General features: G+C 55.2%; 45 protein-coding genes and 1 pseudogene (1 of these 46 running past the window's edge). 23 read left to right on the top strand and 23 right to left on the bottom strand.

Features of this window, described 5'->3' with window-relative positions; translation table 11 throughout:
- A protein-coding gene (locus tag VPK24_RS04425) for an ATP-binding protein (protein ID WP_393010906.1) crosses the window boundary here: on the bottom strand, window positions 1–1,332 show its 5' portion. 1,197 nt of this gene lie to the left of the window's left edge; the window shows 1,332 of its 2,529 coding nt (coding positions 1–1,332); the start codon lies at window positions 1,330–1,332; the stop codon falls past the left edge of the window.
- A gap of 1,326 nt (window positions 1,333–2,658) precedes the next feature.
- On the opposite strand from VPK24_RS04425, the gene VPK24_RS04420 reads away from it, so the two are divergent.
- Together VPK24_RS04420 and VPK24_RS04415 are read left to right on the top strand one after the other, a co-directional pair.
- Complete coding sequence (locus tag VPK24_RS04420; protein WP_393010905.1) at window positions 2,659–3,696, top strand: histone deacetylase family protein; 1,038 nt, start codon at window positions 2,659–2,661, stop codon at window positions 3,694–3,696.
- 331 nt (window positions 3,697–4,027) lie between these two features.
- Complete coding sequence (locus VPK24_RS04415) at window positions 4,028–4,345, top strand: DUF6679 family protein (RefSeq protein ID WP_099532785.1); 318 nt, start codon at window positions 4,028–4,030, stop codon at window positions 4,343–4,345.
- Between the two features lie 363 nt (window positions 4,346–4,708).
- Here VPK24_RS04415 and VPK24_RS04410 read toward each other — a convergent pair.
- The 3 genes and pseudogenes from VPK24_RS04410 to VPK24_RS04400 all read right to left on the bottom strand — a co-directional run bounded on the left by VPK24_RS04410 (window position 4,709) and on the right by VPK24_RS04400 (window position 8,366).
- A pseudogene (locus VPK24_RS04410) lies at window positions 4,709–5,897 on the bottom strand (RNA-guided endonuclease InsQ/TnpB family protein).
- Window positions 5,898–6,005: 108 nt separating this feature from the next.
- Complete coding sequence (locus tag VPK24_RS04405; protein ID WP_393010904.1) at window positions 6,006–7,472, bottom strand: slr1306 family protein; 1,467 nt, start codon at window positions 7,470–7,472, stop codon at window positions 6,006–6,008.
- Between the two features lie 114 nt (window positions 7,473–7,586).
- Entirely contained in the window at window positions 7,587–8,366 is a 780-nt protein-coding gene (locus tag VPK24_RS04400) for a ComF family protein (RefSeq protein ID WP_393010903.1), read from the bottom strand.
- A gap of 385 nt (window positions 8,367–8,751) precedes the next feature.
- Here VPK24_RS04400 and VPK24_RS04395 point away from each other — a divergent pair, with 385 nt between their 5' ends.
- A complete protein-coding gene (locus VPK24_RS04395) occupies window positions 8,752–11,067 on the top strand; it encodes a caspase family protein (protein WP_393010902.1) in 2,316 nt (771 codons plus the stop codon).
- A gap of 140 nt (window positions 11,068–11,207) precedes the next feature.
- Here VPK24_RS04395 and VPK24_RS04390 read toward each other — a convergent pair whose 3' ends face one another.
- Window positions 11,208–11,987 (bottom strand): photosystem II S4 domain protein, encoded by a 780-nt coding sequence (locus VPK24_RS04390; RefSeq protein WP_393010901.1) that lies wholly within the window; start codon window positions 11,985–11,987, stop codon window positions 11,208–11,210.
- A gap of 177 nt (window positions 11,988–12,164) precedes the next feature.
- On the opposite strand from VPK24_RS04390, the gene VPK24_RS04385 reads away from it, so the two are divergent.
- The 3 genes from VPK24_RS04385 (at window position 12,165) to VPK24_RS04375 (ending at window position 14,771) form a co-directional block, all read left to right on the top strand.
- A complete protein-coding gene (locus VPK24_RS04385) occupies window positions 12,165–12,683 on the top strand; it encodes an Npun_F5560 family protein (protein ID WP_393010900.1) in 519 nt (172 codons plus the stop codon).
- Window positions 12,680–13,360, top strand: a complete 681-nt coding sequence (locus tag VPK24_RS04380; protein ID WP_393010899.1) for a hypothetical protein — start codon at window positions 12,680–12,682, stop codon at window positions 13,358–13,360. Before VPK24_RS04385 ends, VPK24_RS04380 begins: the two co-directional genes overlap by 4 nt.
- Window positions 13,361–13,592: 232 nt before the next feature.
- Window positions 13,593–14,771, top strand: coding sequence for a bifunctional sterol desaturase/short chain dehydrogenase (locus tag VPK24_RS04375; protein ID WP_393010898.1), 1,179 nt, complete (start codon window positions 13,593–13,595; stop codon window positions 14,769–14,771).
- A gap of 110 nt (window positions 14,772–14,881) precedes the next feature.
- Here VPK24_RS04375 and VPK24_RS04370 read toward each other — a convergent pair whose 3' ends face one another.
- From VPK24_RS04370 to VPK24_RS04360, 3 genes are read right to left on the bottom strand one after another with little or no spacing between them, the layout of a single operon-like run.
- Window positions 14,882–16,729: a glycosyltransferase family 39 protein gene (locus tag VPK24_RS04370; RefSeq protein ID WP_393010897.1), complete on the bottom strand. Its 1,848-nt coding sequence runs from the start codon at window positions 16,727–16,729 to the stop codon at window positions 14,882–14,884.
- Window positions 16,726–17,487 carry a hypothetical protein gene (locus tag VPK24_RS04365; RefSeq protein ID WP_393010896.1) on the bottom strand — a complete coding sequence of 254 codons (762 nt, stop codon included), beginning with the start codon at window positions 17,485–17,487 and terminating at the stop codon, window positions 16,726–16,728. Before VPK24_RS04365 ends, VPK24_RS04370 begins: the two co-directional genes overlap by 4 nt.
- A 55-nt stretch (window positions 17,488–17,542) precedes the next feature.
- A complete protein-coding gene (locus VPK24_RS04360) occupies window positions 17,543–18,517 on the bottom strand; it encodes a hypothetical protein (RefSeq protein ID WP_393010895.1) in 975 nt (324 codons plus the stop codon).
- Between the two features lie 76 nt (window positions 18,518–18,593).
- Between VPK24_RS04360 and VPK24_RS04355 the strand changes: the two genes are divergently transcribed.
- Window positions 18,594–18,752: a hypothetical protein gene (locus VPK24_RS04355; protein ID WP_393010894.1), complete on the top strand. Its 159-nt coding sequence runs from the start codon at window positions 18,594–18,596 to the stop codon at window positions 18,750–18,752.
- A 123-nt stretch (window positions 18,753–18,875) separates the two neighbouring features.
- Here VPK24_RS04355 and VPK24_RS04350 read toward each other — a convergent pair whose 3' ends face one another.
- Window positions 18,876–19,952, bottom strand: a complete 1,077-nt coding sequence (locus VPK24_RS04350; RefSeq protein WP_393010893.1) for a DMT family transporter — start codon at window positions 19,950–19,952, stop codon at window positions 18,876–18,878.
- 93 nt (window positions 19,953–20,045) lie between these two features.
- Between VPK24_RS04350 and sppA the strand changes: the two genes are divergently transcribed.
- Window positions 20,046–20,888: a signal peptide peptidase SppA gene (sppA, locus tag VPK24_RS04345; protein ID WP_393010892.1), complete on the top strand. Its 843-nt coding sequence runs from the start codon at window positions 20,046–20,048 to the stop codon at window positions 20,886–20,888.
- Window positions 20,889–21,029: 141 nt separating this feature from the next.
- On the opposite strand, the gene dxr is transcribed toward sppA, so the two are convergent.
- Window positions 21,030–22,202: a 1-deoxy-D-xylulose-5-phosphate reductoisomerase gene (gene dxr / locus VPK24_RS04340; protein ID WP_190353958.1), complete on the bottom strand. Its 1,173-nt coding sequence runs from the start codon at window positions 22,200–22,202 to the stop codon at window positions 21,030–21,032.
- Window positions 22,203–22,616: 414 nt separating this feature from the next.
- Here dxr and VPK24_RS04335 point away from each other — a divergent pair, with 414 nt between their 5' ends.
- The 7 genes from VPK24_RS04335 (at window position 22,617) to VPK24_RS04305 (ending at window position 30,620) form a co-directional block, all read left to right on the top strand.
- Entirely contained in the window at window positions 22,617–23,216 is a 600-nt protein-coding gene (locus tag VPK24_RS04335; protein WP_393010891.1) for a DUF3611 family protein, read from the top strand.
- Window positions 23,217–23,272: 56 nt separating this feature from the next.
- Window positions 23,273–23,401 carry a hypothetical protein gene (locus tag VPK24_RS04330; RefSeq protein WP_393010890.1) on the top strand — a complete coding sequence of 43 codons (129 nt, stop codon included), beginning with the start codon at window positions 23,273–23,275 and terminating at the stop codon, window positions 23,399–23,401.
- A gap of 133 nt (window positions 23,402–23,534) precedes the next feature.
- Window positions 23,535–24,947 (top strand): aspartate ammonia-lyase, encoded by a 1,413-nt coding sequence (locus VPK24_RS04325; protein WP_393010889.1) that lies wholly within the window; start codon window positions 23,535–23,537, stop codon window positions 24,945–24,947.
- A gap of 235 nt (window positions 24,948–25,182) precedes the next feature.
- Window positions 25,183–26,259, top strand: a complete 1,077-nt coding sequence (locus tag VPK24_RS04320) for a glycosyltransferase (RefSeq protein ID WP_393010888.1) — start codon at window positions 25,183–25,185, stop codon at window positions 26,257–26,259.
- Window positions 26,260–26,337: 78 nt separating this feature from the next.
- Window positions 26,338–27,306, top strand: coding sequence for a DUF362 domain-containing protein (locus VPK24_RS04315; protein ID WP_393010887.1), 969 nt, complete (start codon window positions 26,338–26,340; stop codon window positions 27,304–27,306).
- A 243-nt stretch (window positions 27,307–27,549) separates the two neighbouring features.
- The gene (locus VPK24_RS04310; protein ID WP_393010886.1) at window positions 27,550–29,205 is read left to right on the top strand and encodes a B12-binding domain-containing radical SAM protein; all 1,656 of its coding nucleotides are present in this window, start codon (window positions 27,550–27,552) and stop codon (window positions 29,203–29,205) included.
- Window positions 29,206–29,396: 191 nt separating this feature from the next.
- Window positions 29,397–30,620: a Coenzyme F420 hydrogenase/dehydrogenase, beta subunit C-terminal domain gene (locus tag VPK24_RS04305; RefSeq protein WP_099535028.1), complete on the top strand. Its 1,224-nt coding sequence runs from the start codon at window positions 29,397–29,399 to the stop codon at window positions 30,618–30,620.
- A gap of 63 nt (window positions 30,621–30,683) precedes the next feature.
- Here VPK24_RS04305 and VPK24_RS04300 read toward each other — a convergent pair whose 3' ends face one another.
- From VPK24_RS04300 to deoC, 6 genes are all read right to left on the bottom strand, one after another.
- Complete coding sequence (locus tag VPK24_RS04300) at window positions 30,684–31,187, bottom strand: hypothetical protein (protein ID WP_190353739.1); 504 nt, start codon at window positions 31,185–31,187, stop codon at window positions 30,684–30,686.
- 28 nt (window positions 31,188–31,215) lie between these two features.
- Window positions 31,216–32,124 (bottom strand): carbohydrate ABC transporter permease, encoded by a 909-nt coding sequence (locus tag VPK24_RS04295; RefSeq protein ID WP_393010885.1) that lies wholly within the window; start codon window positions 32,122–32,124, stop codon window positions 31,216–31,218.
- A 120-nt stretch (window positions 32,125–32,244) separates the two neighbouring features.
- Window positions 32,245–33,390, bottom strand: coding sequence for a glycosyltransferase family 4 protein (locus VPK24_RS04290; RefSeq protein WP_393010884.1), 1,146 nt, complete (start codon window positions 33,388–33,390; stop codon window positions 32,245–32,247).
- A gap of 214 nt (window positions 33,391–33,604) precedes the next feature.
- On the bottom strand, window positions 33,605–35,113 hold the full coding sequence (locus VPK24_RS04285; protein WP_393010883.1) for an MFS transporter: 1,509 nt from the start codon (window positions 35,111–35,113) through the stop codon (window positions 33,605–33,607).
- A gap of 74 nt (window positions 35,114–35,187) precedes the next feature.
- Window positions 35,188–36,090, bottom strand: a complete 903-nt coding sequence (recO, locus tag VPK24_RS04280; RefSeq protein ID WP_393010882.1) for a DNA repair protein RecO — start codon at window positions 36,088–36,090, stop codon at window positions 35,188–35,190.
- Window positions 36,087–36,824, bottom strand: coding sequence for a deoxyribose-phosphate aldolase (deoC, locus tag VPK24_RS04275; protein WP_393010881.1), 738 nt, complete (start codon window positions 36,822–36,824; stop codon window positions 36,087–36,089). The genes recO and deoC overlap by 4 nt, the downstream gene beginning before the upstream one ends.
- Before the next feature lie 896 nt (window positions 36,825–37,720).
- Here deoC and VPK24_RS04270 point away from each other — a divergent pair.
- On the top strand, window positions 37,721–39,484 hold the full coding sequence (locus VPK24_RS04270) for a GAF domain-containing sensor histidine kinase (RefSeq protein ID WP_393010880.1): 1,764 nt from the start codon (window positions 37,721–37,723) through the stop codon (window positions 39,482–39,484).
- Window positions 39,485–39,560: 76 nt separating this feature from the next.
- Here VPK24_RS04270 and VPK24_RS04265 read toward each other — a convergent pair whose 3' ends face one another.
- Window positions 39,561–40,196 carry an ABC transporter ATP-binding protein gene (locus VPK24_RS04265; RefSeq protein WP_190527756.1) on the bottom strand — a complete coding sequence of 212 codons (636 nt, stop codon included), beginning with the start codon at window positions 40,194–40,196 and terminating at the stop codon, window positions 39,561–39,563.
- A 126-nt stretch (window positions 40,197–40,322) separates the two neighbouring features.
- Between VPK24_RS04265 and VPK24_RS04260 the strand changes: the two genes are divergently transcribed.
- Complete coding sequence (locus VPK24_RS04260) at window positions 40,323–41,315, top strand: Sll0314/Alr1548 family TPR repeat-containing protein (protein ID WP_393010879.1); 993 nt, start codon at window positions 40,323–40,325, stop codon at window positions 41,313–41,315.
- A gap of 353 nt (window positions 41,316–41,668) precedes the next feature.
- Here the strand turns inward: VPK24_RS04260 and VPK24_RS04255 are convergent, their stop codons facing one another.
- Both VPK24_RS04255 and pap read right to left on the bottom strand, forming a co-directional pair.
- Window positions 41,669–42,058, bottom strand: a complete 390-nt coding sequence (locus VPK24_RS04255) for a hypothetical protein (RefSeq protein WP_393010878.1) — start codon at window positions 42,056–42,058, stop codon at window positions 41,669–41,671.
- Window positions 42,059–42,441: 383 nt separating this feature from the next.
- Window positions 42,442–43,929, bottom strand: a complete 1,488-nt coding sequence (gene pap / locus VPK24_RS04250) for a polyphosphate:AMP phosphotransferase (RefSeq protein ID WP_393010877.1) — start codon at window positions 43,927–43,929, stop codon at window positions 42,442–42,444.
- 722 nt (window positions 43,930–44,651) lie between these two features.
- Here pap and VPK24_RS04245 point away from each other — a divergent pair.
- Both VPK24_RS04245 and VPK24_RS04240 read left to right on the top strand, forming a co-directional pair.
- A complete protein-coding gene (locus tag VPK24_RS04245; RefSeq protein ID WP_190353731.1) occupies window positions 44,652–45,587 on the top strand; it encodes a hypothetical protein in 936 nt (311 codons plus the stop codon).
- 533 nt (window positions 45,588–46,120) lie between these two features.
- Window positions 46,121–47,992 carry a hypothetical protein gene (locus VPK24_RS04240; protein ID WP_393010876.1) on the top strand — a complete coding sequence of 624 codons (1,872 nt, stop codon included), beginning with the start codon at window positions 46,121–46,123 and terminating at the stop codon, window positions 47,990–47,992.
- A 94-nt stretch (window positions 47,993–48,086) separates the two neighbouring features.
- On the opposite strand, the gene VPK24_RS04235 is transcribed toward VPK24_RS04240, so the two are convergent.
- From VPK24_RS04235 to VPK24_RS04225, 3 genes are all read right to left on the bottom strand, one after another.
- Window positions 48,087–50,006 (bottom strand): ABC transporter ATP-binding protein, encoded by a 1,920-nt coding sequence (locus VPK24_RS04235; protein WP_393010875.1) that lies wholly within the window; start codon window positions 50,004–50,006, stop codon window positions 48,087–48,089.
- 269 nt (window positions 50,007–50,275) lie between these two features.
- Window positions 50,276–51,376 carry a hypothetical protein gene (locus tag VPK24_RS04230; protein ID WP_393010874.1) on the bottom strand — a complete coding sequence of 367 codons (1,101 nt, stop codon included), beginning with the start codon at window positions 51,374–51,376 and terminating at the stop codon, window positions 50,276–50,278.
- Window positions 51,377–51,795: 419 nt separating this feature from the next.
- Window positions 51,796–52,563: a Crp/Fnr family transcriptional regulator gene (locus VPK24_RS04225; protein ID WP_393010873.1), complete on the bottom strand. Its 768-nt coding sequence runs from the start codon at window positions 52,561–52,563 to the stop codon at window positions 51,796–51,798.
- Between the two features lie 1,490 nt (window positions 52,564–54,053).
- On the opposite strand from VPK24_RS04225, the gene VPK24_RS04220 reads away from it, so the two are divergent.
- On the top strand, window positions 54,054–54,215 hold the full coding sequence (locus VPK24_RS04220) for a hypothetical protein (RefSeq protein ID WP_393010872.1): 162 nt from the start codon (window positions 54,054–54,056) through the stop codon (window positions 54,213–54,215).
- Between the two features lie 322 nt (window positions 54,216–54,537).
- On the opposite strand, the gene VPK24_RS04215 is transcribed toward VPK24_RS04220, so the two are convergent.
- Window positions 54,538–55,326, bottom strand: coding sequence for a TerC family protein (locus VPK24_RS04215; RefSeq protein ID WP_393010871.1), 789 nt, complete (start codon window positions 55,324–55,326; stop codon window positions 54,538–54,540).
- 146 nt (window positions 55,327–55,472) lie between these two features.
- Here VPK24_RS04215 and psaM point away from each other — a divergent pair, with 146 nt between their 5' ends.
- From psaM to VPK24_RS04200, 3 genes are all read left to right on the top strand, one after another.
- Window positions 55,473–55,565, top strand: a complete 93-nt coding sequence (gene psaM, locus VPK24_RS04210) for a photosystem I reaction center subunit XII (protein ID WP_099535010.1) — start codon at window positions 55,473–55,475, stop codon at window positions 55,563–55,565.
- A gap of 346 nt (window positions 55,566–55,911) precedes the next feature.
- Window positions 55,912–56,547, top strand: coding sequence for a hypothetical protein (locus VPK24_RS04205; RefSeq protein WP_393010870.1), 636 nt, complete (start codon window positions 55,912–55,914; stop codon window positions 56,545–56,547).
- 53 nt (window positions 56,548–56,600) lie between these two features.
- Window positions 56,601–57,389 (top strand): hypothetical protein, encoded by a 789-nt coding sequence (locus tag VPK24_RS04200; RefSeq protein WP_393010869.1) that lies wholly within the window; start codon window positions 56,601–56,603, stop codon window positions 57,387–57,389.
- Window positions 57,390–57,671 lie beyond the last annotated feature (282 nt).

The following is a 57,671-nucleotide window of genomic DNA, read 5'->3' as shown; positions in this document are numbered from 1 at the left end:
GTGACTCCACCAGGCCGGCTGGCAGAGGGCGATCGGGCAATTTCCCACCCCCTGGGCCGCCACGCCGACCGCCATGGGCAACAGCAAGCCAATCAGCCAATCTTGCCAGCCCCAAGCCAAGCCACCCACCACAAACACGATCACCTCCATGACCAAAAACAGCAGCGACCATCGGGGCCAGCGCACTTCCGGGCGTTTCCGTTGCAGCCACAGCCCCAAATGGATGCCCATCATGGCGCTGAGGTAACCTGTTCCGGTAACCATTACCACCCTCGACACATTACCCCAAGCCAAACAGAGCAAACTCACCCCCAAGGTGAACAACAGGCCCGGCTCCAAAACTCCGCGCGGCGAAACCACCGAAAACAGGGCCGGAAGATGGCGGTCTTGGGCTAACTGGTAAAGCACCCGGGGACAGTTGGAAACGGCCGTGGCGGAGCTGAGCAGGCAACCGGAAGCAATCAGAAACGTCACCAGGCCGGGCGTGAGGCTGCCCCAAAACGGCCCCGCTGTCGCCATTAGATGCAAATAGGCGCTGTCACCTAGCCGGGGAGAAATGGCCAACCGCGCCAACAACCACGACCCCAGGACATAAACAATGGGTAGCGCGATCGCGGCGGCCACCAAACAATCCAGCGTGCGGCGTGGTTGGCGACTGTCAGCTACAAAAGAGGAAGCCGTTTCACAGCCATATACCGCATAAATGGCCACAAAAAACCACTTGGCCCAATCTGTGAAACCAAGACTAAAGTTGGCCGACGAAAAAAGACCTGGACTTTGAGGCGAAAGGCTCAACCAACTGAAGCCTTGAAGGCAAAAAATTAACAGGCAACTAATAGCAGGTATGACAAAAAAGGCATGTAAAATTCCGACGGTTCGGGAGTTGCTAAAGGTGACAATATAGGGCAGCAGGGTGAATAAAATACGAAAGGCGGTGACCGGACAATCCACTCCCAGCGGTTCCAAGCTGACCTGAATTAAGTCGGTCAAAATGATGGCATTCATGGGCGGAACCGACACCCAACCTAGCCAATAGCCGATCGCGCTGTAGCGGGCTAAAAATGGGAACTTATGGAGTAACTGAGTGGCATAGTTTGGCGTTCCGCCCGATCGATCCTGATCATGAACTCCGAGCTGTCTGACCTGTAGATTCAGCAAGGTGCCAATCACTGCTCCCGGAATCCAAACCCACAGGGAGCCAAGCCCCAAGGCCGCATTCATGGCCGGTGCGGTTCCCAGCCAAAGCAACAAACCGCTGAAACCAAAACCCCAGGTTTCAATGGAACCCAAAGTGCGGGGCAATTTGAATGCAAACCGAGAGGATTGAGACATGGATCACAAAAATTCCGTAGACACTGAAAGTTTTTGCCGTTGCAAAAACTGACAAAAGTGAATAAAAGGACAATTTCTGACTGTCTATATTGAAAATGGACTTTGGATTTATGTGAAATATATAATACTCTACTATTGGAGATTTAAAATTAAAAGTGATCAAAAATTGTAGCTATAATAACCAAAGTAGTTCATCCAACAATTCATAAAATAATTTAACTACTACTTAGTTTAACGCCAATAGATGATTTACTGACAATCGAAGTTCAAATAAAGGTCAAAAATCCAGCCTTAGGGTGATTGAGATCCCCAATTTTCAGTGACTTGCTTTGAATATCCGTATTTTTTTAAACTTGTTTGGTTGCAAAACGCACCAAAATCAAAAAACTTAGTTTTAGATGAAGCATTGGTTGAAAAACTGATTAATTGTTCAGTAGTGATGATAGACAAGCGAAAAAACTAGATATTAATATGAAAAAATGAGAATGAATACCAAAATCAAATATTCCTTTATTGAGTATTTTTGAGTAATAGTGCCTGTGAGGTGATGATTTTCGGTAGCTGGTCGCTTACGCCGCAAGACTTTCACCGGCTCATCATTACTGAATTACGGCACTACCTTTTGAGTTAATCGTAATCTGGAAAGTCTAAATTATTTTAGATATAAATATGATTAAAAATTGTTCTTTAGAAATAATTGATTAATTGAATGTGAGCCAAATGTTAATCATAATTGATCTTGATTAATCCATGAGTTTATTAATATCTTGAGAGTTGTTGTTAAAACAAAGATCAATCAAAGAAATGGTTAAGTGAAAAATCCAAGATAACCTATTTGGTGAGCTAATCGACTCAAGACCTCGTAATCAATCAGAAATTGACCACTAATTCGTGATTTGGGTTGAATATTCCTGAAAAATTCTAGATTTGACGAATTTTCGACGAATTTTCGACGAATTTTTGGAACTGTCCACAAGCCAATTGTCTTTGAAATTCAGTAGTCTCGATCGGGCAACGCCAAAATAATTGTTTGATGACGGTCATTAGGAAATGAATATTGGGCATCAACCTGCTGAAGTTAGTTGTGCGGTTGAGATGTTGCAATGTTTGCTATGAGAAATCGATTTGCGAAGTTAGTTGATGGTGGAATAGGTTATGGGGAATTTGATCAGTTTGACCTTGTTTTGGGTATTTTTAAGTCAAATTAACGCAGAGATCTGGATAATGCTTGAGCCACGACCAATTGCGTTGGCTAGGCTGTGAGAAAAATAGGCATAGAAAACCAAAAGGTTGCCGTGAAATTACTGGGTTATGGGGAGATGGTGAATGCTGAGTGAGCAAACCCCAAGTACTGAGGTTCGGGCCGAGGGGCGCACAGAAGCAGGCGCGGAGGCACAACCGGTGACAGCAGGGCCGATCGACGATGGGGCGGTCACGATCGTGTACAGCGATGAGTTTTTGCTGCATGACACGGGCTGGGGCCACCCGGAGCGACCCGATCGCCTGAGGGCAATTGTGGCGGCCTTGCAAACGGCTCCCTTTGCCGATCGGCTCCGTTGGCATAGCCCCCAGTTAGTGCCCGCCAGCGATGCTCCGATCGACCCGCTCACCCAAGCCCTGCGGCGGGCCCATGAACCGGACTATATCCATCACGTGCGATTGCTGGCCAATCGGGGCGGTGGGCAACTGGAGGTTGACACGCCCATTTCTGCCCGTAGCTACGAGGTGGCTCGCTTGGCTGTGCAGGCCTGGCTGGATGGCATGGACGAGGCGATCGCAACGGGACAACCCGTGTTTGTGGCGGCGCGACCACCGGGCCACCATGCCCTGCGTCATCGGGGGATGGGGTTTTGCTTGTTTGCGAATGCGGCGATCGCGGCCTTGACGGCCCTGGAGGCGGGCCAGGCACAGCGAGTGGCGATCGTGGATTGGGATGTGCATCACGGCAACGGCACTGAGGCGATCGTGCGGGATCATCCCCAAATTGCCTACTGTTCCATTCACCAATCACCGGCCTATCCGGGCACGGGTCGCCCCGGAGTTGCCGATCGAGATTATCAACTGTTGAATTTGCCCGTGCCCCCGGGAGCCGACGGCAGCACCTATCAGGCCTTGGTTGAGGCGCAATTGTTGCCGTTCTTGCGGAACTTTGATCCCGATTTGTTGATCATTAGCGCGGGGTACGATGCCAATCGAGACGATCCGTTGGCGCAAATTCATCTCCAACCGGAGGATTATGGATGGCTGACGCGATCGCTCCTGGGCATTAGCCGTCGAATGGTGCTGGGGTTGGAGGGTGGCTACGATCTCAACAGTCTGGCGCGATCGGTCTATGAAACGATCCTGGCCTGTCTCTCGTCCTAACGAACAGCCAAGCGCTAGGATATGGCGTAGGGATGCTTGGCCACCCGGAGCGCTGAAAGCTAACCCCGTAGCCTAGAATGGGGGGAGCAGTCGAGCAATCTTGACCCGCTTGCTCGATCGTCAGCCGACAACTCAAGCAAATTGCCATCATGGCCAGCATGGAAGTTGGATTGGGGATCGACTGGGCCAAATTCCCCCGATCCTGTGGTTGTCATTAGCGCTGAATGGTTGCTTGGCAGCGCCAGTGAAGCCACTGCCCCCCAATCAAACTTTGAAACTGCAACTCCACTCAATTGCAGGGGCCAGTTCACCACCTTAGAAGAGGCAAGCTATGCTACACCGCAAGATTTATCAGCTCTGCTGTGACGGACAGGAAGTGTGCATATTCCTGCGCGATCAGCAGCGCTGGATCGAGCGCGCACAAATCCTTGACATTGAAGGCGACCTCGTGACCCTGCGCTACGAAACCGAAGAGGACGACGAAACCTGTGCTTGGGAAGAAATGGTGCGCCTCGAAAGTATCGGCTCGGTGACGCGCAAGCTTGCTTCGGTGTCTCGGCGCAGTGTCTTAGATCTGCCCGTAGCGGAAGAATGCCCGGAAGCGGAGCAAATTCGCAATCACTCGGATAAGAAGGACGCGGACAAGTAGCAGGGCGGGGAGGAAATTTTCTGGGAGATTTCCCGGTTTTTCTGTCCACAGCTAGCCCTATCAATGGGATTCGATTCCGGTAATTGAATCCAACCCAATCAAGCTGAGTACCAAGCTGAATAACGAAATGGGAACGACTGCCAACCAGTCGTTCCCATTTTTTGGGCCTCATTTTTTGGGCCTCTCAATTGGTCAGCAAATTGGGGCCTAGTGGGCCGGGCGGGTTTCAGCCGGTGTCTTTGAATGCTGATTTCTGAGTGCTGGTTTCTGAGTGCTGGTTTCTGAGTGCTGGTTTCTGGTCTGCTCAGCTTCCAGGTCGTGCGTTGACATCCTCCCCGTCCTAAAGGAGCGGGGATTCCGGCCCTAGGCAAACAACCGCAGTTGCTCGACTAGACCACGGGTTGACGCTTCACGGGCTGCTGCTGGCGAACCAGTCTGACGCTTGCCTCCACGTCCGTTTTGAGTCTCGGACTGCCCGCCCGCGACTTGGATATTGATGGCGGCATTCACATCGCGATCATGTACCGCACCACAGTGCATACACACCCACTCGCGTACATCAAGGGGTTTCTTGCCACCCAATTGGCCACAAGATGAACAGCGCTGACTGGTCGGCTCCCATCGGCTAATCACCTGGAAATCCCGCCCGTAGAATTTGGCGGAAGCTGTACCAGCCAGCATCAGAAATCGCCCGCGCCAACTTGCGGTTTTTGACCATGCCCGACACATTCAAATCTTCCAGAATGATCGCTTGGTTCTCGCGAACGATTCGGGTCGATAGCTTGTGCAGGAAGTCAGTTCGTTGATCCTTGATGCGGGCGTGAATCCGGGCCACCTTGCGTCGGGCTAGATATCGGCGCTTGCTGCCCTTAACCTTGCGGCTGAGGGATTTTTGAGCGCGGCGCAATCGCTTCAGGGATTTGGTTAGAGGCTTGGGACTTAGTACCTTTTCGCCTGTGGACAGAGTGGCGAAGGTTGTTAATCCTAAGTCGATACCAACTCCATCATTGATAGCCTTCAGAGCGATCAGATCCACTTCACAGACAAACGACGCGAAGTAGCGATCGGCTGCATCCTTGATGATCGTCACTGATGATGGATCCGATGGCAGTTCTCTTGACCACTTGACCCGCACACAACCGATCTTGGCTAGGTAAACTGAGTTGGGTTTAACCGAAAACCCATTGGTCGTGAATCGAATGGATTGAGTTGAGTGTTTCTTTTTGAACTTCGGAAACCCAATCTTGCGACCTTTCCGCTCACCCTTCAAGCTTTTGAAGAAATTGCGAAAAGCCAGATGGGCATCTTGCAAGGATTGAACTAACGGCACAGATGCAACTTCCGATAGCCATTCACGTTCAACGGTTAGCTTGGCTTGGGTGATGACTCGTTTCTGAATTTCAGTATCGCTAACTTTCTCCCCTTGCTAATAGAGTTCTTGACGCAACCGAATTGCATCGCTGTAGACCACACGAGCGCAGCCAAATGTTTTTGCCAGCATTAATCTTTGCAGGCGATTGGGATAAATTCGGTAGCGAAATCGTGCTTTCATAACTAACATTATCAGCGGGGTTAATCGAAAAAGCCGCCCTAGAAGGGCGGGGCTTGTACCCTTTCTTTTGGTCAAAAAGACTCTAAGCAAAGACCATCGGCGTAGGTGTTAGTTGGGAGCAGCGCTGGTTGCAGCATTGGGAAACAGTCGATCGCGCCCTTGGTCGATCAGGGTTTGGATGATGGTGCTTTGGCGGGTTTGCTCGAAGACGCGCCGCAGAATGGTGCTCAGACGATCGGGACTGAGCCAGTTTTCGCCCTCCGGTTGGCCGGCCCATTCCGCTTCCACATGGGCTTGGAACAGTTCCACCAAGCTCAGACCCGCCACTCGGGTCAGGTAGGCGGCACTGAGACCCTGAATTGCGCCGCCGGCCAGGTAGGTGAGGGCGCTGGTTTTGAGGGCGGTGGCGATCGCCTGGCTGCCCAGTTCCACCAACCCGAGCTTGAGCATGACTTCCCCGAGGGTTTGGGCGATCGCCTGGGCTCGATCGAGGGAAAACCGTTGCTGATAAATCTGGCCCAAGTCCATCACCAATTGGCCATTAATTGCCGCCGTGGCCAACAAGTCCAGGCCAGGCAGCGGATTGGCAAAGGCCGTGGCAGCGGCGATCCATTGGCTTTGCTCGATCGCTCCGATGGCGCGATCGCGTCGATCGGTTTTGAGGGTGGTTTGCCACTGCTGCGTCATTTGCCGAGTTCGCCGCAGGGTGGTGCGCCACCGCCAGCGATCGCCCTCTGCCATGAGCGTGTTTTGCAAGCCGGTGACCAAGGCTCCCAAGTCCGGCTCCGGCTGCTCCAAGAATTCTTGCACCGTACCATCGGCCGCATGTTTCCGGACTTTGATCGCAGCCGGTGCGGCGGCGGTGGGGATGATGGCCGTGGGGGGCAATTGCCCATGGAGCCGATGTTGAATGGTGGTTAACACGGTGTCGCGATCGGCGGGCAGGTAGCGATCGGCCTTGTTGAAGACCACGATTGGGGCCTGCTCGTGAGCCAACAGCCATTCCAAAGTTTCGTATTCCGTTTCGGTAATGTCGCCCGCTGTCACAAACAGGGCCCGATCGGCCTGGAGGGCCAAGTCCAGCGTGATCGGATCTTGGGTTTCGCCCCCCACAAACAGGCTGGGCAGTTCTTGGTAGTCGATCGCCAGGGCCGCCGTGCCCAAGCTGTTGACCAACGCTGATTTACCAACGGCGGGGCCTCCCAAAATCGCCAGGGCCAGGCGCGATCGATCTAAATCTTGGGTCAGGCGATCGAGTTGGGTTTGCCAATCTTGAGCCGCAAAAGTGGGTAGTTCTGCCGCCACCAAATTCAGTAGGCCTTGGGCCCGCGCGATCGCCCGTTCCGCAGCAGCTCGATCGAGGGTGCTCGGCTCCGTCACCGGGGCCACCGGGAGCGATCGTCGTCGCGTTAACCACAGGCCCGCGCCCACGGCCACGGCTCCGGCCGGCAGCCAACTGCCCAGCCCATGGAGCACTTGGTTCAGCACCTCCAGCGCCAACCACACCCCGGCAACCCCCGCACCCAGCAGCCAAAGGGGTTTATCAGTCAGGGATTTGGAGAGGGGCAGCGCCATGAATCTGGCTCCTTTGAAGAAATAGGCAAGGGGGGAAGGACGGCGGCCATGGCAATCGCGCAGCGGCCGTGCAACCGAATTTTAGCGGACGAGTTTTCCGGTCGTTGCGATCAATTAAGAATCTCTACGTTTCGGGCGCGTCGGGGTCGATCGGGTTGGTGGGTGGGTTCCGGGAGCGGGACGCTGGGCCGATCGGGCCACCACCACCACCGCCGCCACCGTCCAGCCGCCCGCCCGCAGGCTGTTGCTGGCCGCTTGAACTGTGGCCCCGGAGGTGTAGATATCATCCAGCAAAATCACCGATCGGGGGCGTTGTTGCCCCAGACCCGGCCCCAAGGCAAAGGCCCCCTGCACATTGGCTGCTCGATCGCCCTGGCCTAAGCCAAATTGCGCTTGGGTATCCCGAATCCGTTGCAGGCCATTGGGGATCAGACGATGGCCGGTTACATCACAAAAATGCTTGGCCAACAATTCCGCCTGATTAAAGCCGCGTTTTTGCAGTCGAGATTCATGGAGCGGAATCGGGATCACCCAAGGGGCCGCTTGATCGAGCTGTTGCCAAGGGGTTGCAATTGCCCGATCGGTTCCCGGTGCCAGCCACAGACGACCCAAACCCTGGCCCAAGGTTGCGGCCAGTTTGGGATGTCCTTCGTATTTCAGGGCCGCGATCGCCCGTTTCAGGGAGCCGTCATAAAGCCCCCAAGCCAGGAACAGGGGAGCCGACGAAACGAGGGCAGAGGGCAAGCGGCCCCACCGTTGCTCAAGGGGCAGTTGACTGGCGAGCAGGCGACGATCGCAGGCGAGGCAGAGGCCTTGGTGCTTGGCCGGGCGATCGCATAGCTCACAGGATCGCTGCCAAACCAAATCCGACAGGGCCTCAATTGATCGGCTCACCCAAGATTTCGCCACAGACCACCCCAAACGTTACCCTTGAAATCGGTTTTGAAATCAGTTAATGAATCCATCATCTCGCATAAACATGAAAAGCGTTAATTTCATAACGATCCCAGCCCTTGAATCGATAGCCATCCCGTAGCTATTTCGATCGTTTTCCAGAGCGCCGGACGGCCGTGATATGGTTTGGGCAACTTTTTCGATGGGTTCGATCGCTTGGCTTGGGTTCTGCCCTCGATCAAGATGCTCTCAAGATGTGCTCAACATCCGGGGCGACGGAATTCGGGGCGGCAAAATTGAAAACAATTCAAGACGATCGAGCAGGGCCACAACAACCAGCCCAACCCAAGCACAGTAGACAAACGCATTGCACGAAGGGGTTTTGATGGTGACGAGTTCCAGTGCAACCCAGGGCAAAACCCACTGGGCGATCGCGATCGGGATTGGTCAATATCCTCTATTGCCGCCACTGCCCGAAGCGGAGTCCCACGTGGTCACCGTGGCCCAGGCTTGGCAAAGCCAAACGAGTGGCTTGGCGGGAACCCAATATCGAACCGTGATCTTGAGCGATCGCTCCTTGTCCCTGCTCGATCGCCCCACCTATCCCAATCGCGAAAATCTGGAATATTGGCTGGATTTTGCCGCCACGGAATTGGTAAACCCCGGTGATACCCTTTGGTGTTTTTTCAGTGGCTATGGGGTGAGTCATCGCGATCGGGATTATTTGCTACCCATCGAAGCCAGCCTGGATCGGGCGGCAACGGCGGGGATTCCCCTGCGGCGAGTTTGTGAATATTTGAAATTGGCGAGCGATCGGGTTGGCCCTGGTGGTCAGGTGCTGTTGGTTTTGGACTTGAGCCGGCCGCCCACCGAAAACCTGGCCCCGGTGGGCGGTGAAATTCCCCTTTTGGCCCAAGAAATGGGGTTGTCGATTTTGTTGGCAGAACCGGGGGCGGGTCGCCAAAGCAGCGGCCTGTTGGCTCCGGCCCTGGCGGCGGCCCTGGGCCAATCCCAGGGGATGAATCTCTATGCCCTTTCACGGTTTTTGCGGGAAACGACCCGCGCCTTAGCCCAGGAGCAGGGCCGAGTTGCGCCCCAGGTGCAAGTGTTTGCCCATCCCCACGAGCGGCTCTATGAAACGGTGGTGGGGCGCATGATGCCAGAGCCGCCGCTCCCGATCGAGTCCTTTGTGGTGTTTCCGGCCAGTGCGCCGGCCTTGGCTGCGGAACCTTCGATCGCCCCTCTGGGCAATGGGTCGCCCAGTGATTCACCGCCTGATCCCCAGCTCGATTACCCAGTCAATCAACCCAACTCACAGCCCAATTTGCAATCCAATTCACAACCCGACCAACCGCCAGAACTGGGCGTGTTTGGGTCAGATCAGGTGCAAAGTCCGGCTTTGGATGATGAGGCGCTCGATCGATTCGCGTCCGCCGCCAATTTGCCCGATGCTTGGGCCACGGAACCCAGTGCCTTTGAGGCGCTGTTTGCCAATGATTGGGTTCCAGCGGAAGAGGCGCAACCGGGACTGGCCACACCGAACCCCTTCACATCGGCTGTGCCCAACGGCGATCGCCCGGCGGAGTCAGGCAACTTGCGGCCCCCAAGTGCGATCGCGCCCGTGCTCCCGATCGAGGCGACGCATTCCAACAGTTCCCCCCCGCCCAACGCCCTGCCGCCGGAACCGATTCCCGAGTCCCAGCGAGATTTGGCCCTGATTGGCCCGCTCACGGCTGGTCTTAGCGCCAGTGACTTGGCCTTTGCGCGCCAGTTGGTGACTTGGTTGGGAATTTTGGGAATTGTGCTGTTGGCGGCCGTGGTGGCCCGCAACTATGCGGCCCTGTTTGGAGCCAGCATCACGGCCCCAACGCCCAGCCCGGCCGCCCCTTTTGGAGCGAATATACCCCCCGCTACCCCGCTGCCCGCGCCGGCCAATGGGGCATCGCCCCCCACCGGCTCCCGGACGTTGCCGCCGCCGGAACCTAGCCCTTTGGCGAGTCCCCAGCCTGCTCCCGTTGCTCAGTCGGGGTTGCCTAACCCAAAACCCAGCCCCCAAGTCAGTCCTAACCCCAGCCCCACGCCGCCGGCCGCCAGCCCTACCGGGGTGAACCAATTGAACTTGGCACGGATCCCGATCGGGACGAATCAGGCTTCGGAATTTGGCAAAGCAATTTTGCGGGCCCGAGAAATCAAACCGGGAGATCCGGGCTATGGCCAGGCCCAGCAGGCGATCGACCGCTGGAGCCGGGTAATTTTGGACTTGGCCAAGGGGCGGGCCCTCAATGGCGACTTTGGCGGGGCGATCGCGGCGGCCAAAATTGTTGCGCCCGATCAGGGTGAGGTGTACCAAGAGGCACGCAGCTCGATCGCCCAATGGCAAACCCTCCAGCAGCAACAGGCCAATAACCGCGCCATTTTGCAAAAAGCCGCCGGCCAAATTCAGCTTAATCAAGCCTCCAGCTATAACCGGGCGATCGACCTGGCCCGCAGCGTGCCCGTGAACCAACCGGGATATCCCGCCGCCCGCGACCAAATCAATCTTTGGAGCCAAGAAATTTTCAAAATTGCCCAAGGTCGCGCTAATGCCAACCAACTGGCCGCTGCCATCCAAACGGCCAGCCTAGTGCCACCCAACACGGCGGCCTATGCCAGCGCCCAACAGGCGATCGCCCAATGGAAAAAACGCGCTCCCGCCCGCTAACGGATGTTGAGAAGATGCCCTAAAGATATGAAACCGGGACGGCAGCGATCGCGATTCTTGGTGAGAGTTAGCCTACTCAAACCCCCTAAACACATCGCATGAGTTGTACTCGATAGTGAGAGTTAACTGGCTTAAACCCCCTAAACAAATCGCGTGAGCTGTACCCGATAGCGATCTTTCTTGGTGGTGGCAATTTCCCCGATCGAGAGGCGGCCCTTGCCCGCCAACACCACCAGATCCCCCGATTTCAGCAAATGGCTGGGGCTGGTGATGTCTTTCCAGTTCACCCGCACATCGCCCCCGGAAATTGCCTCCGCCATTTTGCTACGGGAGATGCCAAACCCGGCGGAGGCGATCGCATCTAGGCGCAAAGAAGCCTCCACCGTCGTCATTTCCTTTTTCTTGGGTTCGCGAACCTTCAGTTCACCGAGGGGAATGGCGCGGGTCTTCACCGGCACTGATCGCACTTGAGTGAGATTTAGCTCCAAAAATTCCACCACCTCCGGCGCAACCAGGGCTTGGGCCCCGCGTTCCCCCTGCACCAACAAATCGCCCACCTTGTCACGCACCAACCCCGTTCCCAACAGGGCCCCCAAAAAATCGCGATGGGTGGCCGGGTCAAACAAAAAATTCCCGGCAATTTCCAAGGCTGCCACCTCGATCGCGTCTGCGATCAGCGGCAGTTCCGATCGGGCAAAAGCCACCCGCTGCCGTTCCGCTTGGGGATAGCCCCCCCAAGGCATGAACACCACTTCCGACAAGCCACTGAAGACGGTTTGGATGTCGGCAATTTCCGGCGGTGACAAAAAATCGCTCACGGCCGGTTCCCAGGTTTTTAGGCTCTGGTCTGCCAGGTCGATCGCCCGGGCGATCGTTTCTCGGTGGGTTGCACGTTTCAGCAGGGTTTCGCGAGGTAGCACGGTCTTTTTGAAGTCAGCGTTGGAGTCAGCGGATGCGGCAAAAACAGCAAAAACAGCGAATCAAAACCAGCGAAGCCAAGACCGCCTGTTGATTAGCCCTAGCTGTTCAAGCCAATCTTGGGTTAAAAAATACGGTAGCGTTGTCCATACGATTATTAACCCCATCCCATTGCCGTGATGCAAGCCGACGGATTGAACGGTCAAGCAGCCCCAGCGGAAATTGCCCGCTTGCGTGATGAACTGCAAATGCGCGATCGCTTGGTACAGCAGCTTTCGCAGGAACTGTTCCGCTTGGTGAAGGGCAATGCGGGCCTGGTGCCCACCTCCGACCAGCCAGAGCGCCATCAGGCGGAATTGCAGGCCCTGCGCGATCGGGTGCGGGAAGTGGAAGAACAGGTGGGTTTTTATCAAGATCAATTGGCCGATCGAGACGCGGAAATCTACCAATTACGCCAGTCAGTGCAAGAACTGGGCGATCGCAGCCGGATGCTGGAGCAAACGATTCAGGAGTTGCCCAACGTCTATCGCTCCAAGTTTGAAGAACGCCTGAGCGCCATCAAAGAGCGCGTGGGCCAACTGCAACAGGAAAACCGCAACCTACAAGCAGAATTACAAAGCGTCAGCTATCGACTCGCGGTCAGCAGTCGTCGCCCCGGAAGTCTTGACCTCCCCGAATTTGCCGGCGAAACTCCATGACCTGTTTAAGAGTTTGGATCGATCGGGCGGATTCGCTAGCCGCTGGGGATTGGTTGTCGGTGGCGCTCGATCGCTTGAAGGCCGTGGCGGTTGACCTGCGGCTTGACCTGCAGATCGTTGTGGTGGGTGATGAAACCCCTTTGCCCGGCGGCCCAGGGGCGATCGACTGTCCCCTAACGTTACGAATCTTGGAGGATGATCGCTTTCCGGTGGACTGGGTTCACCGTTCCACCTGGGTGACCTGCGCGGCGGTTGAGAGCTTGCGATCGCGGGTGACGGCGGAATTAGATTGGCCCAACGGCGAGGGTCAGTTGTGGTTACCCCTGATCGTGACCGCCAAGGGGCCTCTGTATGGTGAAGCGATTGCCCTCGGCGCGGAGCCTGGCTCAACGGGTCAGTTCCTTCAGCCCCATCACCTGTCCGATCGCGATCGACAGGCGGCCTATCGGTTGGGTTTTGAGCTAATGAATTGGCTCCGGCTCGCGCCCGGTCTGTATCTGATGCAATTTGGGTTCGATCGCCCGGACAAAGATCCAAATCCCGTCTATTTCGATCGGCTGTTGCCTTTCCCGGCGGCCCCCGCGATCGCCAGCATTGGAGTCCAAACGCCCGACCTGTTTGAGTGCCATCTCCGTTGCTTGCTGCATCAGCCGCTCCGGGAAGTCGCTATTCTATAGCCATTGTCTTTAGCTGATTGATGCTTGGGCTGATTGACGATTGGTGCAATTCAGTTCAATTCAATTCAGCTCAATTCAACTCAATTCAACAAACTGCATCCTAGCCCCGCGAACTGGGCGATCGAGTCTTTCCCAATTCTGGGCAATCGATCGCCAGGTTGAACCTGATCCCATGGCAATTCAACTTTGAACCGTTTTGAGCATCTGTAGCTGGGCTAAGTAGAACCAAATCATGAACGCAGAGGGATTCGTACAACTGAGTTGGGCGATCGGCTCGATCGTCCTGGCCGAAATCGTGCGCGATTTTTATCATGTGGCCGGCCACTATTGGGAACCGCTCCAACGGGCCCACAACATGCACCACAAGGTCTATCGCCGTGACCTAACCATCAGCAGCCTTGATACCTATTACAAAGCTCAATTGGCCAACGATGCGCCCGAAGCGGCCACCATGGCTTCGGTGGTGGGGCTGACGGCGGCGGTGTCAGGTCAGTGGGGAATGTGGCTTGGTTGCATTTATTCCCTGGGCTTTTTGGCCACGGCGATCGCCCGATCTCGTGGCTACCTGATGGAAACCGACCTAACCCACAAGGCGGGCGACCTGGATAGCAACCCCTCCGTCTGGACGGTGAATCGCACCTACCATTGGCGACACCATTTTGATTCGGGCAATGCCTATTACTGTGGGTCTTTGACGTTGGTGGATAAGCTGCTGGGCACAGCCCTGTCCCTGAAGGGCAAAACAATCGCGATTACCGGGGCATCGGGCAGCATGGGCCGGGCCCTGATTGCCGTGTTGCAACGCCGAGGGGCGAGGTTGGTGGCCCTGACAACGCGCGAAGGAACCACCTTTGAGGGCAATGTGCGGGTGGTCACTTGGCGATCGGGCGAAGAGGCGGCCCTGCGCGAAACCCTGGCCAATGTGGATATTTTGATCATTAACCATGGGGTGAATCAGGGCGATCGCTCGGCGGCGGCCGTGGCCCAAGCGCTGGAGGTGAACACTCTGTCGGCTTGGCGGTTGATGGAGCTATTTTTTGAGACGGTCACCAAATCGGAACACCGGGCCCTGAAGGAAGTTTGGGTCAACACCTCCGAGGCGGAAGTGAACCCGGCGTTTAGCCCCCTGTATGAGCTATCGAAACGGGCGATCGGGGATTTGATCACCCTGCGGCGCTTGGATGCGCCCTGTGTGGTGCGGAAGCTGATTCTTGGCCCGTTCAAGAGCGATCTCAACCCGATCGGGATTATGTCGGCGGGGTGGGTTGCACGGGCGATCGTGGCCCTGGCGGAACGGGATGTGCGCAACATCATCGTGACGATCAATCCCTTGACCTATCTGCTCTTTCCGATCAAAGAGTTGGCAAAATCGCTCTACTTCCGTGCCTTCGCCAAGCCCGATCGCGCCTAGGTTGCCGCTTGAAAACCCCCATCCAGCCTGATGGCCAACTGATGGTCAAATGCTGGCCGGGTCGATCGCCCCCGTTCACCCGATCGGCATCATTGGGGCTAAAGGGTAAATCAAGAAGCCGCTTCGGTGCATTGGTAGTGGCGTAAACGATAGCCCGTGGGTCGGCGGCGTTCCTTCGCTCGCTCGCACCCATAGGCTTCCAAGTCCAAGGCGGGCGACAGGTCAACTGTCCATAGGTCAAAGGGGCGGGCCTGCTGCTGAATCACTTGGGCTAAGGGTGATTGGGCATCGGCCCGATCGCTCGCCTCTTGCAGCATTAAAAATTGCGGGGCGAATTGGGGCGAATTCGAGGACTGGGCCGGGCGCTGATGGGTTGGTGGCGCTTGTCGTCGTTGCCACTCGTAGGCGATCGCCACCGTGCCGCGAATTTCGGCATAGGTTTCAATGTGACTGACGAGCAAGGGGGTATGGGTCGATCGCCCTTCGATCTGCTCCCACAGGCGATCGACCTGCCGCGACTTCAAAAAGCCCCAATTGTTGGCCACCGCCAAGCTCCCCAACAGACTGACGACCAGGATCGCGACCATCGCTGATCGCCCCGACCCCTGCCACCGCCCGATCGAAAGGGGAGCGCGATCGGTCGATCGCTGACCCAGGGCCAACCCCACCCCCAAAACCACCAGCGGGAAATGCACAAACTGGTATCGGGGAGCGACGCTGAGGTCACCCCGATCACTGTAAATCGACAGCAGCATGAGCACCAACGGCCCCACGATCCCAATGCTGATTGCCCACCACAGCGGCGCAGGACGGGCCAAACCCGATCGCCAAATGGGCCCGATCATCCGCAGCAGCAATCCCAGAACGGCCAACAGGGCGATCGCGCTGCCCAGGATCACCGGCAGGGGCTGCTGTTCCACCGGCAGCAACACCACCATGGTTGCCAACCAAGCCAGCAACCGCAGGGGCGGCAAGAACCATTCCGCCGGACTCAGATCCTCTCGAATCCAAGCGGTGAGTTCACTTTCGGAGGCTCCCGCCATGGCCGGCAACCAAGCGGCCGCCAGGGCGATTTGGGCCAGCGCAATCACCCCCATTACGCGCCAGGGCCGCCCCCGAAGGATTGACCACCCCTGCGATTGCCCTTGGCTCCAAGCTAACCAGCCGATCGCCAGCCCCTGGGCCGCAATCCCCAACAGACAAAAATAGTGAGTGGCCAGGCTGAGGCCATTCCCCAGCACCCAGGTAATTCCCAAGCCCCAACCGGGCGATCGCCCCTGATGCAACCGATGAACGGCTCCGAAGGTGGCGGCCCAAGTGCCGATCGCCCATAGAATCGCCAGGGTGTAGTGTCGGGCCTCTTGGGCCATGGCCACCCCATAGGGCGACAGGGCTAACAGGGCCGCCACCCCGTGGGCCATCCAAAGGGCCGCCACAGGCCGATCGGTGGGCTGTGGGGTCGCTGCGCCGTCTTGGGGGGGAGCCAGGTGACCCGCCAGCCATTGGGCAAGCCAGAATCCGGCGGGAATTGCCACACAACCCAACAGGGCACTGAGCGATCGAGCCGTGGCCAAGTCCACCAAACCACCTGCCGGGGTGAGCGCCCTCAGCCAGCCATGCATCAACCCAAAAAAGAGGGGCGGATGGGTGCTTTGGGCCGCTAAACGGGCGATCGTTTCACCCAGCCCCACGGTGGGTTGCACTCGCAAGGGTTCCAAGAGTTCCGCCAAGCTGACCAGCCGATCGAGCGGCAAATGATCAAACCCGTTGCCCAGCCCGAACCCGATCGAGGCCACTTCAATGCTGGATGGCGGTTTGCCCCCCAAATTCCAAAACCGCACCAGGGCCCCCAGCAATGTCCATCCCAGGACGGCCCAACCCGATCGCCAAAAAGCAACCTGCCCGATCGCCCCGAGCATGGTTGAGGAGCCTTGCGGGCCGCGCCATTTGCCAATCATGGCTGCTGAGGATCCTGGGGATCCCGTCGATCGCTCAAGTTTCGATCGCTCAAGTTTCGATCGCCCAAATCGAGCACCAAGGAAAATTTCCCCGACCAGGATCCCAAATGCACCAACAGCGCCCACAAAAACAGGGTGGTTCCCAGCATTTCCGCCACCTCTTCCACCACCGTCAGTAGGGCATAGGTCAGGTTTTGTTGCCCCTGATCGGCGGAATAGGCTCCGCCCACCATCTCCATCAGCAACGCCCCAGAAACATACAAACAGCCCGCCAACAGCGATCGACCGCGTAACTTGGGGGGGAGCTGTCGCCAAAAGGGCCAAAATCGCCAAGCCCCCCAACCCACGGCGATCGCCGCCGGAATCACCCAAATTTGCTTCAAAAAGCCCGGCAACCCTGCCCATTTCGCCAAATTGGGCAAGATCAAAATTTCATGGATACTGAACCACTCATCCAGGGCCAAAAAGGTGAAAATGCCACCCAACAGCCGCCAGGAGGGGGCCCAGCGATCGCCCAAGGCGGCCGCTCGCTGGCCGATCGCCCGGAGCAACAGAGCACAGCTCCCCAATAAACCCGTGGAAAACAACGAGGGCAGGTTGTATTCCCGATCGAGGTTAAACAGCCTTGTCCAGCCTTCGCGATAGCCAAAGGCATATTTCGCCACCTGCACCGCCGTTCCCGCCAGGGTCAACAGCACCACCGCGACCAGCAACCAACCCAGCACCCGCCGCGCCGACAGGGCAACTTTCAACTCCATTACCGCACATCGCCCGATCGCGACCAGAGAGGGGCCCCAATTATAGGCAAGTGCGCTATGGTTGCGGCTCCAGGGTCATTTCTAAGTTACCGGTCATCAGGGCCGTGCCCACGCCGGGTAACCCTTCCATTTCCGATCGCACCTTCAGGGACAAATTCGATTGGGTGGGAACCACACGGTTGAAGTTCATCTGAATTTGACCCGAACCATTGGCCTGATACGACCGTAGGGAAGGGGCTTGCTCCGGGGCCAGGCCGGGAATGGTGAGCTTTTGGGGTGGAGCCGTCTGTTCAGCGGTCACGCTCAACACCACCCGATCGGGCGTGATTTCCACCACCTGATAAACCGCTCGCTGCTGAATTCGCAGCCCCCCGGATTCAATTTCCGTGACACTTTGCCAGCGCCCTCCAACCCCGATCGGCTCGGCGGGAAATTCGATGTTGCTGTTGCGAATCGATTCGGTCATTTGGCCGAGGCTGGCCTGCAAAGGGGCCGAAAGCTCGCCGTCCGCCAGCACATTCACCTTCGACAGTTTCCCCCGATCGTCCCCCTCCACCTGAATTTGAATTCGCTCCAGTTCTCGGGCGGTGCTGTCCATGGCCTGCTGCACGAAGGACATTTCCGGCGGCGCAATCATTTCGATCTTGGGATAGCGCAGGGTGTAGCTCACTTGGCCATCGGTGGCCACCTGATTGATGGTGATTTCCGTCAGCAGGCGCATTTCCGGCACGGGCATCGGCATCGGCTGTTGGCCCGCCAGGGTCAGTTGCATTTGGCTTTTCATTACCAATAACGATCGCTGCTGATCGCCCTGTTGAAGGCGCAATCGCAAGGATTGCCGATCGCCCTGACCCGTTTCTAGCAGGGTGATTTGCGGTGGGGCAATTTGTGTTTGCAGCGTCATTTCCGAGCGAGCGGAGCCGGTGCTCTCTGGGGCGGCGGGGGTGTTTGCCCAGGCGGCGGGAGCGGTGATCGGCGCGATCGCCATCAACAATCCCAGCGCACGTCCTTGCCAGCGCGATCGAGCCATGGTGTGTTTCCTGGTGTGAAATTTTAATTGGAATGATTTGAAGTCAGGGCGCGAGATTTTGATCTCAACGGCGGGGATGGGCACGACTCTGAAACCCGTTTCCACCATAGCAACCGACTTCAAGGAACGGTTGGCGGTTCCGGTGGCTCGCTATGCCTTGCCCATTCGTGGCGTTGATTTTCCTGAATGCTTGGATTCTTGCTTGAATTCTTACAGCCTTTACCTTGCTTACTAAGTACAATCGCTCGTAGGGTGAGCACTGCCCACCTCATAATTGCTCCCTCGCATCTGCAATATGGCGTACCAATCGTTCTAGGTAAAGGCTGTAGGTTCTGAGATTCTTGTTGATTCGAGTCGATCAAGGGGACTCTTTGGACGACACCTCGATCGGGATGGGAGCCAACTTGGGATGGATTGATCGCAACTTCTGGGCAATCACCGCCCGCTGATTCACCAGGTAGATGCTAACCAGCGTCAGCAAAACACTCGCCGTTTGCACCGTGCTGAGCACTTCCCCCAAAAACCAATTGCCAAACAGGAGGGCAAACACCGGCGTGAGAAAGGTCAAAGCGCTGAGGCTGGTTAGGTTGCCCTTGGAGGCAAAAAAGAAAAAGACCCCATAGGAAACCGCGCTGCCAAAGAGGGTGGAATAGCCGATCGACCCCCAATCGGCCAGGGTCAAGCTTTGCCATTGGTTCACCTCAAATGCTGCCGACAGCCCAAACAGGGGCATTCCGCCAAAGACCATGTGCCAACCCGTGGCCACCACCGGATCCACATACTGACTCATCGGCCGCACCATCACCGTCCCGATCGCCATGGACAGGGCCGCCAACAGCATCCACCAAAAGCCACTGCCCCAGAGGTTATTCAACAAGGCCGCTAGCCCCTGCCCGATCGCCCCGGAATTCCAGCCAATCGCCCCGTTTTGCCAGAGCGCTTGCCAGGCCGTGCCGTTCAACAACTGCAAAACCCATTCATCGGGCAGCCCTACACCGGCAATGCCCACCACCCCCAGCAGCAGCCCCAACCAACCGAAGGGCCCGATTTGCTCCCGATAGAGCCAGCGGGCCATCAGGGCCACCGCCAGGGGCTGTGAGTCAATGGTCACGGAGCCTAACCCAGCTCCCGTGCGAGCCAGCCCTTGGGCCAAAAAGCCTTGGAACAGGGCCCCATCCACCAGGGCAAAGGCCGCCACCCAGGCCCACCCGATCCAGCTTATGGGTTTGAGGCGATCGGTCAGGGCCGCCACCCCCAAAATCAACAATCCCGCTGGCACCAGCCGCAACCCTGCCAAGAAAAAGGGGCTGGTGTGGTCAAGGGTGCCTTTCATGGCCACCATGGCTGTGCCCCAAAAGAAAAAGGGTGAAATTAGCAGCAGCCACCCCCACCAGGATTGCAGCGATGATTGGGGATTGACGGGTTGGGCGGTCATGGCTGGGATCAATTACTTGATCAATAACTTTAAGAAATATTAACTAAACCCTAGAATTGTATCCACTCCTTTGGTGTCGAGACGGCAATTCCCATGTGGCCTTTCAAGCCCAATACTCGTAAACAACTCGCGCGCATTGAAATCTCCGGGGCGATCGCCGGGGGCACTCGTCAACGGGTGCTGAAGGCCCTGAAGGTGGTGAAAGAGCGCAAATATCCCGGTTTGTTGCTGCGGATCGATAGCCCTGGCGGTACGGTGGGAGATTCTCAGGAAATCTACAGCGCTCTGAAGGAATTGGGCGAAACCACCAAGATCGTGGCCAGTTTTGGCAATATTTCCGCGTCCGGTGGGGTCTACATTGGCATGGGGGCGCACCAGATTGTGGCGAACCCCGGCACTATTACCGGCAGCATCGGCGTAATTATCCGAGGCAACAACATCGAATCCTTGCTGGATAAGGTGGGGGTTTCCTTCAAGGTGATTAAGTCTGGGCCCTATAAGGACATCCTGGCGTTCGATCGCCCCATGAGCGACGAAGAACGCCAAATCCTGCAATCCCTGATTGACAACAGCTATCACCAGTTTGTGCAGACCGTGGCCCAATCGCGAAATTTGCCGCCGGAAACGGTGTGCAGCTTTGCCGATGGGCGAATTTTTACCGGAGAGCAGGCTAAGGAATTGGGCTTAATCGATCGCCTGGGCACGGAGGAGGATGCCCGCCGCTGGTTGGCAGACTTGACCAAGCTGGATCCGGAGAAGGTGGTGGTGCAAACGATCGAGGAGCGCAAACCCCCCTTAGCCCGGTTGCTGAATTCCGATGGCCGGGCAACGGGGGCGATCGGCCCCTGGGCTGGGCCTCAGGTTGATCGGGCCCTCAGCACCCTGGACTTTGAGCTGGCCACCAACGGTGTTCCCCTCTGGCTCTATCGCCCCTAGACGCACGGCATCGTGGGCGCACAATCGTGCATCCTCCATGCCAAATCGCAATCCGGGTAGGGGCGCATAGCGGTGTGCCCTCCGGTTACGCCCCAATTACGCCCCAAGTAATTACCGAAAGTCATTACCGAAAAAAGCGGGTTAGGCGATCGCCGCCGTTTGCAAATCCAACACCGTTTGGCGGGCCCAGCGATCGGCCTCCAGGATGTCTTCCAAGGTCGGCTGGGTTCGATTGTCCGCCCGGTGGCGATCGCAAGCCTTTTCAATCAGCTTCGGAATATCCAGGAAATGCACCTTTTCCTCCAGGAACAGGGCCACCGCCTGCTCATTGGCCGCATTCAACACCGCTGGCATGGATCCCCCGGCTCGACCCGCCGCATAGGCCAAATCCATGCAGGGATATTTCGCGCGATCGGGCGCACGGAATGTTAAATCGCCCGCCTTCACCAAATCCAACGTTTCCCAATTCGTATAAATCCGCTCCGGGTAAGACAAGGCATAGAGCAACGGCAGCCGCATATCTGGCCAACCCAACTGAGCCAACACCGATGTATCTTGCAGCTCAATCAGCGAGTGAATAATGCTTTGGGGATGAATCACGATATCAATGCCGTCATAGTCCATCCCAAACAGGAAATGGGCTTCAATCACCTCCAAGCCCTTGTTCATCAGGGTGGCTGAATCCACCGTGATCTTGCGGCCCATCGACCAGTTGGGATGCTTCAGCGCATCGGCCACCGTCACTTGAGCCAGCCGCTCCACCGGCCAATCCCGGAAGGCCCCACCCGAAGCCGTCAGCAAAATGCGACGGAGGCCCCCCTGAGGTACCCCTTGCAGGCATTGAAAAATGGCGGAATGTTCAGAATCGGCCGGCAACAGCTTCACCCCATGCTTTTGCACTAGAGGCAACACCACCGGGCCACCCGCAATCAGGGTTTCCTTATTCGCCAAGGCGATATCTTTCCCCGCTTCGATCGCCGCGATCGTGGGCAACAACCCGGCACAGCCCACAATCCCCGTGACCACCACCTCCGAATCCCCGTAGCCTGCCACCTCCACGATGCCCGCTTCTCCGGTCACCAGTTGGGGTTGGGGATCTAAATCTGCGATCGCCTCTTGCAGTTCCGCCAGCTTGCTCCCATCCCGCAACGCCACAATTTCGGGCCGAAACTGTCGCACCTGTTCCGCCAACAGGGTCACATTGCTGCCCGCCGCCAGACCCACCACCCGGAATCGATCGGGATATTGGGACACAATATCCAGGGTTTGGGTTCCAATCGAGCCGGTGGAACCCAGAAGAGTAATTGCTTTCACGGTTTCTAAACCCATTTCTTTGAAACTCATTTCTTTGAAACTCATTGATTTTGGAATGGCCCGTTGCGGTGGATGGCTGTTATTTTGAATGGCTGCGGGTGGGTTACTGTGGGGGCTGCTGTGGCGTTGAGCAGATTCCTCCCAATATTAGGATGGTGTGCGCCAGGGGCGATCGTTCGTGTTCTCACGCCCGATATATGTCCCCGATATATGTCAAAAAAGGGGGGAATCGATCGCAAAATTCATCCCTCTGCGATTCATCCTCAACGGCGCGAGAGGCTCGGCAATATGCCACGCTTTAGGGGCAAGCCCAACCCGTGACCTCGATGCTGGGCCTTGCTGTTTTTGTGCCATTGCCCGCCTTGCCGATCGTTTTGTCAAACTCCGCATCTTCACAACCCTGCCCTTGTTGCCATGTTGAGCCGTCCCGATTCCAACCCCACGCCCCCACCCCCACCATCAAGGGGGCCGCGGCCATCCCTCCAGCGCATTGCCGCCACCCTGCAACTGGGCGGTTGGATTGGGTTTTGGGTGCAATTAGCCCTCGGGTTAGCCGCCATTTTGTTGTTGCTGATTGCCGTGCCGGGACTGGCGGGCCAAGGGGCTGCCCAAGGGGTCAGCATCGGCATTTTTTGGGCCACCTGTGGCGTAATTGTGGCGGCATTCAACACGGTTTTATCTTTTCGATATACCCGAATTGCCAAGGGATTAATTCATAAAACTAGCGAACCGCAACCCCGCAAAATCGAAACAATTCAATTGTTGAGAATGGGCATTTATGCGGGCATGATCGGGGTGGTTTTAACCCTAATTGGCTCCGGTGTGGCGGTCTATGTTTTGGTCTCGAAAGCAGTATCCCAGCCGGCCGGGGTGGCTATTACCGATCCCACTAAAATTGTCCGACCTTTGGATGTGTTTGTGGTGGTGGCCAACTTGGCGGGAATTTCTGCCAACTTTATGGGCATGGTGATTTCCCTATGGCTCTATGACCGAATTGATCGCCCTTCCAGTTAAGAAACTGATGCATCGAGTAGACGGGCACAAACACTGATCTCATTGAGAAGATTTTTATGGAAAGTGGCATGAATTTGGATTGGCTGTTGGGTACTCTGGCCGGTGGAATTGTTTTGGGTGGGCTTTGGATGTTGGCCAGTGGAATGAAAGCGATGAATGATGAGCAAAATAAAAAATCTAAATAATCAAGAAGAATGATTAGGAGGAATGGTTGAGAAAAGTAATTTCGAGAAATTGCTGAAAAAGTATCCATTTCAATCATTCATTCTAGTCATCAATCTCAGTAAAATTAACACTGGCAATCGACAACCTAAAACCATGAGTACCGCTGACAACTTTCGAATTGAGAAGGATTCGATGGGGGAATGGCAAATTCCCGATACGGTCTATTACGGAATTCAAACTTGCCGGGCGATCGAGAATTTCCCCATTAGCGGCCTTAAACCGTTGCCCACTTATGTTGATGCCTGTTTGCTGATCAAAAAAGCCACCGCGATCGCCAATGCAGAATTGGGCTGTATTTCGGAAGAATTAGGCCAATCGATCGTGCAAGCGGCCGATGAAATTTTGCAAGGTCAATTGCGCGATCAATTTGTGGTGGATGTTTACCAAGCGGGGGCCGGTACTTCCCATCACATGAATGTGAATGAAGTCTTGGCCAATCGAGCCTTGGAACTGTTGGGCGATCGCAAGGGCAACTATGGCCGTGTCAGTCCTAATGATCACGTGAATTATGGGCAGTCAACCAATGATGTGATTCCGACGGCCATTCGGATTGGGGGGCTGTTGGCGCTCGATCGCACCCTGTTTCCAGCCCTCAAAAAGGCGATCGCTGCCATGGAAGCTAAGGCGATCGCTTTCCAAGAAATTGTTAAATCTGGCCGCACCCACTTGCAGGACGCAGTGCCCGTGCGATTGGGCGAAAGCTTCCGGGCTTGGGCTTATATTTTGCGCGATCATGAGCGACGAATTACCACGGCGGCGGAAGATTTGCGCGTCTTGGGATTGGGCGGCAGCGCTGCGGGAACCGGGATGAACACCCATCCGCAATATCGCTTCCGAGTCGCTGAATTACTCTCAGAATTGATTGGGCAACCACTGCGATCGGCTCCCCATTTGATGGCGGTCATGCAAAGTATGGCTCCTTTTGTGAATGTGTCCGGTTCGATTCGGAATTTGGCTCAGGATTTGGCCAAGATTTCCCATGATTTGCGCCTGATGGATTCGGGGCCCAAAACCGGATTTAAGGAAATTCAATTGCCGCCTGTGCAGCCAGGATCGTCAATCATGCCGGGTAAATATAATCCGGTGATGGCGGAGATGACTTCAATGGTTTGTTTCCAAGTGATGGGCTATGACCAGGCGATCGCCCTGGCAGCCCAAGCGGGGCAACTGGAATTGAATGTGATGATGCCGTTGATTGCCTACAATCTGATTCAAAGTATTGAGATTTTGGGCAACACGATCGCCGCTTTGAGCGATCGCTGTTTGGTGGGCATTGAAGCCAATCCCGATCGCTGTTTGCACTATGCCGAAGGAAGCTTGGCCCTGGTGACAGCGCTGAATACGCACATTGGCTATTTGAATGCCGCCGCGATCGCCAAAGAATCCCTAGAAACGGGTAAATCTCTGCGCCAATTGGTTTTGGAAAAAGGGCTAATGGATGAGGCCCAGTTGGCGGAAGTGTTGGATTTGGAAACCATGAGCCAAATGCCGAATCCAACGGCCTAGGGTTTGAACGGCTCGATCGCCCGAACTGCGCTTTGGGTGGCACAATTGGCAGCCCAGTTTTGAGCAAAGTTGCTAGCGGTGCGATCGAGCCGTTTAGATGATTATCCTGGATGATTAACAAGGCTAATTTACATCGGTTTTGATTGACAAATTCTGGTGATTCCGGTGATCAACTTCGGTGATCAATGTAGGTCTTGAGTCATGCTTCTAGTTTCTAAAATTAGGTAGATTAACTGTGGATCCAAAGGCGATCGAGATTTACTTTCCCTGCCGACAATTTACAAAACCGACCGGCGGCGTACAGATGATCTATCGCCAGGTGGATCTGTTGAATCAGTCGGGATTTTCCGCAGCGGTTTTGCATAGAGAATCGGAATTTCGTTGTCAGTGGTTTCCCAACGAAACACGTATTCTCGGTGGAATTTTGACCATTAACCCCGATCGCAGCATTGTGGTTGTGCCCGAGGTCTATGAACAGGCGGAATATGCCAAGCTGCCCAAAGATATTCCCTTTGTGATTTTTAATCAAAATGTCTATTACACATTTGATAAATTTTCAGTGAATTTTGAAGAGGAATATTTGCCCTATGCTGATCCAAACTTATTAGGAGTAATTGTTGTTTCTGAAGACAGCAAAAACTATATTCACACGGCTTTCCCGCAAGTTAAGGTTCACCGAGTTCGGTGTAGCGTTGATCCGGAGTTGTTTTATTTTCCTGAACGAAAGAGCAATCAAATTTGCTTCCTGGCGCGCAAAAATTTCATGGATGTTCAGCAGGTTTGCCAAATCTTGCGCCATCGCGATCGGCTCCAGGGATTTCACTTGGTGCGAGTGTTGGATTTGCCACAGGCGAAATTAGCAGAAATGATGCGAAATTCAGCAATTTTTATGAGTTTTGGCGATCCAGAGGGATTTGGCTTACCGGCGGCGGAAGCGATGGCGGCGGGCTGTCTCACGGTGGGTTACCACGGACGCGGCGGGCGGGAATTTTTCAAGCCGGAGTTTTCTTACCCGATCGAGCGGGGCGATATTTTAGGATTTGTTCAGGCGGTTGAACAGGCGATCGATGATTGGGTTAACCGTCCCGAGGCCACGATCGCCAAGGTCAAGCAAGCATCGGCCTATATTCGCAACACCTATTCTTTGGCTAATCAAACGGATGACGTGGTGGCAGCTTGGTCAGCCATCCTGGGACGTTTTCCGGGGCAATCTTTACCCAAGACCCATGATTTCAGTCAACCAACCCATGATTCAAATCAATCAACCTATGATTTAAGTCAGGCGATTGCTCCGCCTTCGATTATTTTCTAACCCCATTTCGGCCCTTAATTTCGATCACTTCGAGACTCCATTTCGACCATTCCCCCCAAAACACCAGGAGAAACGCCGATGGTTCCCGTTAGCTTGCTCAGTGCCACTAGCTATGATTTGGATCTGTTGCGCGAAAAAGTTGTGGCCCTGTTGGAACCTTTGGGCGGAATGGCGGCCTTTGTGCAGCCGGGCGATCGGGTGCTGTTGAAACCCAATCTCCTGACCGGATCGCGACCTGCCAAAGAATGCACGACTCGCCCCGAGCTGGTGCAAGTGGTGGCGGAGTTGGTGTTGGCGGCCGGTGGGCAACCCTTTTTGGGCGACAGTCCCGCCTTTGGCAGCGCGGCCGGCGTGGCCAAGGCCAACGGCCTGGCTCCGATCGCCCAACGCTTGAACATCCCGATCGTGGAATTTCGGGGCCAGCGCTATGACAGCCTCAGCGGCGAATTTGGTCACCTGCGCTTGAGCAAGGAAGCGATGGATGCAGATGTGGTGATTAATTTGCCCAAGGTGAAATCCCACTGCCAATTGACGATTACGCTGGGGGTGAAGAATCTGTTTGGCTGCGTGCCGGGCAAGCTGAAGGCCTGGTGGCATTTGGACGCGGGGAAAGACGTGGCTCGGTTTGGGCGCATGTTGGTGGAAACGGCGCGGACGATCGACCCCGACTTGACGATCGTGGATGGAATTATTGGTCATGAGGGCGACGGCCCCAGCAACGGTGAACCGCGCCTGTTGGGGGTGTTGGGTGCGTCGGCCAATGTGTTTGCGCTCGATCGCTCCTTGGCGGACATTTTGCAGGTGGATCCGGCAACCGTGCCCACCTTGGCGGCGGCGGGAGCCTTGGGTGTTTGTCCGGCCCCGGAACAGGTGACCTATCCTTTGCAGCGGCCGGCAGACTTGGTGATCGAAGATTGGCGCTTATCCAGCTTCCTGATGCCGATCGATTTTGGGTTGCCTCGGGTGATTCGTTCCACCTTCAAGCACCTTTACATCAAGCTGTTTAAGGAACGCTTTGCCCCGGCGGAAACGTCGGTGCGATCCTAAGCTATTCCTAGTAGCGTGGCTGCCTTAATTTGCTGGGTTAAATGACATGGCTGTTACCGCCACCAAATCGTTAGGCAGCAAGATGCTCAAGCCCCTTGTTACCATGACTGGCTCCGCAACTTTGACCCAATGTATTAAGCCTGTCATGCTACTAGCCGTTCCTTAACGCCGCTAGTGTTTGGTTATTTTCCGGTTGTTTTCCGGTTGTTTTCTGATTTTTTCTGGTTTTTCTCCAGTTGTTGCATGGCTCCTTTTGCTGACGAAACCCTGCTGTTTGAACCCGCTGAATCGTTGCCCCAGGCCCTGCCCACGGTGTTTGCCTTTCCAAACACCTATTCCGTCGGCATCACCAGCCTGGGCTATCAGGTGGTCTGGGCGATGTTGGCGGCGCGGCCGGAGTTGTCAGTGGCGCGGCTGTTTACGGATGCGCGGGAGCCATTGCCCCGATCGCCCGCCCTGGTGGGGTTTTCCATGTCCTGGGAACTGGATTACGTCAATGTGATGGCGTTGCTGGAGGATTTGGACTTGCCGCTCCATGCGGTCGATCGCACCGACGAGCACCCGATCGTGTTTGGGGGCGGGCCGGTGCTGACGGCGAATCCCGAACCCTTTGCGGCCTATTTTGACGTGGTGCTGTTGGGTGATGGAGAAATTTTGATCGATGCCCTGGTGAATAGGCTGCTGGAACAGCGCGATCGCCCCCGGGCCGATCGATTGGAAGCCCTGGCCCAAGTGCCGGGTCTGTATGTGCCGCAACTGTACGCCGTGGAGTATCACGACCCCACGGGCCCGATCGCCGCCATTCGCCCCCTGAGCGATCGGATTCCCGCCACCGTCAGCAAGCAAACCTATCGTGGCAACGCCCTTTCAGTGTCCACGGTGGTGACTCCGCGCGCCGCCTGGGAAAACATCTTCATGGTGGAAACGGTGCGCAGTTGCCCGGAACTGTGCCGGTTTTGCTTGGCCAGCTATCTCACCTTGCCCTTTCGGACGGCGGACTTGGAAGGCTCCTTGCTGCCGGCCATCGATCGGGGACTGCAAGCCACCAACCGAATCGGCCTGCTCGGCGCTTCGGTGACCCAACATCCTGAATTTGACAGTCTGCTCGATCGCCTGGCCGGAACCGCCTACGAACAGGTGCGGCTCAGTGTGGCTTCGGTGCGCACCAACACGGTCACGGAAAAGCTGGCCCGCGTTTTGGCCAGCCGCGATTGCAAATCGATCACCGTGGCCGTGGAAAGCGGTTCGGAAACGGTGCGGCAAATCATCAACAAAAAGTTGGCCACCGAAGCGATCGAACAGGCCGCCGTGAACGCCAAAGCGGGCGGCCTCAGCGCCCTCAAGCTTTATGGCATGGCCGGCATTCCCGGAGAAACCCCCGACGACATCGAAGCCACCGCGGCCATGATGCTGCGGCTCAAAAAAGCTGCCCCGGGCCTGAAATTAACCCTTGGTTGCAGTACCTTCGTGCCCAAAGCCCACACTCCCTTTCAGTGGTTTGGGGTGAATCGGGATGCGGAAAAGCGATTGAAATTGCTGCAAAAGCGCCTGCGTTCCAATGGCATTGACTTCCGCCCCGAGAGCTATAACTGGTCAATTATTCAGACGCTGATTTCCCGGGGCGATCGCCGGTTAACCCCTCTGTTGGAACTGGTGCGAGCCTATGGGGCGGGTGACACGGACAACCCCGATCGGGTATCCCTGGGCAGTTACCGGCGAGCCTTCAAGGAACTGCGCGATCGAGTGCCCCCGCTGGATCATTATGTGTTTCGCAACTGGGATTTAGGGGAAGTGCTGCCCTGGGAACATCTCCATGGGCCTTTGCCCGCCGCCACCCTGAAAAAACACCGAGCGGAAGCCGTGGCCCTCATGCCCGATGCTGCCGTGATTTCGCCGTGATTTCGCCGTGATCTCGCCGTGATCGCCCTTGTCTGGATTTTGTTTGGACTAGCGATCAATCAGCGATGGGATCACGACTCCCTTGCTGCTTCGTTGCCGAACATTGCGGGTTGTTGATTTCCCGTTACCGGGAGCGATCGCCCATGAAACAATAAAAACCGCACGTCAATGCTCAACGCCCGCCTGTTGCCATGACCCTCGCCTCATCACCCTCCGAATCCGGTCAAGCACCCCTCGGCCACAAAAAAGCTCGCGCCCTCAAGCCCGGTAGCCGTCGCCCCGCCAAGGATTTGTGCAGTGAATGCGGTCTGTGCGACACCTACTATGTGCATTACGTCAAAGAGGCCTGCGCCTTCATTAATCAACAGATTGCCGAGCTGGAAACCCAGGCCCACGGCCGCAGCCGCAATCTGGAAGTCGAAGATGACATCTACTTCGGCGTGCATCAGGAAATGATGGCCGCGCGCAAAACCGAGCCGATCGAGGGGGCCCAATGGACCGGCATTGTTAGCTCGATCGCGATCGCCATGCTCACCAGCGGCAAAGTGGAAGGGGTTGTCTGTGTGCAAAACACCCCAGAAGATCGCTTCCAGCCCCAACCGGTGATTGCCACCACCCCCGAAGAAATCTTGGCCGCCCGGGTGAACAAACCCACCCTTTCGCCCAACCTGTCCGTTTTGGAACAGATTGAACAATCGGGCATGAAGCGGTTGTTGGTGATTGGGGTGGGCTGCCAAATCCAAGCCCTGAGAGCTGTCCAAGACAAGCTAGGTCTCGAAAAGCTCTATGTGCTCGGCACACCCTGCGTGGACAACGTGACTCGGGCCGGCCTGCAAAAATTCCTCGACACCACCAGCCGATCGCCCGATACCGTGGTCTATTACGAGTTCATGCAGGATTTCCGAGTGCATTTCAAGCACGAAGACGGTTCCACGGAAACAGTGCCCTTTTTTGGCCTAAAAACCGATCAATTAAAGGACGTGTTTGCCCCTTCCTGCATGACCTGTTTTGATTACGTCAACTCCCTTGCGGATTTGGTTGTGGGCTATATGGGTGCGCCCTTTGGTTGGCAGTGGCTGGTGGTGCGCAATGAAACGGGCCGCGAACTGTTGGAAATGGTGCGTGACCAAATTGAAACCCAACCGGTGATGTCCCAAGGGGAGCGTCGGGCCGCCGTCCAAAACAGCATTCCCGCCTACGACAAGGGGGTCACGATTCCCATGTGGGCGGCTAAGTTGATGGGTTTGGTGATTGAGCGGGTGGGGCCCAAGGGTCTGGAATATGCTCGTTTCTCGATCGACTCCCACTTCACGCGCAACTATCTCTACGTTAAGCGCCACTATCCTGAAAAGCTCGCGGAGCATGTGCCCGCCTATGCCCAAAAAATTGTGGAGCAATACCAATTACCGGACTAGAACCGATCGTCGGATAGTTTGAAATCTTGATTCCACCCTGACGCGATCGCGGGAATAAGGGACTTAAGAGCCGGTGCGCAAATTTCCATCCAACTTGGGGGATGGAGACGGCGAACCCGTGGGTTTCTGGGTTGTGGGTAGTTCTGCTTCGATGCGGTGGATCGATCGCCTGAACCAGCGCCACTTGGGAGCCACCAACACCCGATAGCGATTGCCCACCTTCAGCCGATCGAACGGGGTTTCGAGCGGCAGCCAATCCCCGCGCTTGGGCCCCTCAACCCACAGCTTTTCGCCCGTCTCGATCGTCACCCGATATCGATATCGGTATTCAGTCACCCGGCGCGATCGCTTCACGGTTTTGCCGTTTTCTTCAACGGTTTCCTGCTTCGAGGTGCGATACCGCTTCAGCAATCGTTCTTTGGCCACCACGGCGATCGGGATGGTTTCCCCGGCCAGCGTGAAATAGCTGAACTGCAACCCCCCCAGCAGCACACTGAGCAGGACAAGCGCGATCATGCCGCGCCCATATTTGCGAATGAAGGGATGGTCAGTCAGCCAGGCGATCATGGTTAATCCCAGAGTGAGGGGGACTGGCTCAGGGGTTGGTGGGTGCTTGGTTCGGAATCAACAGCCGCAGGGTTGAAAAGCCCAAAACCAGCAGGAACAGCACTAGCCCGATCGCGCAGGCATAGCTCATTTCTAGGTTTTCAAAGGCCTGTTCATAGAGGTAATAGACCACGGTTTTGGAGCTGCTGCGGGGGCCACCTTGGGTCATGATGAACACCTCTTCAAAGACCTTGGTGGCGGAAATGGCGGAGATGGTGGCCACCAACAGCCAGTAAGGACGCATCAACGGAACCGTAATATCCCAATGTTTGCGCCAACCATCGGAGCCATCGAGGGCGGCAGCTTCGTAAAGGTCGGCGGGAATGGCTTGCAGTCCGGCTAAATAAACCACCATGTAATAGCCGAGGCCTTTCCAGACTGTGACGGCCATCACGCTCCAAAGGGCCCATTGGGGACTGGTCAGCCAGGGAATGGGACGAGAAACAAGGCCAAGTCCGGTGAGCAGTTGGTTCAGCAGGCCATTTTCCGCATACATCCAATTCCAGGCAATGCCGGCCACCACGCTCGACACAATCACGGGCACATAATAGGCGGCACGAAACCAACGGATCCCCGCTAATTTTTGGTTCACCAAAATGGCCAAACCCAAAGGGGCGATCGTCAGGATGGGGACGACGGTTAATAGGTAGACGATCGTTTGGCCCAGGGTTTTCCAAAACAGCCGATCGCCCCACAGGCGCAGGAAGTTGGCCTCGCCCACCCAGCTCGGCGCTTCGGTCAGGTCGTAGTCATAGCGCGTGAAGCTGAGGTAAAAGGCTTGCAGGGCCGGGCAGAAGGTGGTGATGGTCAGGACGACCAAGGCCGGCAGCAGGAATAGATAGGGCGTGAGCAGGGCTCGTTGGCGATCGCTCAGGGATTTGCGGGGTAACTGGAACATGGGCAAGGTTCCCAGTGTATGGACTGTTGAATTGCACTGAATTGAACTTCTGACTTTTCGCTTTTACCGGCTGATTACCTTTTACCTTTTGCTATTCACCTTTTGCGTTCTGCTTGTTAACTAACGCACCAGAGGCGATCGCTTCCGTTTCAAAATTTCCCCATAAAGGGCTTCGAGTTGGTTGAGGTTGCGATCGAGGGTGTAGCGTTCCAAAACACGCTCCCGGGCCCGCTGGCCCAGCAAGGCGGTGATTTCCTCGTGTTCTGCCAGCATGGGCAGCAAGGTTCGCAATTGTCCATAGACTTTTTGTGGATTGAGGCGAATTCCGGCTCCCTGTTCGATCGCCTCGCCATCGGCCCCCACCTCCGTGGCCAAGCAAGCAACCCCGCAGGCCATCGCCTCCAACAACGAGAGGGACAACCCTTCCACTAACGAGGGCAGCACAAACACATCGGCGGCCCGCAAGATGTCGATCCGGCGACTTTCGTTAGCCACATAGCCCATCCATTCCACCCCATGCTCGGGGCCGTAGAACGTTTGGAGGGAGGCTTTCAGGGGGCCGCTGCCAACAATCGCCAGTTTGCAATGGCTGGGCATTTTCGCTTTTTTCCAAGCCTTCAGCAGGGGTTCAACGTTTTTCTCTTGCGCCAAGCGGCCCACATAAACAAACAGGCGATCGCACCCCAATTCCCGTTTCACAGGCGAGGGGCCGGGGGCATATTTGAGCACATCAACCCCATTGGGAATCACCGCCACTCGATCGCCCTCAACCCCCAGCTTAATCAGCATGTCGCGCTGAATTTGGGAGAAAACGATCGTGCAGTCATAGCTAGCTAAAAAGGGTGCATAGAGTTGATAGGTTAGTTGTTGAGTGCCGGAGGTGAAATTACGCAGTTTTTGATCGAAAGCAGGATGAAAGGTGGAAATTAGCGGCAACTGTAATTCGTCGCAAATTTCTGGCAAAACAAAATCCAACGGCGAAAGGGTCAAGGATGCATGGAGCAAATGGGGACGCAACCGGGTGAGAGATTGCGTCAAAACTTTGCTGGCCCCAAAGGTGGGCAACGTATAAATTTGGGATTTATAGAGATAGGGAAGCGGGACTTCTTTCACATCCCGCTGCGCTTCGTCTTCGGTTTCTTCTTCTTGGGCAAAGTGTAAAAAGCTCACCTCATGGCCCCGATCGCGTAATGCGTTCGTGATCTCTCGGCTGTAGGTGACGTTGCCGCAAAATGGAGATCGTTTACCCAACCAAGCGACGTGCATGGAATCCGAAAACCTGAATTAGCGAAAATGATTGGGCTAATGAATTGGTGAATTCACCCAATCAAGAGGAACTCAACAACGGAAATTTAACAGCAGAGATTTAAAAACAAGAGTTCAACAGCAAGAATTCAGCAACACAAATTCAACAACACAAATTCAACAACACAAACTCAGCAACACAAATTCAACAACAAGATGCATACCGGGAGAATGCTTAGGTCGATCGCGGCAAACTCGTAACGGAAATATACCAGGTTGCCACGCCGCCTGCGATTGCCAGAACGGCCAACAACAGCAACACCGCAGGCAACCCCCAATAGGCTTCGGCCACGCTGGAGAGGGCCAGGGGCAAACTGAGGGCCACGTTCACGGCGTTGTTTTGTAAGCCAAAGACTTTGCCGCGCATTTCCTCGGGGGTTTCGTGCTGGATGGTGGTTTGCATGGGGATGCCCACGAAGGCGGCGGCGGCTCCCAAACAGACGATCGCGGTCACTGCGCCCCAAAGATGGGTGGTGGTGCTGGCGAGGGCTACGAGGGCCGCTCCCATGCCAAAGGAACCAAAGAGGGCCGATCGGGTGTAGGGCCAGCGGCTGCCAAATTGACCCAACAGCAAGGCTCCCACCCCCAAACCTGCACTCCCGGCCGCCAACAGCAGCCCAAATTGGGAGGCTTTGATGTCGGGGATCACTTCCGCCATCCGCACGGCCAAAACCGCCAGGGCCGCGAAGATCGAAAACAGGATCGTGAGTTGAATCAGGGCGTTGCGAATCACGGGGCGATCGAGCAGATAGCGAAACCCGTCGCGCAAATCTTCCAGGACGTGGGGGCGTTCGATCGTGTGGTCTTCGGGGGCTTCGCCGGTTTTCATCCACAGCAACAGAGCACCCGCGATCGCGTAGCTGCCGCCAATTAGCAGTTCTTGGCCCAGGTTTTCCCCCAGCCCCCAACGGGCAACCAGATGATTAGCCAGGGCCAGCAGCGGTTCCCCCACGGCAAACCCGACGATCGTGGAGGCCATCATGGTGGTGGTGTAGAGGGAGTTGGCCGACAGCAGGTGTTGCGGCGGCACGATCAGGGGAATGGTGGCTTGCTCGGCGGGGGCAAAATATTGGGTGAGGGTGGAAACGCAAAAGGTCATGGCCAGCAGGGCCCCAAAGCCGATCGGGATGCCCATCACCTCCGGGCCGTCGGCCGTCAGGGCCAACACCACCGGCAAGGCCAACACCAACAGCCCGCGCACCACATTGGTGACCACCAGCACGGTTTGTTTTTGCCATCGATCGACATAAATGCCCGCCAGGGAACCAAACAACACTGCCGGAATGGTGAAGGCGATTGTGATGGCGGAAACCCAGCCGCTGATGGTTTGGCCGGGTTCTTGGAACCGGGCAGCCACGATCGCGATCGCCATGATCAGATAAACCTTATCCGCCAGTTGCGAAAACACCTGCCCACTCCACAGGGCCAGGAAGTTGCGATTTTTCAGCACCGGCAAGAATCCCGTCTCTTCGGGATCGGCGGGGGCGGGTTCGAGTCCTTTTTCCTTGGCCAGGCGAGCTGCCTCGATCGCTGCCTGATCATGGCCCGCCCCATGCAGCACCAGTTCGGCCAACTCGTCCACCTCTTCCGTGAGCCGTTTTTTCAGGGGCAACGGTTGGGGGGCCGGCTGGCTCTTGTGCAGTTCCGCTGGGGGCGTGTCGGGTTGGGACGAAGTGGGGGACATGGGCGATCGGGGAAAAGATGGCAAGCGATGGAATCGAGTTGGCAACGGGCCCTAAACCGGTGGTTTGTGGAGAATTACACCAAAGCAGGCGGGGCCAGGGCCGTGTTCAGGTAGGTTTCCAGGGATTTGGCCGATCGAATCCCCTGTCCAAAATGATATTGGGCATAGTGCCGTAACAGACGCTCCAGCCGCTGCCAATGGCGCAGGGGATCGGGCAACCTTGGCTGATCGCCCGGTGGTGACGCTGCAAATAAATCATTCAGGCTTTGCCACTCGGTGGCCGTTAAGCGCAAGGGCGAAAACTTGACCGAGACTCCCGAGCTGGGCAGCACTCGTGTGGGTTGCCGCGCCGCCAACCAGGCCATCGCCTCCGGATTATCCAGGGCTGCCAGGTCGATCGCTCCACCCGCAGCGGCACTGAATCCCACCCGCCAATGGGGATCTGTCCAATCGGGGGCGATCGGGCGTTCCGTTAGATTGCATTGGCCCAACTGCGGAGCCACCCCCGCCACCGCCAACAGGCGACCAATCCCGGCGCAGAGGATTGGCAACAACTGACCCAGGGCCGCCACCCGATCGCTCGGTAAAGGCAGCGCCTCCAACCCATGAAGATCCTCATTCAGGGTGGTGAACAGATCCGGTTGGGGATGGCCATCTAATGCCTGAGCCAAGGCCAACTCGGCCCAGTATTGAGCCGTCATCAGCTTCCCCAAATCCCTTGTTAGACCCGCATAGGCCGTGATCGATTGGGCCTGGGCAATGCGATCGAGACTGCGCCCCCGGCCCACCAGCAGCTCATTCACCACAAACAAATTGCTGCGGCCCCCAATTTTCGATTTCGGCTTGCGTGCGCCGGGGGCCACCACCCGAATTAACCCAAATTCCAAGGTCAAAATTGTGAGCAACAGATCCGACTCCCCCAAAGGCACGCCCTTGAGGTTAATGCCCGTCGCCTGATAGGTGCGGGAATGATTCATGCGGTGGGCGGCTCCTCCGTTTCAGCAGCCCAACCGGCCGAGCGATCGCGCCGCAAGAAGTCCACCCCGCGTGATGTGCCCAAACGAGTGGCTCCGGCTTCAATCAGGGCGATCGCCTGATCCGTGGTGTGGATGCCGCCGGCCGCCTTAATCCCAATCCGGCCCCGGGTCCAATCTTTCAGCAACCGCACATCCTCGATCGACACGCCCCCATTCCAACCCGTGTGGGTTTTTAGGAATGCCGCCCCCGCATCCATGGCAATTTCCACCGCCAATTGTCGCTCTGCCGCCTCCAGCAGCGACCACTCCAAAATTACCTTCACCAACGCGCTGGCGCTGGCCATCTCCACAATTTCCGCAATTTCCCGATGCACCGCATCGGCCGCACCGGCCTTCAGCCAACCCAAATTCAGCATCACCTCCAACTCCCGCGCCCCCTGCTCCAGGGCTTCTTCCGCCTCTGTGCATTTGGTTCGGGTGGTGGTGGCTCCGGATGGAAACCCGATCGGGCAAATCACCACCGGTTGTCGATTGTGCAACAACGACACCGCCTGGCGCACGTGGGTGGGCATCACACAAACGCCCGCAAAACCGAAGCGATCGGCCTCTGCGCACCACTGCTCCACGTGCTGCGGCCCCGCCGCCGGGTGCAACAGCGCATGGTCAATGTATTGAGCCAGGTCAACGGTTTCAGCCAGACGCTGATTCGTCCGTTCGTCAAAAGCGAGGGTCATCAAGGTTAATCCACGTTAGTCCACTGGATCCACAGATCCAAAGGAAGAGCCACAACGGTCAGGATTTCCCTATTTTGTCGCAGATTTGACGCGATCGGGCCGCCCCAGCCCCATCACCCGCTGGCCTCATCCCGATCGGGCGATCGGCCAATCCATCTTTCGGATTCAGTTGGTTTGCTCCTCAGGAAGAAATTAAATTCCAACTGATAAGGTCACAATTCCTAGTGATCTCGATCAATATCCCAAGCGGTTGCAATTCTTTATACTTCTCAAGCCTCATTAAAACTTCAAGTTAGCGCTTTGATCAGCACTCAAAAACATTGGTGCTGACAATTGCCTGACTGTTCACTAATCAGCCTTGCCAACCGCTCGATCGCACTCACCCTTTTAGCCGGATCAAGCCGAATAAGTTTGATTACCCAATCGTTCACGGATCAGCAACTTACGGATCAATCGTCGCAGATTATCCTGAATCCTAATTCTTGCGGATGAACAATCAAGCAACCCAAGACCGTTTGTGGCAGCAATTCTGGCTGACTGTCGAATGATCGTTGCCCCAAAAACGACTTGAAGCCAGAATTCAAGTCATCATCAACAGCAATCCTGATAATTGCCAGAACAATTAGCTTGAGTTTAAATTAGCTTGAGTTTAATTTAAGATAACTATTTTTAAAACCTTCCTTTCAGTTTCTCTTATTTCATTTTTGTATAAAAGTCGATATCCTTATACGTTATTCGTGTATTCTTGCATATTAAGCATGTTTCCTTATGCGGTTTATAATTTGCATTCTTTCTCGTTTTGTATCTTTATTGACGAATTTTTGCTGCCTGTTGAAGTGAATTGGCTACGGACGTTGATTGTTTAAGCCCTTACCGACAGAATCAAGCCCCTAACCATGATTCATCTGTCAACGCTTTTTCGAGTTTCCCAGGCGATCGCTCGCACCATTGAAATCAACGAGCTGCTGCAAGTGTTGTCCAGCCATGCTCTGGAATATTCAGGAGCAGAAAAATGCGCCCTACTTCTATTGCAAGACGGTGAGTGGGAACTGCGGGCCCTGGCAGATGATCGCGGGGTGCAGCTAACAACGCTGCCTCTTGAATATAGCCAAGATGTGCCCAGTAAGCTCATTCAATACGCAGAAACGCACCTAAAACCAATTGTCATTGAAAATCTCTGCACTGATTTGCCTGTGATTGGCAATTATTTAAAAATTCATCGTCCTCAAAGTTTGCTTTGCTTGCCACTGCTGAACCAAGAGACTCTATTGGGCATTTTATATCTGGAACATCGATCGGCTCAGGGACTCTTTACGGACGATCGGCTCATGGTTTTAGATTGCTTGGCAAACCAAGCCGCGATCGCCCTAGATCATGCAAGACTTTACCAAACCGTGCAGCGCAATGAATCTCGGTTGCGTGCCGTGTATGAGTCTAATAATGATGCAATTATGCTCCTGAGCGAAAAGTGCTTTGTGGATTGTAATTCGGCAACGTTGGCTATTTTTAAATGTCCAGCGAAATCAGAATTTTGTGGTAAACATCCTTCGCAAATTTCTCCGAAATATCAACCCAGCGGGCGCTTATCGAGCGAGGCCGCCACTGAGCATATTGTGACGGCACTTACTCAGGGCTATGACCGTTTTGAGTGGCAACATTGCCGCTGGGATGGTTCGGAGTTTATCGCCGAAGTGCAGCTCTGCCGAATGGAAATAGATGATCAGGCAATTTTGCAAGCGATCGTCCGGGACATTAGCGATCGCAAGGCTGTGGAAGCGGCCATTCGCCAAAAATCTGAAGAATTGGAACAGGCACTCTTGCAACTGCAAAAGACACAATTGCAACTGGTGCAAATTGAAAAAATGTCGGTTTTGGGAAATTTGGTGGCGGGGGTAGCCCACGAAATTAATAACCCAATTGGGTGCATTGTGGGCAATGTCAGCATTATGCAGAACTACATGCTTGATTTGATGGAAACTTTGAATCTCTATCAAACGAATTTCCCTGAGCCGGGCATCACGATTGAACAGCAATTAGATGCGATCGACCTGGACTATTTGCGGCAAGACGCGCCGGATGTGATGCAAGCCATTAAGGATTCGGGCGATCGAATTGCTGCCATTAGCCAGAGTTTGAGAATATTTTCGCGGACAGATGGGGCTGAAAAGCAACCTTTTAATGTGCATGATGGGCTTGATAGTACGGTCTTGATCTTGCGACATCGGCTCAAGTCCAATGAGCAACGACCGAAAATTGAAGTAGTGACCCACTATGGCCAATTGCCGGAAATTAACTGCTTTCCGGGGCAGCTCAACCAGGTTTTTATGAATATTTTGGCCAATGCAATTGACGCGATCGATGAATTGAGCGAAGGCAAAAGTTTTCAAGAATTAGCCCAATCGCCGCACCAAATTACGATTAGCACAAGGGCGATCGAGTCGGGGATTCAAATTATGATTGCGGATGATGGGCCGGGGATGCCCCCTGAGGTTCAACGGCGAATTTTTGACTATATGTTCACCACCAAAGAAGTGGGCAAAGGAACCGGCCTAGGGTTGGCTATTGCCCATCAAATTGTGGTGGAAACCCATGGCGGGGCGATCGATTTGCAATCCCAAGTGGGCGAAGGCAGCACATTCACGCTCACTTTGCCCTGTTGAACGCCGGGCAAAAGGCTCGATCGAGAACTGAAGAGAATGCCTGAATGGGTCTGAGCTGCGGGGCGATCGGCAGAGGCTAAGCCGCAGGGGCGGGGGTGAGTTGCCCTTGCTGAAGCTGCCAACAGCGATCTGCCACATCCAAAAGATCACTGGGATCATGGGTGACCACCAACAAAGTCCAATGGGCCTTCAATCGCGACAGCAAACCGGCCAACTGTTGTCGCATGGACCAATCCAACCCGGCGGTGGGTTCGTCCAACAGCAAAATGCTGGGTTGGCGAATCAGTTGCACCGCCAGAGCCAAGCGCCGTTGCTGGCCACCACTGAGGGTGTAGGGCGAGATATTCAGGGCCAACTGTTCCAACCCCACAGCGATCAGAGCCTCGTGAATTTGCTCTGAATTAATTTCCGGGTGACCTAGCCGCAATTCTTCGAGCACGGTGGAGCCGCAAAAATGCCGCTCAGGAAATTGAAACACCAACCCCGCTAACTGTTGCAGGGACTCGGGAAATAGGGGGCGATCGCGCCACAGCACTTGTCCGCTGGTTTGGCTGGCCAAGCCGGCCAAGATTTCCAACAGGGTGCTTTTACCGGAACCGCTGGGGCCAATCACCAAGGTCAGTTGTTGGGGAACCAATTCCAGATTCACTTGGTGCAAAATGGCCTTGGCGGCGGCGGCGGGGTGATAGCTAACGGAGTCCAAACGCAGCATGGAAGAAAGGGGGCGCGGAGGTGGATCGGGCCCTATTGTAGGGGGCTACTCAACGGCTCGAATGAATGATTCAACGCATGTTCGATTGTTCGATCCGATATTTCGATACGTTCAGGAGTGATGGTTATGGATCTCGGCCGCTTTGTTGCTCAAGGGCGATCTCCTGTGGTGGCCGATCGCGCTCGAAAGCGATCGACTCGGCCCCGCCTGTCCCGATCGCTGTCAATATCAATGGCTTGGCTGGCTGGGGCGATCGGGCTGTTCTGGGGCTGGGGGGCTTTGCCGGCCGGGGCGGATCCGTTCCGATCCCAGAATCCTCGCCCCGTGGGCGATCGGGCTGAGGCGGCCTTCGTCATGCTGTTCAAAAATGGTAATTACCCCGCGGCCCGCCGTTTAGCCCAAGAGGCGATCGCCCAAGAACCCCAAGAGCCTTTGGGCTATGCCTTAGCCGGTGCATTGGCCTATCTCGATGGCCAGTGGGATCAGGTGCAAACCGCTGCCAATCAGACCCTCGCCGCTGCCAACACCCTCAAAACCACTGATGCCCTGCGCGGTAACCTCTACATCGGCGTGGGACATTTTCTGGAAGGGGCGTTTATTGTGTCCGAAGGTGGTCGCGGCCCCCTCCAAGGCGCACCAGAAGCCCTGGCCAAACTGTCCCAGGTTAACGAAGCTTTGGATGCAGCGGCGGCCATCAGTCCCAACGATCCGGAACTGAACTTGATTCGGGGATCGCTGGATGTGTTGTTGGCGGATAATTTGCCCTTTGGCAATGTGGATGGGGCTGTGAACTCCCTCCAGCGGGGCAGCCCTGACTATGTGGTCGATCGCCTGTTGGCGGCCATTTACCGCCGTCGCAAAAACTTTTCCCAGGCGATCGCCTCGGTTGATCGCTCCTTGGCCAAGAGTCCCCAAAATCCCGACCTTTGGCATTTAAAAGGGCAAATTCTCTATGAACAAGGACGCAGCAGCCAAAATCTTGATTTGCTGAAGCAATCGGAAGCCCTGTTTTTGCAGGTGTTGGCCCAGCGGGAGCAAATGCCCCGCGCCGTGATTCGGCATTTGGAAAAAAACGAGTTGCGGCGAGTGCAGCGGGAAATTCGCAACCTGCGCGGCTAATTTGGGCCCCTGCTTGGAATCAGTAGACCTCTTTCACGAAAATCCCTTTCCTCCAGATCGGCTGATCAACGATCATCTTGTAGGTTGGGTTGAGGCACGAAACCCAACAGCAACAAGGCTTGCAGTGACCGAGTTGGGTTTCGCGAAGCTCAACCCAACCTACCGGAGAACTTCGGTGGTTCGGTTAGGGCCGGAATCCCCATGCCTTTAGGGAGGATGTCAAAAAAAGAAGGGGCCGAAGCCCCCTGCTGAATGGGTACTGAATCCTGAATCTTGCTGAAATCTTGCTGAAATCTTGCTGAATTGATGATTTGCACCAGATCGATCGACCTGTTTGGGCGATCGCATCAGCCTTAGCGGCGACCCATATCCCGAACCATATCTTTGAAGCCATTCAGGCTGGGGCCCGGACGACGGCGCGGCGTGTTGCTGGGCACAAACTTCGATGCAAAAGCCGTTTCCGGCGGCAGGGTCACCGGGGCCGGAAACGGCTTGGGTGGCTCGGCCGGCTTGGCCGGGGCTGCGGCCTTGGCTGCTTTGATGCTGGTTTTGGTGCTCTTGGGGGCTGGGGCTGGAGCTTCTGGAGCGGCGGCCACGGGGGCTGCCGGTTTCGCAACCACAGCGGGGGCTTGGGGAGCCGGGGCGGCCGGGGTGCTGTCCCCCGTACCTTGTGCATCACCAATTTCCAAGAAGAAAGCGTCTTTTTGGGAACCGAAGAGGTTCTTCAGGGGGCCGATCGGCATGGTTTCGTCGTCAGGTGAGTGGTGGGGTATTAGCCGTTGCGAGAACCGTTGCGGGATTGATGAGGCGATCGCAAGTGAGACCGCGCCCTGACGCTCCACACAGAAAGTGGCTCTGGGGCAAGGTTCGGGGTCGATCGCCGAGACAGCAATTGCGCTGGCTGCTCATTCACCTGTAAAGGCGGCCTTTACAGACTAGGTACAATTGCTTACAAAATGCAATGTTTCGCAACACTTGTTCTCAGCATTGTATCTGTCCTCGGTTCGATCGACGAGGGGCCGTGGATGATTGTCTTGAATTGATGTTTTTGACCGTCGGTATTTCCACGTTTCGGATCTTTTGGATCTTTTGGATTTTTGGGATCTCGACGTTCACGGAGCGATCACTAGCGAGTGAGGCGACGTTCGATCGCGTCGGCCACCGCCGTGGCCACCGCAACCCGTGCAAAGTACTTATCCTCTGCGGCAATCAAAGTCCAAGGGGCCAAGGGCGTGTGAGTTCGTTGCACCATTTGGTTCACTGCCACCGAATACAGGGGCCACCGCTCCCGATTGCGCCAATCCTCGTCAGTGAGTTTGTATTGCTTGAAGGGATTGTCTTTGCGTTCCTGGAACCGGCGCAGTTGTTCTTCTGGGCTGATGTGCAACCAAACTTTCACCAACACCATGCCACTGGACATTAATTGGCTTTCAAATTCATTAATTTCCTGATAGGCCCGTCGCCATTCCGTTTCGGTGGCAAATCCTTCAATTCGTTCTACCAAAACCCGCCCGTACCACGATCGATCAAAAATTCCGATTGTGCCCGCCGCCGGTAACCAGCGCCAAAATCGCCACAGGTAGTGGTGCGCGCGCTCCTCCGCCGTGGGGGCCGCAAAGGCATGAACCGCATAGCTGCGGGGATCCAACATGCCCGTTAACCGCGAGATGGCTCCCCCCTTGCCCGCCGCGTCCCAACCTTCAAACAACACCAGCACGGGTAACCGTTGGCGATGGATTTGCATTTGCAGCGATCGCAGCCGGGCCTGCTGTTCCGCCAGTTTCCGTTCATATTTACTGCGAGACAGGGCTTGACTAAGGTTCACCCGTGCCAGCAAGTCCGGTTCACCGGGATGCAACTCCGCTTGGGCCGGCAGGGGGGGCGGGGGAGAAGCCTGGCTGCGTTGGCGATCGAGCGCTCCGGCAATGGTGGCAATGGTTTCGCTCAACACTTTGATCACCGCCCAGCGGCGGCTGTTGCCTTCCACCAAAGTCCAAGGAGCCGCTCCTGTGCTGGTTTCCGCCAGCATCGCTTCCGCCAAGTCCCGATATTGGCGATAGTGCTTGGCCTGTTGCCAATCTTCCGGTCGCACCCGCCAAGCCTGAAAAGGATCCGCTTGGTACTTTTTCAGGCGCTTTTTCAGCTCATCACGGCCGAGATGGATGAAAAATTTGGCGATCGCCGCGCCTTTATCCGCCAACTGTCGCTCAAAGGCATTCACTTCCCGGGTGGCTTCGGGAAACTGTGGATCCGGCAGCCGGCCAAACAGGCGATCTTCCAGCAGGTGGCTATACCAACTGTGATAGAACAGCCCGATCGTGCCCGCTTCCGGCAACCGCAACCAAAAACGCCGCAACCAGGGAAATCCCAGCTCATGGGGTTCTGGCGGAAAAATTGGATGTACTTGAAAGCCGCGCGGATCCAAGGAGTCGCGCAATTCCTTGACGATCGCCCCCTTGCCCGCCGCCGCCCAGCCTTCCAGGGCAATAATCACCGGTAATTGGGCTTCCCGACAGTCCGCTTGGAGCGATCGCAACTGAAGAGCCAAGCGATCGCGCTCTGCGACATAGGTGGCCTTATCCAGCTTCAGGCTGAGATCCAACATGTCCAGCATGGCTTGTCCTCCAGGCGAGCAGTGGCACGAAGCAACGGCAGTAATCACGGTGCATGGCGGGCAGTGACGGAGCCTGATGCGCAATCACCGTCATCGCCAACCCCAGCAGCGCGGCCTTGCACTTCTGTCATCAATTGCCACAACCTTAGCGATTGCTGTTCCGGTCTGCTGCAAAACGTAAAGAAGACTTTAGTCGAGCAACTCCTCAGCCCGATCGTCATCCATCCAAATTGCGACAGTTTTCGCAGCAATTTGCCGAAAACAGCCCGATCGACAAGAGTTCGATCGGCCCACTTGGCAGGGTGTAATTGACGAAATTTGGAGGTCTTGCCCGCAGGTTCCATTAAGTTTCAATCAAGTTTCAAAGGAGTTTTGCTGAATTGCGATTCAAAAAATATTAAATCTTGATCAATGTTTTTGATTATTGGGAATTTGGTCATTTTCGATTTTGATTTTGATTTTGATCAATACCCTATGAATGCTTGATGTTGGTCAGGATTTAATGATTTTGCTTGTAATCTATGCTCTATCTACGCCTTGAAACCTTGATTGAAATTTCTTAGCTGGACAATTCAGACCATCCAACTCACTCTTAGCCAGTTTAATCAAAGCTGTTGCCTTTGATTATTCGTTGCTTGGATTTGAGATCAAGGATTTCCAAATCGAAATTCAGGGCTAGGGGGTGCTCCTTGCGATTATTACTCCCTGAGTTGGTAATGGGTATGACTGATTCTTGGCGCGATCAGATGCAGTCGGTGGTTTTGGAGCTAGGGCAAATCTCGCTACGGACAGCAGAAGCGGTTCAATGCCTCTCCAGTCAGCTCGATCGGCTGAGTCAATGCTTGGAGCAGCAGGGTGAGTTCTTGCAAAAAACTTTGCAGCAACAGGGACAACAAATTGAAGAAAAGATCGAGCGCCAAATCGAACAACAACTTGAATTGCAAAATTGGCAAATTCAGCAACAATCGAAAGAGATTCATCAACAGGTGAATCAGCAAGTTAATCAGCAAATTGGAAAGCAAATCGAACAGCAGATTAGCCAGCAAATTGAGCGACAAACTCAGCAGCAAATTGTGCTGCAAAATCAGCAAATTCAGCAAATTCAACAACAGGGGCAACAATTGCAACAGGTTCTAGAGCAATTCTGCCAACGCAATCTTGAACAACAGGCGCAACATTGGGAACAGCAGGGGCAGTTATTGGCCCAACAGAATCAACATTTGCAACAGCAAGGACAGCAAATTAAGCAGCAGGAATATCAGGTGTTTGCCCTTTGCGATGTGTTGCAAGCTCTGGTGAGTCAGCAAACGGCTACGCATCAAGCGATGGCTCAACTGATAGACCGGTGGGCGATCGATCTGCAATCGCCCGCACCGGCTGAGGCATTGCGTACCCTGTCGCCCTGGGTAACGGCCGGAACAACGGGGGATGATGGATTGGCCAAGGTCGATCGCGCCGATCGACTGGACAACGCCCAAGGAGCCGCGAATTCCGGTCACCCTGCGGAATCTGATCGCTCCGTGGCCCTTGCTGCTCCGCCAGGTCTCTGGCCCATTTCAGAGTCGATCGCCCCTCAGACCTTTGGGGAGAGTCCGCCTTTAGGGCCAACCCTCCCCTATGAAGATGTATCCTTTGCTACTGGCTACTCGGTTGGATAGTTCGCTGCGATATGATGGGCACAAAAGCGCTCAAGGTGTTCTTAATTCGCCGTTTGAACCGAATATTTCCCGGATTGTTCACTGCCTTGAGGAATAGTGGATTTTACGGTGGGCCTTTTTTGATGGAGGCCGATCGCGCCTGAAGACCCTCGCGCCTGAAGACCCTCGCGCCTGAAGATCACAGCCATGGACTGAGAAGTGGAATTCAGACGCTGCGATTCAGACATTGCGATCCAGACATTGCGATCCAGACATTGCGATCCAGACATTGCGATCCAGACATTGCGATCCAGACGTTACGATTCAAACGTTCGGAAGTACGGTATCCCTAACCCCCTGGCAGAGCGATCGCGCCATGTGTTCTGAAGTTGCTGCCGTAGTTGCCGCCGTACAATGGCCATGGGGTTTTTCGGCCCCATGGGGTTCATCCAAGGCGATCGACATCCTGCGCCATCCGGTGGCAGGCCGTTGATCTGTGTCAATGGTTGTCGTGAAATATCGATGTTTTGTATTGCCTGAGGTTAGCACCGCCGGTGTCTGCCCAAGAGTCGTTACCATCCCCGATTGATCCCCTCGTTCAGCCCGATCCTGAGCGAGTCTTTGCGCTGATCGATCGTATCTTGCCGTTTGAAGTTTGCCTCTATCACCAAGTCTTGCCCCTAGACCGGCAAGACGATCAAATCATCTTGGGTGTGGTGAATCGCGACGCGGACTTGAGCTATGTCCAGCGGATGCTCGCTCACCTGAATGATCAGTTGGTCTACCGCCCGATCGCCCTGAAAACTCAGCAGGAACTGCTTTCCGCGTTTTTGAACTATGACTGTCAGCGAAAGTCTGAGGGTTACGTAGAACCCAACCATTCTGAATCTTGGCAACCCTCCCCGGCCAGCCCCCAACCGAACGCTGCTCAAGATTCGCCAGCGGCCTCGTTGGGCCATGGCACCTTGGGCGCGGAAACAGATTCCGGGCCGCTGGATCCGGAACTACGTCCCCTGGTGGAAGTCAGCGATTGTCTTTCAGATTTGCAACCGGCCTTGCCACCGATCGAGCATGGTTTTGTTGTGGATGATTTGATGGACGATTGGGACGATGAGGAGTTGGATGAGTTGGGAGAAACCGTCAGTGCTCCCGCAGACTTTGCGCATTGGAATCAGTTTGGCGCTCTGCCGCCCCCAGACGAGCCAGATCCAGACGACGACCTGGAAACCCAACCGGTTGGTCGGTTTCAAAACCATGACAACTCCGAACCATTTGACCCTTGGGCCAGTCCCCAGAATTGTTTAAGCGCCGGCAGTTCCGAGGAACATCAGTTGCATCACCTGGCGGCACATCCCTCGCTGGTGGATCCCGGATCGGTGGACTTGGGAGCGGTGGACGTGACCGAAACCCTGGCGACGGCGGCCCAAAGTACCCCAGATCCTGATTGGCAACAATTGCACCGGAATGGGGAGTTAGCGGAAGCCTGCGGCTCCCCTTCGCTGACATCGGATGATATTCCGGATCTACCTATGGATACCCTTACGAACCATGCAGTGGTGACTGCTAGTGACCTAGGCACAGGACAGGGCGCGGCCCCTTCCCCGTTGCCCGTCGATTTGTCTGTCGATTTGTCTACTGAGCGACCGACAAATGGATCCGTAGATTTACCGGCGGAGTTGGCGGAGTTGGAGCAAGCTTTGGTGCAGGCGTTGGAGCGATCGACTCCACCGGCCCAAACCGCTGTTCCGAGTGCTTCGGAGGTGGAGGCTGCTTGGATTCATCCCACGGTGTCCGTCCCGATCGAGTGGGCCGACTTAAACCCCAGTCCTCTGGTGTTGCACACTCGCTATGCCGATCGCCCGCTGTCGGAATTGGGGGATTTGCCGCCTCGGGCCCTGATGCAAGAGTTGTTGCAAAGGGCGATTGAAGGAGGGATTGGCCGGCTATATTTTGATCGCCCTGAGATCGATCGCACCCGAATTCTCTGTAGCCGCGATGGGATTATGCAAGCGGCCCTGGATCCGTTGCTCCCTTCCACCTTTCAAGGGGTGATCGATGAGCTAAAGTTGCTGGCTAATTTGCCCCTGTTGCCTCCCGTGGGGAAACCGCGTCAGGTCGAAATCGAGCGCATCTATCGCAGTGAGTTGTTGCTCCTGCGGTTGCGAATTGCGCCGGGCCGGTTGGGCGAAGAGGCCACGTTGCAGGTTTTGCGAGGAGCGGCCTTGAAGTTTCATCAGCGCCAACAGCTCTCGAAACTGAGCCAAGATGCGATCGACCTGACCCGCCAACTACAAAAGAAGCTAGCGGAGATGCAGGTGCGGGCTTCCCTGTCTCAAGACTTCAACCCCCGATCGCAAGAGTTGACGCAACTGATGGGAGTGGTGCAGCGGTTAATTGAGCGGCTGGGCAACTGGCGATCGATTTAGCGGCTTATGCTTATCACCGGCTGGTTGGGCTTAACTGCTTGTTAGGCGCTTGTCGCGTTGCTGGTTTTTCAGGCTGATCTTGTTTGGCATCGGCTCAAGAAGCCTGGCGATCGGGTTGGGGTTGCACCATGGTGCGATCGAATCGGTTCTTGGGAATGGCCGCGATCAGTTGGCGCGTGTAATCTTCCCGAGGGTGGTCATAGACCTGATCAGCGGGGCCCAACTCCTCAAACCGGCCTTGGTTCATCACGGCAATTCGATCGCTCATGAACTTCACCACGCCCAAATCATGGGAAATGAAAATGTAAGTCAAACTAAATTCGCTCTGCAATTCCTTCAGCAAATTCAGCACCTGCGCTTGCACCGACACATCCAACGCCGACACAGACTCATCACAAATTAGAAACTTGGGATTCAAGGCCAGCGCCCGGGCAATGCAAATCCGTTGGCGCTGACCGCCAGAGAACTCGTGGGGATAGCGGTTCATCCAGTCGGGCTTGAGACCCACCCGCTCCAGGAGGTAGGCCGCCTGCTCGCGATACATTTTGCGGGCGGGTAGGGGGTGGTTGGTTTTGCCTTGGGCATGGATCAGCATCGGTTCCATGACCGCGGTCCCAATGGTCATTCGCGGATTCAGGGAACTGAAGGGATCTTGGAAAATAATTTGCATTTCGCGCCGCAGGGCCCGTAGCGCTTTGCCCTTGAGCTGCAAAATGTCTTGATCATCAAAGCGAATTTGGCCGCCCATGGGTTCAATCAACCGCAGGAGCGATCGCGCCAGGGTGCTTTTGCCGCAACCACTTTCACCCACCAGACCCAAGGTCTCCCCAGGAAACACCTCAAAGGACACACCATTCACAGCCAAGGCGTGCCGTTGGGCCATGCCCAGCCAACCCTTGACCGCGTAGGCCACGCGCAAATCCCGCACGGACAGCAGGGGCGGCAATGCTTGGAGCTTGGTGAGTCGATCGCGTGTTTCGTCCGGTGGAATGGCCAGGGCGATCGGGGCCTGGGGCGCAAGGGACGTGGCCGAGGAACCCGGTTCGATCGGGGCTGAATCCCGCGCTGCTGCACTCAAAAAGTCCGCCACCGTGGGCAAATAGCGCAGCCGCAATTCTGGCCGCGGCCGGCAAGCCAGCAGCCCTTGGGTATAGGGATGTTGGGGGGCGGTAAAAATTTGCTCCACGGATCCCTGCTCCACCAACTGCCCCTGGTACATGACCGCCACATCGTCCGCCAGTTCTGCAATTAGCCCCAAATCGTGGGTGATGAACAGAATGGACATGGCGCGGTGGCGTTGTAACTCCCGCAGCAGTTCCAAGATCCGCGCCTGCACGGTCACATCCAAGGCGGTGGTGGGTTCGTCGGCAATCAAAATCGCCGGGTCGCCGGCCAGGGCGATCGCGATCGTCACCCGCTGGAGCTGACCACCGGACATTTGGTGGGGGTAGCGATCGAGCATGGCCTGTTGGCGTTGGGTCACGGCCTGTTGCAATTCCCGATCGCTGGGGTTGCCGTTGCGCCACTGATCGCGAATTTGGGCCCGCAGTTCCAACTCCGGCGGCAACAATTTCACCTCCTGCAACAGGGCGATCGCCTGTTGTCGGGCCGCCGCCTCCGAAAGGCCCCGGTGCAATCGAATCGCCTCAATGATCTGGAACCCACAGGTATAGACCGGATTCAGGGCGCTCATGGGTTCCTGAAAAATCATGCCAATCCGTCGCCCTCGGTAACGCCGCAGGGCTTCCGGCGAAAGCTTCAGCAAATTCACCGCTTCTTCGGCATTAGGTTCTCGATACCAAATGCCATCCCCCCTGACGCGACCCAATTCGGGCAGCAACCCCGCGATCGCCAAGGCCGTGACGGATTTTCCCGAGCCGGATTCCCCCACTAGTCCCAAGGTTTGACCGGGCTGTAACTGCAAGGACAACCCATCCACCGCTCGCATGGCCGACTCACCGGCACCAAATTCCACTTGCAAATTGCGAATGTCAAGGACGGGGAAGATGGTCATAGTTGCCAAAGGGTGCGTTGCCAAAGGGTGCGATCGAGCGGGCGACAGTGAAACTATCCACCCAGGAAAATTGCCCTGATTCTACCAACTGAATTTCTGAATCTTGTTCCAAGCCGTTGATTGGCCTAGTAGCGTGACAGGCTTAAGGCATTGGGTCAAAGTTGCGGAGCCAGTCGTGGTAACAAGGGGCTTGAGCATCTTGCTGCTTAACGATCAGGTGACAGTAACAGCCATGTCATTTAACCCAGCGAATTAAGACAGCCACGCTACTAGCGCCAGCCAAACCAACGCCACCCGTAGCGCAAGCCCTGTTGAAAGTGGGTCAAGGTGGTGAGCACGGCCAACAGGAGATAAAAACCCCGCACACCCCAAGTGCAACCCTCCAACAGTTGCTCAATGGATTTGGTTTGCCAGCGCAGCAAATTGGCAAGGGTAGCTTTCACCTGTCGATCGATGGTGGGAATTTCCCGCATGGCATCCGGAGCCAAGGGCAATTCTGGATAGCGAGCTGAGTAGGTATAAAACCCCCAAAGACCGCTTTGTCCCACTTGCTTGCTCAAAAAGCGCTCAACTTGAATTTTGGCTTGCTCGGGCGTGATCCGCTGATGGTCGGCGGCGCGGTTAATCCAGGCCTGTTGCCGCACGGCCGGAGCAATGGCAAACAGGCCGGGCACAGCTACGGCCAACACGAGTGCAGTGAGTTGTTGGCCCCGAGGGGGCGGCAACACACCGGCTGCAATGCCTGCGCCCATGCCCAACACGGCAAACACCAATAGATTCAGCAGTTCCAAAATTTCCAAACTGCGGAGGAAATGGCCCACGTAGGCCACTTCGTAGATGTTGGTTTCTCCGAGCCAGGAGATGGCCCAGCGGGCCGCCGCTGTGGCCCCGATCGCCAAGGCCAAAATGCTCACCCAGCCGATGACCCGTGGCGTGGACAGGGTGGCATCCGTGGCGGCCACGGTATGAACAACCGATCGCCCCGAGGGTTGCCTAGAACGTGCTCCTCCGGCCCGGCGCGATCGACTCGAAGGCTGGGTCACCAATGGGTGAGGCGCGATCGTTCCGGCCTCTTGCAGATCAATACCCATTTGCCAACTGGGAGCCGCCGCCCCGGGCGCATAGCCCTGCACCACCACCCGCCGCACCACGGGCGCAGCCAGCCCCAGCATTCCCCGCCGCACAAAATCCACCAAAAAGTCCTGGTCTGGCGGCCCCAACTCGCCCGCCGCCATCACCGTCAGGCAATCCTGGACAAGATCCGTGCGGACTTGTACCCCGGCAGGCTCAAGGGATTGATTCATCAACCGGGCGATCGCCATGGGATCTCCCTGGCGAGCAAGATCAAGAACCGAAGATTGCGCCGTCATAGGCCCTGGTGCAGCAGTACCAAAAAAGAGCAACAGCAATCGTCCTGGCTTGGCATTTCCCCCCTCCCAGCGACGATGCGAACCAAAGTTCTAAACCGAAAGCGAACTCACGGGAAAGCGATCGAAACCGGACTCTGAATCCATGGTTCAGAATCCGGCTCATTGATTTCCGTTTCCGTCACTTTCAACCAGAACCGTCTCTATTTTGCTTCAGCGGTGTAGATTTGCCGTAGGCTGCTGCTCCCTCAACCGAGGATCCTTGGGAATGACCAACAATTAGGGCAGTCAATTAGGGCAGTCAATTAGGACACCCGAGCCGGTGGCCAGTAGGACAACCATGAGGACAGCGAAAACCAAAGGCAACCATGTCCGCGTCGCTTCGCCGTCGCCCCGCCCTAGTCCCGATCTCTTAATCTCGCCTACACAGCCGCAGCCAGGGGTAGAGACTCGGTAATCAGGGTTGCTTTGGGGCTGACATCTCGCAAGGATTTACCCATCACTTCCGCTGGCAGGCAAATCAGACCATCGCCATAGGTGCTAATCAGGCCGCGCTTCCGCAGTTTCCCCATCAGGCGGGTCACGGTCACTCGCGTTGAGCCGATCGCGCTGCCAATTTGGGCATGGGTTAGCGTCCAGGGCAAGTAGTAGCCATCATCACAGGTTTGACCAAACTCCTCAATCAGGAGGGTCAGATAACCCAACAGGCGATCGATCGTGCGGCGTTGACCCAAGGTGCTCAACCAAAGCAATTTCCGTTGATGCTGTTGACGGAACGCATCCAGCACTTCACGGCGGAAGTGGGGCCAGTTTTCCAAATCGTTCCAATACATCCACAGCACACTGGTGCGATCCACATGGGCGTAGCTTTGGAGCGCGAAGGGCGATTGGGCAATGATTTCAAAGGGCTGCCCAGGCCCCACAAACCCCAGAAAGGCCTCATCCATTGCGGGATCGAGTCCGTCCTCGTCTTCATCTTGATCCTGAATGGCAGCCGTGGCGGTCATGACCGACGAGCCAACCAGTCGCACCGCACCGCGCTCTACGAGATACAAGAGGCCCGGGCGAGTGGGAATCTTTTCATCTTTGCCGAAAGTGCGGCAGCGGTAGTGATCCTGGGCCCAATCCAGCACACGCTGCCAAGTCAGGAAAGGGCGATCAAATTCGGACTGCGTCAGAGGCGAATACATGACAGGAAACCCAGTGCAAAAGGGACAGCGATCGAAAGTAGATAGCCCAAGGGATCACCCGTATCATAACCGTGAAAATACGGAGACCCCATTCCTGAAACAGCTCGTTTACATTGCACCCAAAATCTCATGGGTTCTCGCTTCGGGCTGCTGGTCTCGATCTGGGATGGAGGATGTATCAAAGTTCTATTGCTGCCCAGTATATTCAAAACTCGGGAAAAACTCGGGTAGATGATTACTCAATTTTTTCACAGTTTTCTTTGGCTTGTTTGATCCAGCCGAAATCCCTGATCTGGGCGGCATGAGCTGCTCGATCGACCGGTTGAGTTTGCTGATTTGACATTGACTTGATCCATTGCATCTCGATTTATTTCATCGAATTTATTTCATCGGTTTATATCGATAAATAAATATTTTGTGGATATTTGTGTGGATATTTTTGTGGATGTTTTAGGGCATGTTTTGAGAAAACCGGCCCAGCTAGTCGGTTCCTTGGATTGATACAACGCGATCGGGGGGGGCGATCCACAGGATTTGCGCCGATTCCACCCCAAAAGCATGACGTGCGAAAAAATTTCTTAAACGCTCCAACCCTTGATGGGGACGGTTTTTCATGACAAGGACGTGAATTCCTGATGAATTTTGGGTGGCGATGGGGTGACAGATTCAAATTCCTCGGCTATCATTCTGGTGGTGTGTGAGGAGCGAACCAGTAAGAGTGCCGAGACGAAACACGGACAGTCGTCGGCACTCTTTCTGATCAAGGGGTATGTTCAACCCACCGGAGCCGGCCACCAAAACCGATCGAGATGTAGTCGATCGAGACAAAATTAATCGAGAAAAATCAATAATGCTGATTTTGTCGTTCCAGCCCTCAGCACTTCAAGAGAAAGGCGGTTTTCGACAAAGCACTTCTACGACTGATCCATCGTGATTAAGTCTCTGAAAATTAATTCCCTAAGAATAATTTTCCTGAGTGTACTCTCCTGGGAGTACCTGTCTGAAAATGCTGGATGCCTGGAGGCTTCGGCAATTTTCTGCGGCGATCTTTCAACGAGTCGAGCTGTTTAACCAGGTAATTGGCTTCGTTAGTTCAATTAGGTAACTGGTTTATTTGGTTAGGTAACTGGTTTAGTTATTAGCTAATCTTGACAATTTGATTAGTTGATCAAATTAAACAATGGGTTGAGGACATGGAGTTGAGCTACAGAATGAGAAGTCGCTCCGTGCAAAATGACCGCGGCCCCTGGCAACAGGTTAACGATCCCTCGGAGACTTGGTGGGGGTGAGGTTCCGAATCGGAAACCCACACCCGAAGCACGGGAAATGGGGCGATCAGCCCGCACTGTGGGTCATAGAGTCTCGATCGGGGTCTGTCTCAGGCGGGGTTAATTCGTAACGAGGGGTGGACAATTGTAAACTTCGCGTTAGAATTGCGCCAAAATACTTGCTTCAAACCACCACGATCTTCATTTTTCTTCAATAAACCTATGGCTAGTGCGTCTTCTGTGGTAATTAAACCGGCGGCGGCAGAGGCAGTGCAGTTGCCCTTTGATGTCAAGCAACAAATTGAGTTCCTGCACCTGCAAGCGGATATCGAGTCCCTGTTGCAACAGTTGCAAGCCCTTTCGCGGCAGCGTCTCGACTCCTAAGGTTCTTTGCTCCGTTAGGTTGGTTATCCGCCTAGTTCAGTCCATCCTGCGATCGCGGCTTTGGTTTGCTCAATACCCAACTGTGGGTCTGCCATGCCTGCTCAACACTTGAGCGATCGCCCTGGAATACTGCGCTGGGCGGTTTATTTTTATCTGCACCAATTGGAGTCCACCTCCAAATAGCAAATCCGAAAGATCCGGCGGAGCAGCTCGGAATCCTTCGGATTTTTGGAATGATTTTGGATCTGTTTAGATCTATTGGGATCTATTGGGATCTGTCTAGACCTGTTTGGCTCTATTGGGAATGTCTCAGCCAGAGGCCCTAGCGCTGGTCGATCGGCTCTGGCGCTGGTTGGTCTTGGGCTTCGGAGTTGGGATTGGGGGCGATCGACTCTGCGGCAACCGTTTCCGTTTGTACAGACTCCTTGCGCACCGAGAATCCCCAAATGAAGGTGATGGCGATGAAGCTAATCGTCATCCAATCGGGTGGAATCCAGAGATCGACCCCCAAGGCTCCCTCGATCGCCTTCAAAAACAGACGCGCGCCGACAAAACCAACGGTGACGTAGCCAGCGGCCGCCAGGTTTTCATACTCATCTAACCAGCGGATAAACAGCCCTGCCATGAAGCGCAGGGTGATGATTCCTAGGGTTCCCCCCGTCAGCACCAGCCAGGTGTGGTCAGAAATGGCGATCGCGGTGGTGACGCTATCCAAAGAAAAGGCCAGGTCAGTGAGCGCAATGGTGGGAACGGCTTGCCAAAGATTTTGGAACCGAAATGCCTTGTGGCCTTCGCCATCGTCGTCATTTTCCCCCGTGAAAAACTTGAAGGTGAGCCACAGGAGATAGAGGGCCCCCACCATTTCAATTTGCCAATAGCGGATCACCCAAGTGGCGAGCAAAATCAGGGCAATGCGCAGAATGAAAGCTGCCACTAGCCCAAAATTTAAGGCCCGGGTGCGTTGTTGGGGATCCTGCAATCCTTGGGCGATCGCAGCGAGGGCGATTGCATTGTCTGCCGAGAGCACGGCCTCCAACGCCACCAACACCAATAACAACAGCGCGGTGTCAACGCCAAAGCTGGGGTAAAAGTCGAGGAACTGATCGAGCATTTCGGGCCAATGGTCTGATGGCAAATTTTGCAACTCCTACTAGCCTAACGCTGTTATTACGCCTTGTAACGAACCTATTCCTGAATTGAGCCGGGTGGTTGAAAGTAGTGAAGTCAGTCCCTTTAACATCTGGAGTCTTTAGAGCGATGCTTTCGGATACGCAAGTTTACGTCGCCCTAGTTATTGCCATCATCCCCGGCATCTTGGCTTTTCGCCTCTCGACCGAACTGTACAAGTAAGTTCGAGTCCGTTGATCGGCAGCTAATCGATAGCTCTCGATAATTGAGTTCTTGGTCTTGGGGGGGCGCGATCGCGAGCCTGTTCAAGATCGGTTGAGCAAACCCCCAGTGGCGATCGCGACCGGGGGTTTATCATGTTTGGCGGCTGATCCCTGGCGGGCGATTTGGGGGCTGATGGGTTTTGAGCAAAACGTCCTTGAAGAAAGCGCCCATGAAGAAAGCGCCCACGAACAAAGCACTCATGAACAAACCGCTAGTGGGGTAGAAATGCTGAGGGCGATCGAACCAGCGCGTTACCCTAGAGGCGAAAACCATCAAGAATCGTGAAGCCTGAGGAGTTTGCTGGATGTCTTTGCCACCTCCGAACTCGATCGCCCCATCATCGTCCGCAGCGGCTCCCCAACCCCCGATCGCCCCAGAACTCCCCCTCCCCAAAACCTACCGAATTTCAATTTTGATTCGGCTCACCCTGGTTTTGCTTTATGGGGCCCTAACCCTTCCGCTGCCCTTTCTGACCCAGGTGAATGGGGCAACCAACGATCCGAGCATTTCCCCAAGCATTTCGCCCTCGACACTGTGGGTTGGCCTGGCGATCGGGCTGGTGTTGTTGTGGGGAGCCTTGTCTGAACAGGTGGAGCTAACCACAGAAGGGATCCGCGTCACCTATCCCGTTTGGTTTCGCTGGCTGATTCGCAAGGGTTGGTTTTTGCCCTGGAGCGATATCCAAGCGCTGAAACCCAAAACGACCGGTCAAGGCGGCTTGGTTTACTACTTCCTGAGTCGATCGGGCGAAGGCTATTTGCTGCCCATGCGGGTTGCGGGCTTTTCCCGTTTGGTGAAGCAAGTGCAAGGACAAACGGGCCTTGATATGCGTGATGTCAGGCCCTTGGCGCAACCGTGGATGTACATTGCCCTGCTGGGTTGTGCCCTGTTGCTATTGCTATGCGATGTTTGGGTGATTGCCACGTTGCACCAGTCCTAGGCAAAGTCCCCAAATGCAGCAATACTGGTTCGTCCTATGTTTGGCTCAATTTTGTGTTTAGCTCAATTTTGCTGTTGAATCTTCCGGCAGATGAAGTTCAAATTGACTTAGCCTATTTCCCGATCGAGCATTCCAACACTGCGCTGACCATGGTTCCGCCAGGGAGTTGGCACTATGTTGGGGTCAAAGATCGGGAAAATTACCAGGGAGTTTGGTGCTGGTTACAGGTTGATGAAATCTTGGTGAAAACCTTTGACCCTGATCGGGGACTGATTAACCCCAGCGCCGAAATTGCTGACCAGGCGATCGAGCAGTTCAATCAAGGACAATTCAGCCCTACCAACCAAGACTATCCTCATCAACTCTTTGGGGCTTGGTATGGCCTGGTCATGCACTTACCTGCTGAATCTTTTCCTCCAACGCTCCATCAGCAGGATTCGACAATCGAACCCTCCCGATTTGTGAATGCTCTTTTGGGAACCCATCATGGCCAAACCGATCGCTTTTTGGCAGAGTTTCAATATGCCTTTGTGTCTTGGTTGGTGAGCACTGATCAGGCCCAGGAGGAAAGGGCAGCCTTCGATCGCTGGCAACATTTATTGCTGGCAATTTACAATGCGGGCGAGTTTCAGATGCGAAATTATGCTGATTTCTTTGGGCAATTGGTAGATGTGTTAATGCGTCAATTTGCTTGTTTGGATGATAGTTGTTTTGAACCAAAAAGTGGCTTGATTTACCAGATTGACTATTTTCTAGAAGATCTGATCGATGCAGAAATCTCTCTGCTTGCTGAAAAGAGCGAGCAGCTTCAGAACTATCTGGCAAATCGATCAGAATCTTAAGACAATCAAGCCATCACTTAAGACGATCAAGCCATCAACTGTCAATAATTAGCTATTAACAATTGGCTGTTAACAACTTCAACAATTGACCATGGCTGACCATCAACAATTAGCTGTCAGCAACTTCAACAATTAACCACAACTGACTATCAACAATTAGAGCTGATTTATAAATCAATTATTAAGCATCTAGAGCAGCCAATCTTCTCACCATCAAATGCATTAAGCAGCCATAGATCATCCCTTCACTCGTCTCCGAATACAACTCATAGTCCTTGCTCA

This window comes from Limnothrix redekei LRLZ20PSL1, from assembly GCF_043235035.1.
Lineage (GTDB): Bacteria > Cyanobacteriota > Cyanobacteriia > CACIAM-69d > CACIAM-69d > CACIAM-69d.
Note: the sequence above shows the minus strand (reverse complement) of the source record. Positions and strands in the feature narration are given on the sequence as shown.

Bases quoted from the DNA above. Each gene is read 5' to 3' on its own strand.
- VPK24_RS04300 (WP_190353739.1), bottom strand. From the start codon at position 31,187: ATGATCGCCTGGCTGACTGACCATCCCTTCATTCGCAAATATGGGCGC.
- VPK24_RS04380 (WP_393010899.1), top strand. From the start codon at position 12,680: ATGACCTGTTTAAGAGTTTGGATCGATCGGGCGGATTCGCTAGCCGCT.
- VPK24_RS04350 (WP_393010893.1), bottom strand. From the start codon at position 19,952: ATGACCGCCCAACCCGTCAATCCCCAATCATCGCTGCAATCCTGGTGG.
- VPK24_RS04330 (WP_393010890.1), top strand. From the start codon at position 23,273: ATGGAAAGTGGCATGAATTTGGATTGGCTGTTGGGTACTCTGGCCGGT.
- VPK24_RS04260 (WP_393010879.1), top strand. From the start codon at position 40,323: ATGGATCTCGGCCGCTTTGTTGCTCAAGGGCGATCTCCTGTGGTGGCC.
- VPK24_RS04270 (WP_393010880.1), top strand. From the start codon at position 37,721: ATGATTCATCTGTCAACGCTTTTTCGAGTTTCCCAGGCGATCGCTCGC.
- VPK24_RS04405 (WP_393010904.1), bottom strand. From the start codon at position 7,472: ATGGCGCTGCCCCTCTCCAAATCCCTGACTGATAAACCCCTTTGGCTG.
- VPK24_RS04370 (WP_393010897.1), bottom strand. From the start codon at position 16,729: ATGATTGGCAAATGGCGCGGCCCGCAAGGCTCCTCAACCATGCTCGGG.
- VPK24_RS04420 (WP_393010905.1), top strand. From the start codon at position 2,659: ATGCTGAGTGAGCAAACCCCAAGTACTGAGGTTCGGGCCGAGGGGCGC.
- VPK24_RS04310 (WP_393010886.1), top strand. From the start codon at position 27,550: ATGGCTCCTTTTGCTGACGAAACCCTGCTGTTTGAACCCGCTGAATCG.
- deoC (WP_393010881.1), bottom strand. From the start codon at position 36,824: ATGACCCTCGCTTTTGACGAACGGACGAATCAGCGTCTGGCTGAAACC.
- VPK24_RS04285 (WP_393010883.1), bottom strand. From the start codon at position 35,113: ATGTCCCCCACTTCGTCCCAACCCGACACGCCCCCAGCGGAACTGCAC.
- VPK24_RS04375 (WP_393010898.1), top strand. From the start codon at position 13,593: ATGAACGCAGAGGGATTCGTACAACTGAGTTGGGCGATCGGCTCGATC.
- VPK24_RS04305 (WP_099535028.1), top strand. From the start codon at position 29,397: ATGACCCTCGCCTCATCACCCTCCGAATCCGGTCAAGCACCCCTCGGC.
- pap (WP_393010877.1), bottom strand. From the start codon at position 43,929: ATGCTGGACATGTTGGATCTCAGCCTGAAGCTGGATAAGGCCACCTAT.
- VPK24_RS04230 (WP_393010874.1), bottom strand. From the start codon at position 51,376: ATGACGGCGCAATCTTCGGTTCTTGATCTTGCTCGCCAGGGAGATCCC.
- VPK24_RS04355 (WP_393010894.1), top strand. From the start codon at position 18,594: ATGGGCACGACTCTGAAACCCGTTTCCACCATAGCAACCGACTTCAAG.
- VPK24_RS04235 (WP_393010875.1), bottom strand. From the start codon at position 50,006: ATGACCATCTTCCCCGTCCTTGACATTCGCAATTTGCAAGTGGAATTT.
- VPK24_RS04225 (WP_393010873.1), bottom strand. From the start codon at position 52,563: ATGTATTCGCCTCTGACGCAGTCCGAATTTGATCGCCCTTTCCTGACT.
- VPK24_RS04395 (WP_393010902.1), top strand. From the start codon at position 8,752: ATGGTGACGAGTTCCAGTGCAACCCAGGGCAAAACCCACTGGGCGATC.
- VPK24_RS04325 (WP_393010889.1), top strand. From the start codon at position 23,535: ATGAGTACCGCTGACAACTTTCGAATTGAGAAGGATTCGATGGGGGAA.
- recO (WP_393010882.1), bottom strand. From the start codon at position 36,090: ATGAATCATTCCCGCACCTATCAGGCGACGGGCATTAACCTCAAGGGC.
- VPK24_RS04295 (WP_393010885.1), bottom strand. From the start codon at position 32,124: ATGTTCCAGTTACCCCGCAAATCCCTGAGCGATCGCCAACGAGCCCTG.
- VPK24_RS04415 (WP_099532785.1), top strand. From the start codon at position 4,028: ATGCTACACCGCAAGATTTATCAGCTCTGCTGTGACGGACAGGAAGTG.
- VPK24_RS04220 (WP_393010872.1), top strand. From the start codon at position 54,054: ATGGCTAGTGCGTCTTCTGTGGTAATTAAACCGGCGGCGGCAGAGGCA.
- VPK24_RS04385 (WP_393010900.1), top strand. From the start codon at position 12,165: ATGCAAGCCGACGGATTGAACGGTCAAGCAGCCCCAGCGGAAATTGCC.
- VPK24_RS04215 (WP_393010871.1), bottom strand. From the start codon at position 55,326: ATGCTCGATCAGTTCCTCGACTTTTACCCCAGCTTTGGCGTTGACACC.
- VPK24_RS04290 (WP_393010884.1), bottom strand. From the start codon at position 33,390: ATGCACGTCGCTTGGTTGGGTAAACGATCTCCATTTTGCGGCAACGTC.
- VPK24_RS04360 (WP_393010895.1), bottom strand. From the start codon at position 18,517: ATGGCTCGATCGCGCTGGCAAGGACGTGCGCTGGGATTGTTGATGGCG.
- VPK24_RS04255 (WP_393010878.1), bottom strand. From the start codon at position 42,058: ATGCCGATCGGCCCCCTGAAGAACCTCTTCGGTTCCCAAAAAGACGCT.
- VPK24_RS04205 (WP_393010870.1), top strand. From the start codon at position 55,912: ATGTCTTTGCCACCTCCGAACTCGATCGCCCCATCATCGTCCGCAGCG.
- VPK24_RS04365 (WP_393010896.1), bottom strand. From the start codon at position 17,487: ATGGAGTTGAAAGTTGCCCTGTCGGCGCGGCGGGTGCTGGGTTGGTTG.
- psaM (WP_099535010.1), top strand. From the start codon at position 55,473: ATGCTTTCGGATACGCAAGTTTACGTCGCCCTAGTTATTGCCATCATC.
- sppA (WP_393010892.1), top strand. From the start codon at position 20,046: ATGTGGCCTTTCAAGCCCAATACTCGTAAACAACTCGCGCGCATTGAA.
- VPK24_RS04315 (WP_393010887.1), top strand. From the start codon at position 26,338: ATGGTTCCCGTTAGCTTGCTCAGTGCCACTAGCTATGATTTGGATCTG.
- VPK24_RS04265 (WP_190527756.1), bottom strand. From the start codon at position 40,196: ATGCTGCGTTTGGACTCCGTTAGCTATCACCCCGCCGCCGCCGCCAAG.
- VPK24_RS04245 (WP_190353731.1), top strand. From the start codon at position 44,652: ATGACTGATTCTTGGCGCGATCAGATGCAGTCGGTGGTTTTGGAGCTA.
- VPK24_RS04335 (WP_393010891.1), top strand. From the start codon at position 22,617: ATGTTGAGCCGTCCCGATTCCAACCCCACGCCCCCACCCCCACCATCA.